Consider the following 57,671-nt stretch of genomic DNA (forward strand, 5'->3'; position numbering starts at 1 on the left):
ACGTACTATTGTCAATTAATGTAAAACCAACGGCGCAAAGTTGTTGAATCTGAATCCATTATCTATTGTTTGAAGAAGGTAAAAGATCCTAGCTCGCCAATGATGTGTTTCACCACCTTGCTCCGTATCAGAGTGGTGAAACCGCAGTTTTAGCCTCAATCGCGTTCGTTTCTCGCTTCGCTTTTGAGAATGAGAAAATCCCATATGGTAAGACACAGAGGACATGGATAATGGTTCTAAAGTATACCACTCCTAGTGAAAAGGCTTCTCATCCGATCCCGCAAGAAGCCTTCGATTGGTACGACGAATACGCACACGGAAAAATCACGCGCCGTGAGTTTCTAAATAGGCTGGGTGGCCTTGCGGTGCTTGGCTTTAGCATGACAGCACTGGTCGATGCGTTAACCCCGAATTACGCACTCGCAGAACAAGTTTCATTTAACGATCCTGACATCAAAGCAACTTACGAAACCTTTCCATCTCCAAATGGGCATGGAGAAGGGCGTGGTTATTTGGTGATGCCACAGAAGAAGACCTTAAAATCGCCGACCGTGTTGGTGATTCATGAAAATCGAGGTCTGAACCCTTATATCAAAGATGTCGCAAGACGACTTGCAAAAGATGGCTTTATTGCTTTCGCTCCAGACGCGCTTTATCCACTCGGCGGCTATCCGGGGAACGACGATGAAGGTCGCGCGATGCAGAAAGAGATGGACAGAGCCAAGATCGAACAAGACTTTATTGCAGCCGCTAACTTCCTCAAACAATACGAGGGTGGCAACGGTAAATTGGGCGCGGTTGGATTCTGCTTCGGTGGATACATTGTCAATATGCTTGCAGCGGTAATGCCTGAAGAGCTCGATGCAGGTGTGCCTTTTTATGGAACACCAGCGGCGCAAGAGATCCAAAAGCAAGTCAAAGGACCGTTGATGATTCACTTTGCAGGGCTCGATAAGCGTGTTAACGACACATGGCCTGCTTATGAGCAGCAATTGATCGCAACCGACGCACAGTATCAAGCGTTAATGTATGAGAACGTCAACCACGGCTTCCATAACGACTCAACAGCACGCTACGCACCGGAAGAAGCAGCACTCGCTTGGGAACGTACACTCGGCTTCTTCAAAGAACATCTCGCCTCTAGTTAAAGCGCGTCTACTTTAGTTGGCACATTCCTTGTTATGTCTCTCTTAGTGAGTGAGATATAAACAAGGAATGTGCATGACTCAATCAACGTCAAAAACACCCATCATAGTATGCTGCGATAGCCTCCAAGAGCAGGCTCGATTGTCCGGCTTATTGAGCAAAGATTACGACAACATCATGGGTTGCCAATTGGCACAACTAGAAACGTTAATGCAACGAGAACCGTCAGCAAGCGTTGTGGTTGGATGGCAGCAACCAACCGCGGAACTGCGTTTGATCGTCGATTTCTGCCGCAGAAAATCGGCACCACTTCTTATCGTCTTAAAGCAGCTATCATCCAATGATATCAATCGTTTATCAGAAAAAATGGACTATGTTCTTATGCCGCACGATAGTGAGTTTGCACTTCAACCTTGGATTGAACATGCGACATTAGTGAGAGCGAAATTCGAAAGTATGCAATCGGAAATTGAATTACTGACCAATAAGATTGAAGAGCGCAAGCTGGTGGAAAAAGCGAAAGGTCTGCTGATGAAGATGCACAGCGTTGATGAAGGACAGGCTTATAAAGCGCTAAGAAATTCAGCCATGCAATCGAGCCAAACGCTCGCACAAGTTGCCAAGAATTTGATAACTACTTTGGAGGTGCTTGATTAGTCGTTCTACCACTTTGGGGTTATAGTGCGTTTTCTAACGTGGTGCGTGTTGCACTATCAGCAAGCAATAACAGGGAGTAACAAACGGCAAGATATACTAATTTATTGTATTTACTTTGAAAAATAAGTTGGCACAGTAATTGGATTAGTAGAATTGGGTTTATTGTTGAATCGCTTATCTCAATTATCAACGGCGGTAATTGTAGACTTAGCAACGGCGCTACTGCTCTTCGGAGTAGTGGCGCTTTTTTTATGGGAGCAAACCAATGAAATGGAGTTCGATGCTGAAAGTGTCAGCAATTTCGTTATCGGTATTCACCACGGTCAGCGTAAAGGCAGAGTTGGGTGAACCAGAAATTGAAGACCTGAAGTTTGGTTTTATTAAGTTAACCGATATGGCACCGCTGGCGGTTGCTTATGAGAAAGGCTTTTTTGAAGACGAAGGCTTGTACGTCACTTTAGAAGCGCAAGCAAACTGGAAGGTGCTTTTAGACCGAGTCATCGATGGTGAGCTTGCGGGCGCGCACATGCTTGCTGGTCAGCCATTGGGCGCGACGATTGGTGTCGGCACAAAAGCAGAAGTGATTACCGCGTTCAGTATGGATTTGAACGGCAACGCAATCACGGTTTCCAATGATACTTGGGAGCAGATGAAGCAATACATTCCAAAGCAACCAGATGGCAAGCCAGTTCACCCAATCAAAGCGGATGCACTGAAGCCTGTGGTCGACAGCTATCTGGATAAAGGCAAACCGTTCAACATGGGGATGGTGTTCCCTGTATCGACGCACAACTATGAGTTGCGATACTGGTTAGCGGCAGGGGGGATTCATCCAGGCTTTTACGCACCAGACTCAGGCGATAACAGTGGCCAGCTGGATGCTGATGTTCTTTTGAGTGTTACACCGCCACCACAAATGCCAGCCACAATGGAAGCGGGCACGATCAAAGGGTACTGCGTAGGTGAACCATGGAACCAACAAGCCGTATTCAAAGGTATTGGTACGCCAGTCGTGACTGACTACGAAATCTGGAAGAACAACCCAGAGAAAGTGTTTGGTGTTTCCAGAGCTTGGGCTGAGAAGTATCCAAACACGCACATTCGTGTAGTGAAAGCCTTGATTCGGGCGGCACATTGGTTGGATGAAAACGACAATGCCAACCGCCAAGAAGCAGTGAAGATGCTATCAAAAAGTGAGTATGTTGGAGCGGATGCCGAAGTTATCGCCAACTCAATGACGGGCACGTTTGAATACGAGAAAGGCGACAAACGAGATGTGCCAGACTTCAACGTGTTCTTCCGTCATAACGCCACTTATCCGTATTACAGCGATGCGATTTGGTACCTGACTCAAATGCGTCGCTGGGGACAGATCTCAAGCGAGAAATCCGATGATTGGTACATGGATGTCGCAAAAGAGGTTTACCGTCCGGACATTTACCAACAAGCGGCTCAAGCACTGATTGAAGATGGTGTGTTGAGCAAAAAAGACTTCCCAGATTTTAGTGCTGAAGATGGTTTCCGTGCGCCACAAACACACTTTATCGACAACATCGTTTATGACGGTCGCGAGCCAAATAAATATCTAGAGAAGTTCTCTATCGGGCTTAAAGGAAAAGACAAGGTTTAACCATAACGATAAACGCCACAGGCGAGGGGATTCGCTTGTGGCAACAAGGATGTAAATTTCTTAGGAGTGAGTATGTCTAGTAATGTCATTTCCCTTTTTCCTGCTAAGCAGGTAGTGAACCGAAGTCGGTTGGTACTTTTGCCCGTCATTGGTTTACTGATCTTTTTGGCAATGTGGCACTTAGCAGCGAGAGAAGTGCAAACCTCATTAGGTACGCTACCGGGGCCAGTGCAAACTTTTCAGCAGTTCAGCAACCTTGTCGATGACCATTGGCAAGAGCGAGAAAAGGAACAAGCGTTTATCGAACGTCAGGAAAAACGTAATGCTGCGAAGTTAGCCAAGAATCCGGACGCGGAAGTGAAGATTCGTCCCTACACAGGTAAACCGACGTTCTTCGACCAAATCATAACAAGCTTAGTGACCGTAACTGCGGGCTTTTTGCTGGCGACTGTCATCGCGATTCCACTTGGCATCGTGCTTGGTCTTAATCAAGGACTGTATCAAGCGTTCAACCCAATCATTCAATTGCTCAAGCCCGTATCACCTTTGGCTTGGCTGCCTATCGTCACTATGGTGGTGAGTGCCACTTATGTGAGTGATGACCCGATGTTTGCTAAGTCGTTCATTAACTCTCTGATCACTGTGGCGCTGTGTAGCTTGTGGCCGACGCTGATTAACACCGCTGTGGGTGTGACGAGCGTTGATAAAGACTTAATCAACGTGAGTAAAGTGCTTCAACTTTCGTGGTGGCAGCACATCCGCACCATCGTATTACCTTCTGCCATTCCAATGATCTTCACAGGTTTACGTCTCTCTTTAGGTATCGCTTGGATGGTATTGATTGCAGCAGAGATGCTCGCGCAGAACCCTGGGTTGGGAAAGTTCGTTTGGGATGAATTCCAGAACGGCAGTTCGGCATCATTGGGTCGTATTATGGTCGCAGTCATCACCATCGGCTTTATCGGTTTGATGCTCGATAGAGGCATGTTGCAACTTCAAAAGTGGTTGTCTTGGAATAAACAACAAGCGTTGAGATAAGGGAAAAGATCATGGAAAAAGCATTATTAGATCTAACGCGATTAGGGATGCGATTCCCAACGCCAGATGGCGAGTTCATCGCGCTTAAGAACGTCGATTTACAAATAAATAAAGGCGAGTTTGTATCCCTAATTGGTCACTCTGGCTGTGGTAAATCAACGGTATTGAACTTAGTTGCAGGGCTGCACATGCCAACAGACGGCGGTGTGATCGTCGATGGACGAGAGGTGGCAGGACCGGGACCTGACCGCGCAGTCGTGTTCCAAAACCATTCATTGTTGCCTTGGCTCACCGTATATCAAAACGTTGAGCTCGCAGTAAAACAAATTGCCGGCAAAAAGGGCAAAGCGTGGATTCAGGAACAAGTGAATCACTACTTGGAGTTGATTCAAATGCAGCATGCCGCGCACAAAAAGCCGGATGAAATCTCGGGCGGTATGAAGCAGCGAGTCGGCATTGCGAGAGCACTGGCACTTCAACCGAAGGTTTTGCTGATGGATGAACCATTTGGCGCGTTGGATGCGTTAACCCGTGCGCATTTGCAGGATGCACTGATGAAGATTCAAGCCGAGCTAAACAACACCGTCATCATGATTACTCACGATGTGGATGAAGCAGTGCTGCTATCCGACAAAATCGTGATGATGACCAACGGACCGGCGGCAACTATTGGTGAAGTGTTGGAAGTGAATCTACCGCGTCCTCGCGAGCGTGTCGCACTGGCAGATGATGCGCAGTATCAGAAGTGTCGACAAGCCGTGTTGAAGTTCCTTTACGAGAAGCAATCCAAAGTCGAGATTCCTGCTTCGAAAGAAGACAAACCCAAAACCGCAGCGCAAACGGCATAAGGAGGCAGCAATGAACAGTCCTTTAACGATCCCAGTAAAGAACGCATTGAGCCACATCGTTGTGGTAGGTAATGGTATGGTCGGGCAACACCTTATCGAGCAATTGGTACAGAAAAACGCGCATTTGGAGCACCGAATTACCGTGATTGGTGCAGAGCGCTTTATCGCGTATGACCGTGTACAGTTGTCCTCTTTGTTTGCGGGTAAGTCTCATGATGATTTAATGCTGAGTAACCAAGAATGGTACGACATGCATGGCATCCAACTCGTACTTGGCAGCCAAGTAACAGGCATCGACAGAGAGCAAAAGCGCATTCTGCTTGATGGTGAAGATGTGCTGGGTTACGACCAACTTGTGCTCGCGACCGGTTCTTACCCGTTTGTGCCGCCAATTGAAGGTAAAGACCGAGACAACGTGTTTGTCTATCGCACGCTTGATGATCTTTCACAAATCAAAAAGGCATGTGAAGGCGCAAGAACAGGCGCAGTGATTGGCGGCGGCTTGTTGGGTTTAGAAGCGGCAAACGCACTCAAACTATTGGGGCTAGAAACTCACGTCATTGAGTTTGCACCTCGCCTCATGCCCGTGCAGTTAGATGATGGTGCTGGCTTAGTGCTAAAAGAGAAGATTGAAGCACTAGGGCTAACCGTTCACACCTCAACGGGTACGGAACGAATCTGCGATGGTGAAACGGCTAAGCATCGTATGGTGTTTAAAGACAAAGATCCTCTCGAAGTGGATGTGATTGTCTTTTCCGCAGGGATTCGCCCTCAAGATGAGCTGGCAAAAATGTCTGAGCTAGAAGTAGGCGAGCGAGGCGGCATTGTGATTAACAACCAATGCCAAACCAGCGATGAGAATATTTACGCGATTGGCGAATGTGCCCTTTGGGAGCAGAAGATATTTGGTTTAGTTGCACCCGGTTACACCATGGCGAGAACCACTGCCGATGTCCTGACGGGAATGCCAAGCGAAGGTTTTAAAGGCGCAGACATGAGCACCAAGCTCAAGCTACTTGGGGTGGATGTGGCGTCTATCGGCGATGCACAAATGCAAACCGAAGGCGCACAAGAAATGGTGTTGCAAGATGCGGTCGCAGGCATCTACAAAAAGCTGGTAGTTGATGCGAGTGGCACTCAATTGCTTGGTGCGATTCTCGTTGGTGACAACAGCGACTACGATGCGCTCTTACAGTGTTATTTGAACAAAACAGTCCTGCCAGACCACGCGGCGAACCTGCTGTTTGATACCGGAATGCTGGACGGAGAGATGCCAGACAGCGCCATCATCTGTTCTTGTCACAACGTCACAAAAGGCGACTTAGTTGCCGAGATTCAAGCTGGCACCACCAACCTGACGGACCTTAAAGCGAACACCAAAGCCGGTACTGGCTGTGGTGGCTGTAGCAATATGGTGAAGTCGGTATTGGATACTCAATTGGCAGCCATGGGGGTAGAGGTTAACAACCACCTTTGTGAGCACTTTGAGTTAAGTCGCCAAGAGATGTTTCATATTTGCCAAGTGGAACAGATCAAAGACTTCGATACCTTAATTGCACTGCATGGCAAAGGGCATGGGTGTGATATTTGTAAGCCAACAGCAGCATCTGTGTTTGCTTCTTTGTGGAATGAACACATCATGGAGCCTCAACATCAATCTCTGCAAGATTCTAACGATGCCTTTATGGCAAACCTGCAAAAAGATGGCTCTTACTCAATTGTACCTCGTGTTCCGGGCGGCGAAATTACACCAGACAAACTCATCGTGCTAGGCGAAGTTGCTCAGCAATACGATCTGTACACCAAAATCACTGGCGGTCAGCGCGTGGATTTATTTGGCGCGCAGTTAGAACAGCTTCCTGAAATCTGGCAAACCTTAATTGATGCTGGTTTTGAAACAGGGCATGCCTACGGTAAATCGGTGCGCACCGTGAAATCTTGCGTCGGCTCTACTTGGTGTCGCTATGGTGTTGATGACTCGGTCGGATTAGCTATTGAGTTAGAGAGCCGCTACAAAGGATTGCGAGCGCCCCATAAGCTTAAGTTTGCCGTATCGGGCTGTACTCGCGAGTGTGCAGAAGCGCAAAGTAAAGACATTGGGGTGATCGCCACCGAAAACGGCTGGAATCTATACGTTTGTGGTAATGGCGGCATGAGACCACGACACGCTGATTTGTTTGCATCCGACCTATCCAAATCAGAGTTGATCACCATGATCGACCGAGTATTGATGTTCTACGTCAGCACCGCAGATCGCTTGCAGCGTACGTCGGTGTGGATGGAGAACATGGAAGGGGGCTTAGATTACCTTAAACAAGTGATTTTGGATGACTCTCTCAACCTATGTGACTCTTTGGATGAACAAATGGCACGAGTCGTAGATACCTATCAGTGTGAGTGGAAGAGCACGTTGGATAATCCTCAAAAATTGCAACGCTTCCGTCCTTTCTTGAACAGCACGTCGGGCAGCAAAGTCTTGCCGTACCAACGTGTGCGCGGTCAGCGTATTCCCGTGAAACAGGAGGTGTAAATGGCAGCTTTAACTAAAGTGAAATTGTGTCAGCTTGATGACCTAATGCCGTTCATCGGTGCCACGGTGTTGATTGAAGGCGAGCATGTCGCGTTATTCTACATTCCCGATAACGGTGTTTACGCTGTTCAGGATTGGGACCCAATTGGTAAGGCTTATGTGATGAGTCGAGGGATCGTCGGTGATATCGATGGTGAGATGTGTGTTGCATCACCACTGTACAAACAGCATTTCAGTTTAAAGAGTGGGCAGTGTTTGGAAGATGAAGCGTACTGTCTAAAAACTTGGCAAGTAACGGTCGACGATAATCAGGTTTGTTATTTAGTCGAAGAATGATCCTAGAAATTTGCCTGCTCGATATGAGTAAATTCTTAGCGTAAGAGATAAGCGAATAAAGCTCCAGAGACACCACAGTATGGCTCTGGAGCTTTTAATTATTCGGAAGGATTCACTTGTAGTTCGGTATAGCCAGTCGAGTCGTCCATCGCTCTAGTGAACTCAAGCTCTGAGTAAGAATGGATGATCAATTCTGCGGTAGTATCAATCACTGTGCCTTCCAGCAAATGCCCACCCCAAACTAGTCCATCACGATCAGACACCGAGATATGAACGTGCTGATGCTCAGGCGTTAGTGTTCCCATCACAGAGACGATTTCAAATGGCTCTTGTTTGGTTAACGTACTCTCTGCACCTGCCAAACGAAGGTTGAGGTCAGTGACACAACCAACGCATGAAGCAATCGAGCCTGCTTTGATACCATGCTGCTCGACCAATTTCGCTAGGCTCAGCTTTAAGTCCATGCCTTTGGTAAGACGTACTGCTATCACTTCAATCGACATGTCACTTCCTAATCAAAACCAGCAAGCAGGAAAGCGCCGTATCCAAGTCGGCATAACGTTTGGCTTTGCCAAGTACGCGCATACCTTGCATGTTGTTGAGAACAAAACGAGCAAGCTCTTCTGGTTTCAGCGTTTTCGGCACTAAGGTTTCTTTTTGTGCATTGGTCAGCGCATCCGCAATGATGTCGATAAGATGGTCAAACAAAAAATGCCCTTTGCGCAGTACATCATCGTCTTCACCAGCGTGCTCAATCAACGCATTTTGGATAAAACACCCACAGCTGCGTTTGCGTTGCAGATCAGCAAAAGATTTAAGGAACGATTCCAACTCAGGTAAAGACGCGTCGTCTTTTTCCAAATCATTCAGTGACGGTAGCGAGACCTTTTTTAAGTAAGTATCGAGCGCTTCGTAGTAGAGCTGTTGCTTGTCACCATAGGTGTTGTAAAGACTGAAGCGGTTGATGTTCAGTTCGTCGGTGAGATCCGAGATAGACGTGTTCGCAAAGCCCTTGCGCCAAAACACATCCATAGCCACGAGAAGCTTTTCATCTCGGTCGAAGTTGGCTTTTCTTGCCATAAATTACCTGCCTGGGTCTGCTTATTGGGTAATTAAATTGCTTTGGAGGGATGGTACAGAGAACCTCTAGCGTTAGAACTGAACCAATATGATGAATACCCATCTATTCTTGGGTATCAGCCCCCAAATTCATGTGAACTCACAAACGGCATCAAAAATCTCGCTCAGCAAACAGACCCACAACTGTTTGAAAATTTTTGATAGTGAAGTTCTTGACTGATCGTTTATAAACTGACTACAGTATATCCTAACCAATCGGTTAGAAAAAGATAAAAGGATGTGAAATGAAGCTCTATGAAACCGCAATGACTCCAAGTTGTAAGCGAGTTAGCATTTTTCTGAAGGAAATCGGTGGCGAGGTTGAGCGAATTGCGCTGAACGTTCGTGAGGGCGATAACCTATCTGAACCGTTTAAATCGAAAAGCGTGAATGGCAAAGTGCCTCTGCTGGAACTGGATGATGGTACGACGATCTGTGAAAGCGTGGCGATTTGTCGCTACCTAGATGAAGCGTTTGGAAATGATCTGGCGCTGTTTGGTGCTAACCAGCTCGAACGTGCTCAGGTAGAAATGTGGCATCGTGTGGTGGAGTTCCAAGGACTAAATGCGGCATTTCAGGCGTTTCGAAACATGACCGGAGTTTATGGAGACAGAGAACGTTGTGTTGAAGCATGGGGCGAAGAATCAAAACAACGCGTCTACGAATTTCTGCCTGTCTTAGACAAGCGTCTTGAACATAATGATTTTATCGCCGTAGACCATTTTACTATCGTCGATATAACAGGCTTTATTTTGATCAGTTTCGCAATTAAAGGCCTAGAAATTGATGTGCTATCGACGTCGCCAAACATTGCTCGATGGTATAACCAAATTTTAGCTAGACCTGCATTTCAGAGTTAATGTATTGCAGCGAGTGGATGATAGCTCGCTGCTACCACCTTACCGATTCTTAACTCAGCAGGATATTCAAATTTTTTCAGATTTTTCTTATTTTTTCTCCTATCGCCTATAATTGGAAAAACAACCTCAATTTGCTTCGTTGCGTTTTAGAGCCTTGAGCTCTTGGTCCGTAGACGCTCTCTTTCACCATGGAAAGTCTAATAATAGACAAGGAGAGGTCATGAATATTCAAGTGAAAAGTATCAATAATATTCTAATCGCCCTGTTAATGGTTTCGGTTTTTGGTCTATTCGCACTGTACCTCAATTACACACAGCAGAATGAACAGATTGAAAGGCTGCAAAGTCAGTTAATCGAAAAAGAGCATCAGATACTAATTTCTAATGAAGCGTTGTCTTACACTCGATATCAACACCAATTATTAGCCGAAGACTACAGCCGTTTTAGAAATGAGCAGTCAGTGACTAGTGTTTTGCGTTAGCCAGTATAGCAACCACTTTAAGGAGGCAGATGAAACCCATTCTTTTGGTCGATGACAGTAAAACAGTACTGCTTTACATCAGCAGTGCATTGGAAAAGCAAGGCTATGAAGTGCTTGCTGTTGAAGACGGACGAGCGGCGCTCGAAGTGCTAACCCACCGCCCTGATATTCAGTTTGTGCTGAGTGATTTAATGATGCCTGGAATTAATGGTATTGAATTGTGTCGCCAATTAAAATCTAAAGTTAGCGAACGTTACATTTTTTTTGTTCTACTGTCTTCTAGAAATGACCAAAGTTCGATCGTGAAAGGCATTGATGCTGGCGCAGATGATTTCGTAGATAAGAAGACGTCTGTAGAGGAACTTCAGGCCAGAATCCGTGCGGGGTTTCGTACTTTAGAACTGCACAACAAACTCGTTGAGAGAAATAAAGAGCTAGATGCGGCCTACCAAACAATTCACCAAGACCTGCAGTCTGCGAGTCAACTGATGGAGCAACTACTCCCTGCTGAATCAACTATCCAAAATATACAGTTTAGTTATGTCTACAGACCATGCTCCCAGATTGGTGGTGATATGTTGGGGTATTTGGAGCTCGATGAACAACATGTTGCGTTTTATGTATGTGATGTTTCTGGTCATGGTATTTCTTCAGCTTTGATGGCTTTTTCTATTCAACAGACACTATCTCAAAGTCAGGGGCCTGATTCGATCACGATGGAGTTGAGAGATGACTGCTATTGCGTAAGTGAGCCAGCATCTGTGATTGAACGGCTAAATCGGCGTTATCAGCAAACTAGAAACAGTCAACTTTACTTTACTATGGCTTACGCCATTCTTAACACAAAATCAGGGCGACTTAGCTATTGCACGGCTGGCCACCCCAGGATCTTAGTTTGGCGAGCGAGTACGAACACGATGGAACAGATAGGTGACGATAACTTTATCGTTGGTGCAATGCAGCCGATAGAATATAGCGGTAACCAAATTAGTCTAGATGAGGGCGATGCATTGTGGCTTTATTCGGATGGTTTGATTGAAGCGAGGCAGGGTGAGGAGATGTTTTCACTACAACGATTGGCATCGAGTATAAAAGCTGTTTGCACGCTGCCAGTTGAAGATCAAGTGGGAGACGTCTTTAAAAAAGTACAATCTTGGCACAACGAAGATGAGTTTGATGATGATGCCAGCCTTTTACAGGTAAAATGGCATGGTGAGAGGCTCGATTTTAAGGAAAAGAATGTCAAAGAGCGAATTTAAACGAACTTACGGGAGCTCCCTTACTCACTCACGAAGTGCGAGCAAAGACGTTGTTCGGTTTTTGATGGGTCATCAAATCCCCTTAAATGCAATTCAATCATTGGAGCTTTGTGTCGTTGAGCTCATGAATAACGCTTATATTCATTCTTACAGTGAAATAGAAGGCCTGCCAATTGAAGTGGAGTGTAGGGTTGGGGATGACCAAGTGTCCGGTTTCGTGGAACTGAGAGTCTCTGATTGCGGAGCGCCGATCAATGAGAAGACGTTCATCCAACATAAAAATAAACAGATTGAGGCACCTAACTTAATGGATGACGATAGTTGGTCCTCCTCTGGTCGCGGACTGATGTTAGTCGCTCAATTATCTGACCTGTTTAAATTGGAAAAAGGTTTCGAAAACAATACGTTTGTTGTAGTGAAAAGGAATTGGGAGAGAAACTAACAACCAAGCAAAGTCGATTTCCTTCACTTGGTCCCTAGCGTTAATCTGACGGTTGCGTTGTATATCATTGTTATTTTGTATTCGTTGTTGGTGCTGGTGATAGTAACGCCTCCAACTCTTCTGGTGTTAGAATATCACTGATGTTTAACATATTATTTTCATCATCTAGCGCCATCTTTGTACGGCTAAGTAAGTACCTTTTTTGAGTTGGTGTTAGGTCTTTGAGAGACTCAATCAACTCCCTGAAATTGCTATTATTCATTGCCATATTTCCCCCAGTTAAGCCTTGAATTTCTTTATTGCATATTCTTCAAGTAAGCGAAGATTTGTTGATTAATTGCAGCTAGCTCTTCAGTAACTATAGCTATATCTGAGCTATCTGGCGCTGTATCGTTTCTGGTTTTTTCTTCTATTCTTTGAAACGCAATGACCGCGGTGTCTTCTCCGAAACTCTCTAGAATGCCCTTTAAACTATGCGCTAATAGATAGAGTTCTGACCAACATCTGCTTGTATATAGCTCATCTATACGCTCTATATCATTCGTGTGATCTTCAAGGTATGTAGAAAAAACAGTGACGATCAGATCTACGTCGTTATCCATGTATGTATTGAGAACATCAAAATTAATCATGTATACCCCTATTAAACGTTGCGGTAGAGGAATGTTTCGGATAATGAAGGCTTAGCCGAAGGTATGAATGGCATAACCAGTATTTGAGCAGAAATAGTTTGCTTGTCGCTTGAGATAAACTTACAAAAAGAAAGTCATTGTTAAAGATATTTTGACTTATATCCAAACGGCAATGGTCGAAATGTAGGGATGAAAAAACTTCAACTCGCGTGTTTTTAACACAAGTAGCAAAGGGGACGTTTCCAAGTAAAACGCCGAGTCGGTAAGTGTCTTGCAGTCCTAGTTTAAGGCTATCGTTACATACGGACGCCAGACGTTCGCCAACTTTGACTATTCCTTCAGTCAAGGCTAACTCTCCTCATTAAGTACAAGTATAAATTAGCAATCTAGTTGCATATTGGCAAGTGATCTGCGGCAAAAAAGGGACTCGCGTCCCTTTTGTATTACTAGCTTTGCTTAGAGTCCTGTTCTATTTGCTTCATAAGCTCGTTGGCTTTCTTCATAGCGCGTCTTGCGCTTGAAGTCCTTCGCTTATTAAGCAATATATCGGAGAAGCGTAAGTATTTATCAGCAGTTTTGAATCTTAAATCGTTAACATCCTGAAAACCAATAGGAAAGTTTTTCGAGAACAGATCCACATCCTTCACCAAGTTATCGAGATGAGTTGTCGTCCTTGCCTTTTCTAGGCGAGAATAAAAGTTTTCAAACTCTTCTTGGAACAGGATTCTAGCGGCATCTTCTGGAAACGGTAGAGGGCTGTTGGAATCTAGCGCTGTCTCATATAATTTCATTTCCAGCACTGCATCTTTCATCGCATTACTTATCTGTAAGTTCTCTTGATGCTCTTCTACGTTTGAAAAGAAGGTGTTCCCAACCTTAATAAGAGCAACAAGTGCAGCTGCGTCTTTCTTTTTGAGTGCTTCAGTGAGGTGCTGACCGAAAACATCGCTAGATAACGAACTTGGCGTGAAAGGATAACCTTGATGAATCTGATTTAACTCATCCTTGAGCTCATAGATGGATTTACTGCCGTCTTCTTTACTGTACCGAGACTTTTCAAGTTGACTGTTGATTTGCCTTGCTATCGAAAGTAACGTGGAGTGCTTGCTTGACTGAATATCTAAGGCAAGAACTTCTATTTTATGTGAGTCAGGGTAGTAGGTTTTTGCTTTATCAAGTATGGACTCAATTTCATCATAATTCGGGTAGTTGTTGGCATCAGAATTCAAAACCTGATCAATTTCAGATTCAAACTCGCTGAGAATATAGGTCTTGTGTAAGCGTAATAAGCCAGCCTTAACGACTGGATGTAAGCTTTTTTCACTATCAATCAGTGCCAAACTTTTTTCTGCTGGCGTATCAAGCTGCCACTCTTGTCCGGCAATTTGATCATTTTGCTTGCTAATAACGGTTTCCAAATTGGCGATGGTTTCTTGTTGCTGCTGATAACCAAATACAATGCCGCTAACTAATAATATACTCGCTGCCGCGCCGCTAGCGATAGGCCAATAGCGCATATTCAATTTGCGTTTCAACTGCTCAGGGGTCAGCTCGTTCGGAATGATGCCAGTTGAAAATACGCTTGAAAATATTGGCCACTTAGATGCAGGCATGTTAGTTGGTTTAGAGACCTTGATCTTCTTTTTGAGAGCTTCATTAACTGGAGTTCTTGCGTAAGGGTGTTTGCAACTCAATAGCTCGTAAGCAATACAAAATAGAGCAAACATATCGTCGCTTAAGTTCGGTTCCTTACCGGATAACAGGTTGAGTGATGCATAGTTGGGAGTATAACCAAGCGTTTCAACATTTTCGGATTTACGTTTAGCCGCATATTGATCCTGCTTTAATTGATGAGTTTTAGATACACCAAAATCAAGCAACTTAACGTTACCCTCAGACGTTAAAATCACATTAGCGGGCTTTAGGTCGGCGTGCACTACACCAAGAGAGTGAGCATATGAGAGTGCATCGAGTACCTGATTTAGGATTGATAAAGTTGCATTAAACTTCAGCCCATGGGGCCTAGAACGCTGTATTAAACTCTCTAATGTTTCTCCGTTAATATACTCCATAACTAAAAAGTATATTTCGCCATCAACACCAAAATCAAAAACCCTAATGATATTAGGGTGGCTTAACCTTTGAGTTTGTTGAGCTTCACGTATTAACATGCGTGCAGTCTCTGGTTGAGAAGCAAACTCTTTCTGTAATATTTTTAACGCAACGTAGGGTGTTTCTGAACCTGAAGATTCAAGAATCTTATCTTTAGCTAAGTAAACATCGCAAAGCCCACCATGCCCAATAACCGACTCAATTTCATACCGATTTTTAACGGTCGTTCCTATTAAGCTTTCGTTAATAACATCTTTGTTATTATTTAATGAGTCATCTTTATTGTTTTTTTTCTTATTAACTAACGGAGTGTTTTCTTTTTGAGACAGTTTTGTATTTGTTTCATTTTTATTTTTAACGGAGGTTTCATTATTAGTGAGTTTGGTTGATTTAATTGCATTGTCTCGTTTTTGAGTCTTTACAATTTTAGTTTTATCTCCGCTTTCTTCGTTATTTATAGAATTGTTTTTATTACTGTCTTCCATCACAAGAACTCCGTATAAATGATGGGGGAATATATACCTTTCTGCTCAATGAAAAGTCATTATGTTAGAATTTCTCGGCCAAACTAACATTCGTTTTTTTATTGATGAAAGTCTAAGTGTCAAAAATTTGAACTTGGTTGGATAATTAAAATTGTTGAACAATACGTGATTGCTTTGATAAAAAAATGATTCATTATTCCGTGCATGATTTTCAATGGCAGTATTAAGGTTTTTATTAATCTTACTGTTAATAAGAAAGCAGTTAATAATAAAATTAAAAATAATATCTAGCAGGTCTTTGGCGAGGTTTACATGAAGTTGGTTTTAACCATAACAAGTTTTCACAAATTTACTCCAGAGATTGAGAGTGAGTTCGTGTTTGAATCAAGTGATGAACATGCCAAGGTTACATTTGGTAGGTCTGAACAATGTGATTGGACACTACCAGATCCTGAAAGAGTGGTATCCGGAACCCACGGAGAACTGATTAAGTTTGGTGACAAATACTTGATAAAAGACCTCTCAACTAATGGTACTTTTGTAAATAATGCTGTAACTCCTGTGGGTCAAGGAAATGAAATAGCACTAAGCGATGACGATATGGTTAGCTTAGGGGATTATCAAATTTCAGTTTCTATTCAAACAGATACAGATGTATTCAGTCTTGAGACAAGTAAAAGTCTTTCTAGCGCACCCCCTGAAGTAGTCTCAAGTCCATCGGAAGCAGAATTTGTTGACCTAGGCCTTAGTGCTAGTGAACTCTTAAACGAAAGTGTTCCTTCTGACTTTCAGCTAGATATTGGTTTAGTCGATGATTTTATTGATATCCCAAAGCCCGAAAAACAGAGCACCGTATCTGAAACTTTACCGAAAGTTAACCGACAATCAGAACACCTATCGACTCCCAACTTTGATACCAATGGGGGTGAACTTGCGGCTTTTGTTAGAGGGGTGGGTATAGATCCAATGATGATTCCCAGCGATAACCGAGAGGAATGGTTCGAACAACTGGGGGAGTCATTTTCTTTGATGCTAGTTGGTTTAATGGAAACACTGCATAACAGAGCAGTGTTTAAACAAACAAATCGACTTAGTCATACCGCATTTCGTAAGTCAGAAAATAACCCTTTAAAGTTTTCTGCAAACTTAGAAGATGCGATTCATAACTTATATAACCGTCAAACCGCTAGCTTCTTAAAGCCAAATGCAGCCATTAAAGAAGCATTTAATGACATCGAAAGTCATGAGCAAGCCTTAATGAAAGGTGTTGAAGGTACGGTTTCGAGTGTTATGTCACTTGTTGAACCTACTTCTATATACTCAGATGCTTTAGCGAAAGACACGGTTATTAATAAGGTTATTCCAGCTAGAAAATATGCTCAAAGTTGGAAGAGGTTTGAGGATATTCATGAAAAGTTATCCGATGATATTATCAATAAAGAGTCTCCGTTCTATTTAGAAGACTTCGCTAAGCACTATGAATTAGCATTAAAAAACAAAGGCTAGGAATTAGGGTGATGAAAAAGTTTTACCAATATATTTTGTTATTAATTTCAATGGCTTTATTTGGGTGCTCAGCAGCGAACCTAGTTGTTGATCCATACTCAGATTTAGAAATAGCAGCAAGTCATAACATTAATCCTGATTCAAACGGCAGGCCTTCTCCTGTAGTGGTGTATGTATTTGAATTAACGTCAAATACCATTTTCGAAAGCCAGGACTTTTTTTCTATTTATGAAGAAAGTGAAAAAGTCTTAGGACCTGATTTAGTGAATAAATATGAAATTTCATTAACTCCAGGTCAGAAAGAAACATATCAAGCAAGTATGTCTCCAAAGACAGAATATTTAGGCATTGTCGTAGCGTTTCGAGATATTGAAAACTCAAATTGGCGACAAGTCATTAAAGTGGATAAGACCGGTTACAACACATATCAAGTATTGTTAGAAGATCTGTCTTTGGTCGTTAAATAACGTTTAGTTGGCTAATTATAAATGACGCAATACTCCAAGACGGCTTGGTGCGAAGGAATGTTTTTACGTCCCCAGCACTTCCAACAACAAGAACGCGCAACCTCTCAAGAATTCAAGGGCTTACATCAGTTAGGTGGGGCTTACAATTGGGGAGTTTGGAAATGTCGAGTAAAAAAACACGCGCTAAAAGATGGTCTTATTGAACTTGAGCATCTTGAAGCTGTTTTGCCAGATATGACGTTGGTTAATACGTTAATATCCAACGATTCAGTTTCGCCTCTACTTATTGATAAAAACACTGAAAATACGTTAGTAAAAATAACTCTCCCTCTTTCAAGTGTTACAGGTAAAAACGTTTCGGATGTAAGCGAATCGATCGTCTCTCGTTATGTACTTCAAGATATCGCCGTGATAGATAACCTTACAGGACAAGATGAGGAAACCATCCAAGTTGCAGCCCTTAATCTAGAGTTGAAAGCGAGTAATGACAAATTAGCGGGTTATGTGGAGTTACCTATCTTAAGGATCAAAGAGGTAACTCCTGAAGGGGAAGTTATACTAGACGATGAGTACGTTCCTCCGCTTATCAATCTCCTTAGCGACAAAGTTATGTCAGCTTATCTACGTAACGTTATCGCGATGACAAAGATGCGTGCTGACGTTATTGCACAGCGCTTGATTAAGGGTAAATCTGCATCGGCTTCTGCTGTTGATTTCATCATGCTCCAAATGCTGAACCGATATGAGGCGAAGTTAAAGCATTTCAGTGAGTTAGATAGGTTACATCCACTGGAATTAGCGACGACACTTAAAGGTTACATTGGTGAGTTAGCCACTTTTTCTAATAAAACTAAAAGAGTCCCAAGTTTGCTTGCGTATGATCACTTAGATGTATCAAGTGTCTATAGCGAGTTGAATCAGATACTCAGTCAGTACCTCAGTGTTGTTCTTGACCAAACTGCGACCAAACTTCCGTTGGAGCCTCGCCAGTACGGTATTCAAGTGACGCCACTTCCAGATAAACGCTTGCTTGAGTCATGCCAATTTGTGCTAGCAATTAAAGCAGATACCACAACAGATGAAATAAGACGCCTGGTCCCAGCGCAACTCAAGTTTGGCCCCGCAGAACAGATTCGCGATCTAATTAATAATCAGATCAACGGTATAAACGTAGTGCCGCTGAGTGTCGTCCCGAGACAGATTCCTTACCAAACGGGTTATGTCTATTTCGAAGTTGTCAAGAAAGGGCCATTTTGGATGAGGCTAAAAGATAGTGGCGGTATTGCGCTTCACCTATCAGGGCATTTTCCGAATGCTGAACTTGAGCTTTGGAGTATTAATAAATAGGCGCGCTCTGTATGGAACAAACGATAGTAAAACCAACACCGGGTGGAAGAGCTCCCGCATCGAAACCACAATCAGAAAAGTCTGTGGATAATACCGTAGTTATCTCAAAAAGCCCTGAATTGGTGAACAATGATTCAGTGGTCGCTTATGGGAATAACTCTCTACTAGCAGAGGCGAATGGCCTGTTATCTATTATCGGTCAAATTCGGTCGACAGCGACTCATTCCGATCCGTTGTTTCTAAAAGAGACATTGGCACAAAAGCTTAGAGATTATGAGAACCGATTACGTCAGCATGACGTTGATTTGGATACCATTGATACAGCTCGTTATTGTTTATGCTGTTCACTAGATGAAGTTGTCCTTAACACCAATTGGGGTGGGCATTCATTCTGGAGTCACGATTCATTACTTAGCTCCTTCTATGCTAGCAGTCAAGGTGGGGAAGCGTTTTTTAAGCATCTTGATAAGTGCATGGCGAAACCAGATGCGAACTTAGATTTGCTTGAACTAATGTATGTGTGCTTATCTCTCGGGTTTCTGGGTCAATACCGTTTAGAAAAAAATGGACTGGAATCGCACCGGAAATTGAGAAGACAGGTTATTGCTACTCTTAAGTCTTATGGGAGAGGAGTCCCTCAGGAGCTAAGTAATAGTATCGACCAACACATTTTGAATGGCTCAAAGGCTTCTGATAGAGCCCCTCTTTGGGTTGTATGTTCTGTAACGGCGGCATTATTGGTCTGCATATATATGTATTTTAGCTATGAGCTAAATAAGGCATCCAATCGCACCTTTTCTCAATTAGTCAATTTGATTCAACCGCAACAACTTAACCAAGATGCAACGTCAGAATCAAAATCAGCGCCAATTGCAGAAAAGATTTCAATGTATCTAGCAACTGAGATCGGTAAGGGGCTAATCAATGTTGAGCCGCTGCAAGACAGGGTAAGAATTTCGTTAAAGTCTCAAGATCTATTTGAATCAGGTAGTGCTGATGTTGTCGCTTACATCCAACCCGTTATTTCTAAGCTTGCGAGAACATTGGAGTCGACCCAAGGCAAGATCATTGTTACTGGTCACACCGACGATAGGCCTATTTTCACGAGTAAATATCCCTCGAACTGGCACCTATCATTAGCTCGAGCCACTGCTATGTCTGAACAACTGATCTCGAATAGTGCATTAGAAGGGCGAGTGATACCCGAGGGATTGGGGGATGCAAGACCATTAGTTGAAAACAGTAGTGATGAAAACCGAGCTATTAACCGCCGGATTGAAATCGACCTTCTTGTCGCGAATTAATAATAGGTAGATAGAGATGCGTATTAAAGAAATTGGCAGAATATTTACTCAAAGATGGTTTCTCGGTCTTATCGGTGTCGCTGCTTGTTCTATTTTCATTTGGGTTGTTGGTCCACTTATTGCGATAGCGGGATATGAGCCCCTAAAGAGTGACTTTCAACGGCTAGTCACTATTCTAGTGTTGGTGTTGCTTTGGGCGATATTTAACGTTACCAAGCAGCATAAGCAAAAGGTGAAAGAAGACGAAAGTATTCAAACGTTGCTTGAGGTTGATAGCCAATCAGATAAAGAAGCAGCAAGTGAAATTGACTTAATGCGCGAGCGTATTGAGCAAGCTGTCAAAGTAGTGACGAAAACACACAAAGGCAAGAGAAGCTTGTATGACTTACCGTGGTATGTGTTGATTGGCCCTCCTGGAACGGGGAAAACAACCGTATTAAAGCAGTCGGGGTTAGAGTTTCCATTAGGAGACAGCCTTGGCTCTGACTCTATTGCCGGTGTAGGTGGCACTCGCCACTGTGATTGGTGGTTTGCAAATAAAGCAGTTCTTATAGATACGGCTGGCCGGTATACGACACAAGACAGTCAAGAAAAGGTCGACTCTAAAGCGTGGCATGGTTTCTTAGGATTGTTGAAAAAGTATAGAACGCAAAGACCAATTAATGGTGCGATTGTTACGATAAGTTTAGCCAGCGTGATGTCTCAGACTCGAACCGAGCGAAGTCTTCATGCTCGAGCAATTAAGTCGAGACTTCAAGAACTGAAAAACCAGTTAGGCATGCAGTTTCCGATTTACGTATTGCTCACCAAAATGGATTTAGTTGCCGGTTTCAATGAATTCTTTGCCGATTTAAGTAAGGAAGAACGAGATGATTTATTTGGTTTCATGTTCCCTCGTGAAGTGGATGATGAAAGAGGCGTTATTTCTCTATTCAACAAAGAATTTCATGGCATGTTGGAGCGCCTTGATGCCCGTATGCTTAGAATACTTGAAACTGAGGACGATTTAGATAAACGCGCGCTTATCTTTGAATTTCCAAAGCAATTAAGAGTGCTACAAGCTAATCTTGACGAGTTTTTAGCTGAAATTTTTGCACAAAACAGTTTTGAAGAGCCTGCCTTGATTCGTGGTGTGTTTATGTTGAGTTCGGTTCAAGAAGGCTTACCAGTCGATAAGCTGATGAATGAATCAACCAATGGACTTGGGTTAAATCGTTTAGCTCTAGCAAAGAGTCAGACTGGTTCTCATAGTTATTTCGTAAAGAATCTTTTTGACAAGGTTATTTTCAAAGAGCAACTGTTAGGAACAGTTAATCGTCACTATCAAAAGCAGTCAGGTTGGATGCGTCGAGGTGTTTACATTGGATGTACAACGCTACTGCTAGGAGCTTCTGCGCTTTGGTTTATGAGTTATAAGTGGAACTCACAGTTAATTGTCGATACCAATGAACAAGCTAGCCATATTGATGCACTGATTGGCGCTCAAAGTTTAGATTTTGAAGCGGATATTGTTTCAGCTGTAGAAACATTAGATAGGTTGATGACGCTTCCTCTCGGAAAGCAAAGCAACTACGGTGATGCCGACTCTGTAAAGAGGTTTGGTCTCTATCAAGGAGACAAAGTATCTCAGGCGGCAAACAATGCATATTCTGATGCTTTGACCCAATATTTCGCCCCTTTGCTTCTTGATAGCCTGGTGTCAGAAATGGAGAGCAATCAACAGCATCGTGAGTATTTGTACGAAACGTTAAAAACGTATTTGATGTTATTCAATCCAGACAAATATCAACAAGATGAAGTGTTGGCTTGGTTTAACTTTTATTTCGAACGTCAATATCCGGGTGAGCTAAACGCAGACTTAAGAAGACGCTTGCTACAGCACACTCAATATTTATTAGGCAACGATGGACAAGGCTTTACTTACAACACTGCTGCCGTGACGAGTGCTCGAGAAGTGTTGACTCAAATGTCTCTACCTGAACGTGCTTATCAGCGAATGAAAATACAATTTTCTAAGAGTCATGTACCTTCATTTCGCTTGACTGATGTATTGGGACCTAAAGGGCTTGAGCAGTTCGAGCGAGCTAGTGGAAAACCGCTATCACAAGGCATTTCGGGTTTCTACACGTACAATGGTTTTCATAGCATTTTTCAGATTCAGATCAACCGTACAGTAAAAAGCCTAATGGAAGAGAACTGGGTTTATGGTGACGATCTTAAGGCTCATGAAATTGATCAAGATAGTGCCATCCAAGGCGTTCAGTCTCGATACTATCAAGATTATGTTAATGAATGGAAAACGTTGATCGAAGATATTCAATTGAAGCAGGCTCCGAGCCTAGAACTTGCGACAGAGCAAGCGAGGGTTTTATCTGGAGTTGAAAGACCAATCGAATCTTTGTTGAGAGCAATCCAAAAAGAGGTTGCTCTATCAAAAGTATCATTGTCAGAAAATCAAAAAGCCGCTTCTGAAGTTGCTGGTAAAGTTGCCAAAGTTAAGTTTTCAAATACGGCAGATAGACTAGACATGTATTTACCTGAAGAAAACGGTTTCAATGTTGCTCTGCCAGGTAAAGAAGTCGAATCACATTTCTCAGAGATTTTACGCCTTGGTGAGCAAGACTTTGATGATATTCAACAAGCAATGATTAACTTGCGTTCGTATTTAAGTGACTTATCAAGCTCTGGTAACAATCAGAAAATTGCCTACAAAAGTATTTTAGATGGAACCGTTACACAAGATGTCGCAGCTTCCTTTGCTCGTGCTAAAGAACTTTTGCCGAGACCATTTAATCAATGGCTAGGTGAGCTTTCTCAAGAGTCGGTCAAGTTTGCGGAGAGCGGTTCGAAGGATCATCTAAATCAACTTTGGGTAACACAAGTGGTGCGCCCTTATCAGCGGACTATTGCTGGCAGATATCCATTCGAGCCCAATGCGAGCAGAGAAGTCAGATTGAAAGACTTTAAGCGATTCTTTGGTTATGGGGGCACGCTTGACGCATTCTTCCAAGAATACCTCGAACCGTTTGTGGATACTTCGAAAAGTCGTTGGCGATTAGAAAAGGAAATTGGAGTTCGTCCAGAAACACTAATGGTCTTTCAAAGAGCGCAACGTATCAGGCAGTCTTTCTTTGAATCTGATAATTCATTACGCGTAGAGTTTGGTATGAAGCCTGTTTATCTAGACCAGCACATTACTCGATTTGTCTTAGAGTTGGGTGGACAAGATTTGGTTTATAAGCATGGACCAGCAAGAGCTAAATCGTTGAGTTGGCCTGCCGGTCAAGATCAGACTCGAATTGTGTTCACACCACCTGAATCTAAACGCGAAATTGCGCATACCTATGAAGGTGAGTGGGGCATATTCAAGCTTTTGGATCAATCACTTAAAGCAAGGCCAGAATCGCGTAAAGACAATATAGTTATGATTGATTTAAAGGGAAACAAGGTGCAACTAGAGCTTATTCCTTCTAGTGCCATTAATCCGTTTTGGTCAAATGAAATGGAGAGGTTCAGATGTCCACGAACCTTATAACATCAGGCTGGGGCTATATCGGTAAAATGCCTGCAAAAGGGGACTTTGTGAAAGATGGTTTATCACAAGATTTCTCGGAGCGTTGGCATGATTGGCAACAGGCGGTTATTGCAGTCAGCAGGGAACAACTGGGCGAAAGCTGGAATGAGCACTTTTTAACGGCTCCTGTGTGGCACTTTGCTTTGGATATTAGCTATTTAGAAGACTCAACCTACATTGGTAGCATGATTCCTAGTGTTGATGCATGCGGTAGATACTTTTTCTTTACTATAGCTCGTGCCGTAAAAGGTGAAGCTGCGCAATATTGGGGTGACAGAGCTTGGACCGAGGACAGTGCCGCTCTTGCTCTTTCAGTACTTGAGGACGACTTTGTCTTTGATGTTTGGCATAAGAGTACTCAAGAAAAAAATGACCTCGTTGCGAATGTGACAAGTGAAGTGAGGCCTCTGGAGTTTCTTTATCAAAGCCAAATATCTACAGTTTTTCATGATCACGGCAATACTGATCAAAACACGCTTTTGAATTTCCTCATTAAAGAGAAATTGAGTAAACCATGTTTTTGGTGGACTGAAGGTTCAACGAAGGTTGAACCATGCATGTTCATTACGAGTGGATTTCCTTCAATTGGTCAGTTTTCAGCCATGCTTGATGGCGGCTGGAAAAAGTGGAATTGGTAGGATAGAAGAATGAATTGGAACTATTTTACCTTTGCTAAATCGCACGCAGGAAAAGTACGCCCTTATAACGAGGATGCTCTGTTGGATATGACAGAGCAGCATATTTGGGTGGTTGCTGATGGAATGGGTGGACACAGTGCTGGCGATATAGCAAGCCAGATGCTAGTGGATAGAGTCGCGCGCCACATGCAGGATGTCTCCAATACTAATATCGATGATATCCGAAGAGTGGTTCAAGAAGCGAACTTAGAAATTTACCAATACGCACAAAATCACTTAGACGGTAAAACGATGGGAACAACACTTGTTTTGTTGTTTATTCAGGATGGGTATTACCACTGTCTTTGGGTGGGTGATAGCCGAATTTACCAGCTTAGAAGTGGTAATTTTGTCCAAAAAACACGTGATCATAGTCAAGTCATGGACTTAGTGGATCAGGGCTTATTGGCATTTGAAGATGCCGAATCTCACCCTCTTGCAAATGTTATTACCAGAGCTGTTGGGGTCGACGAAAGTGTCACTATTGATCAAGTTTCAGGGCAGTTGGCTGACGGCGATCAGTTTCTACTCTGTAGCGATGGACTCTCTAAGGAACTTACGAGTGAGGAAATTCATCGGACATTGTATGCAGACTCAGTCAACCAAGCTGGATTAGCGCTCATGCATTCGGCTTTGGTTCGGGGCGCAAGTGATAACGTAACTTGTGCTTTGATCAAAGTTCGCCAAGCGCAAACGGAGTGCGAAACAGTAACTAGAGAAGACGCGACAATACCTGTCTTTCTAAGAGGGAGAGCTTATGAGTAATGAAATGTTTGATTGGTATGAACAAGCGTTGGCCCCTATATCTCAAGAAAATCCTACAGGTGTTGATCCTAGAGAGGATGTATCACCACAGTCTGCTTACTATCGGTTGAAAGATCAGCGTATGGCCGCCCGCAACGCTGAACGTAATGCTCTTATAGAAGAAGAAAGTATCTATACCCACAGTAATTTATGGCGAGTATTTATTGAAGATGTCCCAGAAATACTCACGAATCAGTCTAAAGATTTGGAATTTGTTGCCTGGCTTATAGAAGCCCTAACTCGATTGTATGGTTTTCGTGGTATGGGCGTTGGCTACAAACTCGCAACCAGTTTAATTGAGAACTTTTGGGATGATCTGTACCCAATGCCTGATGAAGATGGTATTGAGACAAGAATATCGGCGATTATTGGCCTCAATGGTATCGATAGTGAAGGAACACTTATTTTTCCAATTGCTTGTATACCATTGACTGACTTAGGCGTGGAGCAAGCTTATGCCTATTGGGAATATCAGCAAGCTATAGAGCTTGAGCGCTTAGACGAAGATAAGCGCCGAAATCGAGTCGAGCTTGGGGCTGTTGAGCTATCTGAAATTACAACTACGGTTAAGTCGACTTCTGATACGTTTTATCGAGAATTAATCACGGATTTGGAGTTCGCTAAGGAATCATTTAATGAATTCAGTCAGCGATTAGATGAAGCGGTCGGTGATGTGACTCCTAGTTCTTATATATCAAAAAGACTTGAATCAATACACTCGGCATTAAAGCACCTTCTTGGAGATCGTTTTAATCAACCACAAGCGGTGTTTGAAGAGCTAGAGGATCTTGATGAATCTTCTTCTGAACAACCGTTAAGTTCACAAAGTTGTGATGCATTATTAGCGACAAACATGAAATCACGAGAGCAGGCAATTAGACAATTGCAGCAAGTAGCTGATTTCTTCCGAGAGAGTGAACCTCACTCACCAGTTTCTTACTCCATCGAACAGATCATTCGTTGGTGTGGGATGCCTCTGCCGGAGTTACTGGCGGAACTTATCTCCGACGGGGATGCAAAGAAAAGCTACTTCCGTTTGGTTGGCATAGCAGAACAAAATGAAAATTAATAAAGGGAGAATGGTATGACGAGTATCCACTCGAAACTATCACGAGTACGGAAGCCTCGTGTCCACATTACCTATGATGTTGAAACTGAAGGTACAACTCTTAAGAAAGAACTGCCTTTTGTTGTAGGTGTAATGGGTGATTTCGCTGGTCAAAACACAGAAGCGTTGAAGCCATTAAAAGACCGCCGTTTTATTCAGATCGATCGAGATAACTTTGACGATGTACTCAAAAAAATGAATCCATCGGTGAAGTTTAAAGTTGCGAATAAGCTTGCGAATGACGATTCACAGTTTGAGGTCGATTTAAACTTTAAATCAATGCAAGACTTTGAGCCTGCTGCGATCGTAAATCAAGTTGATCCACTACGCCAATTGATGGAAACGCGTAATAAACTGCGTGATTTGATGACAAAAGTTGACCGCTCAGAAGAGCTTGAAAATATCCTAGAGGATGTTTTGAACAATACGGACAATCTGGCAAGACTTGCAGGCGAGTTAGATCTTGACAAGAAAGCGAAGTCAGACAGTACTGAAGGAGCGGAATAATGACGACTGAAGCTGAAAAACAGTTAGATCCAACAGTTAATGAACAGACAACTTCATTCTTAGATCAAGCTATTGGTGCGACTAAGCAGACCGAAGCTTCTCGTGCTGAGGAGCTGATTAAAACGCTCGCTGAAGAAGCAATGAAAGGGACAGTTACTTGGAACAAAAACCTAACAGTAACTTTTCGTGAAGCGATTAATTTGCTCGATAGGCAGATTTCTGATCAGTTGTCTGAAGTAATGCATCACCCAGAATTACAGAAACTCGAAGGTTCTTGGCGCGGCTTAAATTATCTAGTGATGAATTCAGAGACCAGCTCTACTTTGAAAGTTCGCATGATGAGCATGACCAAGAAAGAGCTACATAAAGACTTGAGCAAAGCTGTTGAGTTTGATCAAAGCCAGATCTTTAAAAAGGTTTACGAGTCTGAGTTTGGTAGTGCTGGTGGTGAACCGTATGGTGCATTGATTGGAGACTATGAGTTTACCAACCACCCAGAAGATATTGAGTCGTTACGCCTAATGTCAAATGTAGCGGCTTCTGGCTTCTCTCCATTCTTGTCCGCAGCTTCACCAGCACTATTCGGCTTTGATGAGTGGACTGAGTTGTCAAAACCACGCGACCTAGATAAGGTATTTGAATCACTAGAATACGCCCAATGGCGTTCGTTCCGCGAGAGTGCCGATTCGCGCTTCGTTAGTCTGACGATGCCAAAAGTCCTTGCTCGTTTGCCATACGGACAAGCTACCGCTCCAGTCGAAGAGTTTGGGTTTGAAGAGTTCGAAGTAGATCCTGTTTCAGGTATTGCTGTTAACGCTGAACATAACGACTACTGTTGGATGAACTCTTCGTATGTTCTTGGTGTTAAGTTAACCGACGCATTTTCAAAATATGGATTTTGTACTGCCATCCGTGGTGCAGAAGGCGGCGGTCGAGTGGATAACTTGCCAACGCATTTCTTCATGAGTGATGATGGCGACCCTGATATGAAGTGCCCAACAGAGATTGGTATTACCGACAGACGTGAGGCGGAGCTTGGTAAGCTTGGTTTCTTACCACTTTGTCACTACAAAAACACCAACTATGCAGTGTTCTTTGGTGCGCAAACCTGTCAAAAACCAGCGAACCATGAATCCCCTGAAGCAACGGCCAATGCGGCCATTTCTGCCCGCCTACCTTATATGATGGCAACATCTCGTTTTGCGCATTATTTGAAAGTAATGGCTCGAGATAAAATTGGTAGCTTTATGGAAGCAGAAGACGTTGAGTCTTGGCTGAACCGCTGGATCCTAGGTTACGTCAATGCTTCTGAAGGCGGTGGTCAAGAGATCAGAGCGAAATACCCTCTAGCAGACGCTCGTGTTCAGGTTAAGGAAATTCCTGGCGCACCTGGTTCTTACAATGCCGTAGCATGGCTGAAGCCTTGGTTACAAATGGAAGAACTGACCACATCTTTGCGACTTGTGGCAAAGATCCCTCAGTCAGGTGGATAAGAAATGAATTGGCTGGTCGAAAGGCCAGCCATGACCAATCTTTATGTTCTAGATGGAATTAGCAGTGTCACTTAACTTTCGCGACCCTAGCAAGCTAAAACATGAGTTCAGTACCGGAGGCTATGCTGAACTTGATAGCCCGTGGTTGACTCGATTCAATGAATCTTCTGATCTTGTAGCGTCAGCGCGAATTTGGATAGAAGGTACACGTTCAAGAGATTTGGACAGCTTTCGTCATAGTGTGATGAACACAATTAACCGCATTGATGAGCTATTAGAATCTCAACTAAATGAAATATTACATCATCCTGAGTTTCAACAGCTCGAAAGGGGGTGGGTTGGAGTTAGGTATTTATGTGAACAGGTTGATTCTCGTTCATCGGATTCTGTAAAAGTTAAGGTTTTAACGGCGACATGGAATGAAATCAGTAAAGATGCTTTAAAAGCCATCGAGTTTGACCAATCAGCACTATTTAAGTTGCTCTATCAAAATGAATATGGCATGGCAGGGGGAGAACCCTTTGGTGTGGTGGTTGGAGATTATCAGCTTCGCTGTGATCCTAGTAAAAATTATTTTGATAGAGATCTGTCTGTGTTGAGTAAGATCTCTCAGTCTGCAGCTGCAGCATTCAGCCCATTTATCATGTCTGCATCGCCAGAGATGTTTGGTGTTGATAGTTTCGCTCAACTCTCTGCGATAAGAGATATAGCGGCCCAATTTGAACAGGAAGATTATGCAAAGTGGCGTAGTTTGAGAGACAACGATGACGCTAAATTTATTGGTTTGACTGCACCTAACGTCTTGTTCCGTCAGCCATACAAAAGTGATGGCTCGCGGAATGATAAATTCAATTTTCAAGAACACATCTACGACTCCAACCGAGATTTGCTATGGGGGAGTAGTGCGTACTGTTTTGCTGCCGTATCAATTAGAGCATTTCAGGAACATGGTTGGTTCACGCATATGCGAGGGATTAAACAAGGCGATTACAGTCAGGGCATTATCGTCGCTCCTACAAGGAGCAAGATGCGTGTTAACGGCAAGAATGATCGTGAAAGATGTCCGTTAAACTTGAAAATCTCTGAGAGAAAAGAACAAGAATTGTCTGAGTGCGGTTTTATTTCTATTTCTCCAATACCTGAGACTGATATGGTAGGGATGACCTCGAATGTATCTCTCTACAAGCCCAAACAATACGCAGAAAAGCATATTTCAACGAATGCAAAACTGACATCGATGTTGCAATACACATTGTGTGTATCGCGAGTCGCACATTATCTCAAGGTTATGGGGCGTGACAAAATTGGTGGGTATCAAGACGCAGAAAGCCTAGAGCGTGACTTTCAACGCTGGTTACATCAGTACACTACCGCATCAGATGAAGCGTCTGATGAGCTTCGAGCTAAATACCCCCTAAATGAAGCAAAAATTACAGTTCGAGAGAAAAGAGAAACTCCTGGACATTATTACTCAGTTATCCATTTGCGACCGCATTTTCAACTCGATCAAATGGTATCTAGCATTAAATTAATTACCGAATTATCACCAGAGCACATGGTGTAAGGAAATAACAATGACTCAATGGAAAAATGCTTTGTCCCAAGGCCTATTGCAACACGCTCTAGAGCAGTTAACTGATGAAATTAAAGCAACACCTAAAGATGCGAGCTTGAGAAGTTCCTTCATTGAGCTTCTTTGCATTGATGGGGACTTCGAGCGTGCGGACGCTCAGCTCATGCAATCGATTAAATTGTTTCCTGAGTATCTGCCTGGTGCAAGTCAGCTACGACATTTAGTGAAAGCAGCTCAAGCTAGAAAGGATTTTATCAATGGTGCGGCTAGTGCCAAAGTAATAGGTGATGAGGAATTAACTAAAGAGCTTGTTCGATTTAATCTTGCTCTCGGAAATCAAGAGTACGAAGAAGCGTCACGTCTATCGCATCGCATTGAAGAGCATCGTACTATTAAAGGGTTTAACGTAAACGGCACAAACTACGAAGATGCTAGAGATATTGATGATCGTTTAGGTGGTTACATTGAACTGTTTTCTACAGCAGGTAACTATTTTCTTGTACCCATATCGAGCATCCATACGCTAGAAGTTAAAGCACCTACTTCTTTGTTAGAGAGTATTTGGCGACCTGTCGAGTTTGATATCGATGGACTTGGTGAAGGCGAAGGCCATATGCCGTTGACATATGTTGACTCAGAGACCGATGCGCAAAAGTTAGGTCGAGAAACGGATTGGAAGCAGATTGGTGAGCAAGAATCTTTTGTTGGCTTGGGTCAAAAATGTTGGTTAGTCGGTGACTCAGCGCTTCCAATCTGTGATTTGACTACATTATTAGAACAGAAACAAATAGCGTAGAAATATCATGTCGTTAACCGTTTCTCTGCTCGACAAATTGATAGATAGTGATCCTCTCACTCGAGATGAGAAAGACTTCCCTGCAAGCCAGCAACAGATGTTGAGCAGCTTACTTAGAGATCTAGAGTCGATGCTGAATAGTCGTATTGGATGGAAAAATATTCCTGATGATCTTCTAGAGGTTCGTTATTCAATATTGAACTATGGGCTGCCAGATTTTTCCTCAATGCCCTATAGCAGCCAAGAAGGGCAGAATCAGCTTTGCGACATCGTTCATGATGCAATTAAAGAGTTTGAGCCGAGGTTAAGGAACCCTCATGTCCAGATTTCGGACGAGAAAAACGCTATTGATAGGGTATTGAGGTTACAGATAAATGCCACTTGCTTAATTGATAACAGTATTCATGAAGTGCGATTCAATTCTGAAGTAGAGCCGGTAAATTTAGGTATGAAACTGAGTAGAGCAAAATGAGTGAAGAGTTTCTCAAGTACTATAATCGCGAGTTAGCTTATTTGCGTCACAAAGGGCAAGAGTTTGGTGAGCAGTATCCCAAGATTGCCGCGAGACTTCGTATTAGTGAGGAACAGGTTGACGATCCACACGTAGAAAGATTGTTAGAAGGCTGCGCATTTCTAACAGCAAGGATTAGACAAAGCTTAGACAATAGTTACCCTCAGTTTACAGAGTCTTTGATGGGACAGTTATATCCGGATTTTCACGCCCCAATCCCGTCAATGTCAGTCATTAAAATGAGCTGTTCTAACTCCACTTCCTCTTATTTTGATGTAGAAGAAGGCGAGCGAGTTGTTATCGGTGCTACTGGATATCATGAATGCGAGTTTAGAACTTGTTATCCGGTCAGAATGTATCCTGTTGATGTGACCTCTGGCGTTTTTAAAAATGCGCCTTTCAAGCCAGTTGGCTCACGATGGGAAAGCAATGCTCATTCAGTTTTGAAAGTACAGCTCACGGCTCAAGATGAAGAGACTCCTCTTGGTGAAATGGGGATAGAACGGCTGCGCTTCTATTTAAACGGTCAATCTCAATTGACTTTTAAGCTCTACCAAATGCTGTTTCAAAACCTAATTGGTTTATCTGTTGTTGTGGATGGCAAAGAAGTTCGTCCTTTAACCAAAAGACATCTTTCTGAAGTAGGATTTTCAGAAGATGAGAAAGTTGTGCCATACAGTAAAAGAAGCTTTTCAGGAGCAAGATTACTTGTTGAGTATTTGCACTTTCCTGAGAAGTTTATGTTCTTTGATATCACCGAACTTGGATTATCTGAGCTAGATCTTGGAGAGCAAGTCGAACTGTATTTTTACTTTGATACCAACGATGACTGGCTTCCAAAGCAAGTGGACGAAGAAAGCTTAATGGTAGGTTGTGTGCCTGTAATCAACTTATTTAAAAGTATTATGGAGCCTAAGCGTATTCTACCAACTGAATACGATTACCACTTGTCTCCGCAATACCAAGAATCTGAAAGTAATGAGGTTGTCTCAATTTCTGACGTAACGTTGAGAAACTGGAACAAAACGTACCACAATTTGCCATGTTATCACGCTGGTGAGCACACGCATTATACAAACACTAGTGAGATTTATTGGTTGATGAGACGTGAGGATAAGAACTGGGCTGGTGGGTATGATGAGCCAGGTAGAGAAACTTACATTTCTTTTGTTGATAAAAAACATCAATTGTTCAGCCCGGATAGCCGGGAAAACTGGTTAATGTACGTGGAAGCTGAGTGCTGTAACCGCAACTTAGCGCAGAAACTTCCATTTGGAGGTGGGCTGCCGCAAGTATCTTTACCGGAGGTAAATGACAATTTCGAATCTGTTCGTTGTTTAGTTTCTTTATCAGAAACTATTCGGCCAGAAATGGATGAAAGCACACGATGGCAGTTAACTAAGCTTTTAACTTTAAACCATTTTACCGAGGAAGATGGTTTAGCAACTTTGAAGCAGACCCTTAATCTCTATGCATTTTCTGGGACAGCAGAAACGAAAGCGGTAATCGATGCTTTAACTAAGTTAGAGTTTGAGCCTACTACAGGAAGAATTAGTCAGAAAGGCAAAGTTGGATTTGCGCACGGTATAAAAATTATTTTGACGGTTTCTGATCAAATTTTACCTAAAGAGCAGATCTTTCTCTTAGGTAGTGTTTTATCTGTTTACTTCTCGCAATATGCTGAAATTAACATTTTTACGCAGTTAGAAATAAGAATTAAGTCCACGGGAAAGTCTTTCCACCTATGGCCCGCATTAACTGGCGATAAGGTGTTGCTATGAGCGCGGAACAATTTTATCGAGAATTAAAGCAACATCCATTGTTTGAAGCGATTCATCTTATTGAACACGAAGTTCTGCAAGCAGAGGCGCAAATAGGAACAGATGCGTTACCGAAGCATGAAAAGCTAAACTTAAAGGTTAATCCATCATTAGGTTTTGAAAATGCTCAGCTTTGTGAACTGAAAAATATAGATGACAGCAAGTTAGAGATTGAGACCAATTTAATAGGCCTAACGGGTGAGCAAGGTGTGCTTCCCCAGCACTATAGTGAATTAGCTTTACATCGCCAAAAAGAAGGCGATACGGCTATGGTGGACTTCTACGATATTTTCAATCATCGCTTATTATCTCTTTATTATCGATGTTGGCAACTGAGTCAGCTGACTGTTCAGTCTCGTGCGCATGCGCAGGGCGCGCGTTCGCCGTTAGAAAGCTGTAAATCGGCATTAACTGGGAAAGGGAGTTCACTGTCCCGGCACTATGGTGGTGTGTTTGCTTCACCAGTGAGAAGTAAAGGTGGACTGAAAAGTATTCTTGAATGTTTATCTGGATGCCAAGTAAAAGTTCATGAATTTCAAGGACAATGGTTACACCTTACGAAAGAAGAGCAAACACGCCTTGCATCCCGAACTATGCCTGAAGGGCAGTTTGCTCAACTTGGTTTAGGAGCGTCTTTGGGTTCGAAAGCATGGAACATCAACGCGGGGACAACAATAGAATTTCTGCCAAAAGATAAACAGCTAGTTAGTAAATTGCTTCCTAACCAACCCAATATAGCAATCATTAAGAACGCTGCTTATGAGTTGATTGGAAAACATAAACAACTGAAGTGGCAGCTCACCACCAAACATAGTTTGCTACCACAAGCTTGTTTATCGAAACAGCAGGGGCAGTTAGGTATTGGTTCTGTGCTTAAAAAACACGAACGTACAAAAGATCGAACTATAACAATTACTATTTAAAGGAAATGTAATGGCTTCACTCTCACTTTCAGCGTTGGTCGAAAGATTGTCTCCTCAGGCTAAGGAAACACTTGAACAGGCAGCTGCGATGGCAAGCTCCCGAACTCATCACAGTATTGAAATGTCTCACTGGTTAATGATGATTATCCGCCATCCTGACGATATTTACTCTGAAGTTTTTGACGAATTTGATGTCGATAAAATCAAGGTTGAAACCGATATTCAAAAGGCATTAGAAAAATACAAAACAGGATGCCAGTCGGTGCCTGGGCTATCAGCTCATACGGTGACTGTTATGCAAAATGCCTTGTTGTCTGCAACCATTGAATTCAATCAAGAACAGTTGGGGTGCATCCATCTTTTATTTGCCTACTTGTCTGATGATACGTTAGTCAACATGGCTGGTTCGATTAGTCCTGAACTAAACAAGATAGAACCATCTCGCTTATTGAACTTTAAAGAAAGTAATGCGCCTCAATCAAGATCGAATGACTTAGCGCAGTCAAACGCGAATTCCGCCTTGAATCAATTTACAACAGACCTTACTGAGCAAGCTAGGGAAGGTAAAATAGATCCGGTGATTGGTAGAGATAATGAAATTCGCCTAATGATCGATATTTTATTAAGACGCCGACAAAACAACCCGATTCTTACGGGAGAAGCCGGTGTTGGAAAAACAGCCGTTGTTGAAGGTTTGGCGCAAAAGATCATTGATGGCGATGTACCTCCCGCTCTGCAAAATGTGGCAATTAAGTCTCTGGATTTGGCGTTACTGCAAGCCGGCGCAGGCATGAAAGGTGAGTTTGAAAACAGGCTTAAGAACCTTGTTAAGGAAGTAAACGACGCTCCACAGCCTATTATATTGTTCATTGATGAAGCTCATGGCCTAATTGGCGGTGGTGGGCAAGCGGGCCAAGGTGATGCGGCGAATATTCTGAAGCCAGCATTAGCGAGAGGTGAACTCAGAACGATCGCAGCAACAACGTGGGCAGAGTATAAAAAGTATTTTGAAAAAGATGCAGCTTTAACTAGGCGTTTTCAAGTCGTAAAGGTTGATGAGCCAGCCCCTGAACTCGCGATCGAAATGTTACGAGGCTTACTTGATGTAATGGCACAACACCACGATGTTCATATCACTAACCAAGCTCTCAATGCAGCGGTCCAACTGTCAGCTCGATACATTAATGGTCGTCAACTGCCAGATAAAGCGGTTTCTGTTTTGGATACGGCCTGTTCTCGAGTTGCGTTAAGTCAGTCATCTACACCGGGAGGCCTAGATGCGAAAAGAAACAAACTTAAAGCAAAGCAAGCTGAGTATGAGCATCTTAGCCAAGAGAGTCGGCTAGGAGCATCTCTTGATGTGCAGCTGCAAGGTGTCCGAAAAGAGATTGATGCGCTATCTAATGACATTATTGAATTAGAAGTACTTTGGGAAAAAGAAAAAGAATGGGTAAATGAAGCTAAGTCACTTAGAACCCAAATAATCCAGGAGGGTTCTGAAACTGCTAGAGACAAGTTACAAGAGCTTGAAAATAACCTTTCCGCTAACTCACAGCCCTTAGTTTTTTCGCATGTAAATGAAGCGCTAATCGCAGAAGTTATTTCGGATTGGACCGGTATACCGCTAGGTAAACTTCAGGATGATGAAATCCAAGCAGTATTGGGTTTGAAAGAAAGTTTGTGTAAGCGAGTTGTCGGGCAGGATCACGCTTTAGAGCTCATGTCTGAAGTGATAAAAACCGCGAGTGCGCAGCTCACGGATGAGACACGACCAAATGGTGTATTTCTCCTAACCGGACCAAGCGGAGTGGGTAAAACCGAATCGGCTTTGGCGATTGCAGAGAAAGTCTATGGTAGTGAAGAAAATGTCACGACTATCAATATGTCGGAATTTAAGGAAGAGCATAAAGTCTCATTGCTATTAGGTTCTCCTCCTGGTTATGTCGGTTATGGAGAAGGAGGTGTACTGACTGAAGCTGTTAGACGTAAACCTTATAGTGTAATTCTCCTCGATGAAATGGAAAAAGCGCACCCTGGTGTTCAAGATATTTTTTATCAGGTGTTTGATAAAGGCTCAATTAAAGACGGTGAAGGTCGAGATATAGACTTTAAAAACACTATTATTATTATGACCGCGAACACAGGGACCGAAACGACGATGTCTTTGTATTCTGATCCTGATTTATCTCCTGAGCCGTCAGCACTAAAAGATGCTTTACGCGATGATTTGTTGGTCGACTTTAAACCTGCATTTTTAGGGCGTGTGAACGTATTACCTTATTTGCCTCTATCAAGAAAAGTATTGATAGAAATAACAAAATTAAAGTTGGATAAAATTACGACTCGTATTCGTAAGCACTATAACGCTGACCTGTTTTTTGATGAGGAACTAATTAATGATATTGTAGACAATAGCAATGAGTCTGGCAGTGGTGCGCGTGTGGTACAAACAACCATAGAAAATACATTGCTTCCGAAGATTTCTCATGAAATATTGCATGCAATTCTTAATGATAAGACGTTTGATGAAATTATTGTTAAAGGTACAACTAGTGGACTTGATGTCTCAATAGTTTAACATCCTTTACACTCTCAATAATAATTGGGAGTTGGTTCATATTAACTATTATTTTTTATAAAAAACGCTTAAATTAAATCTTATTTAAAGATATAACAGGGCGTATTTAAAATGAAGTTTTTGATACATTAATCACTAATTATCACCAAACGTCAGATAATTAAATTACTACGATATATGTCAATTAATAATGCTATAGGAGATTAGCATGCAGTCTAATACGTATCTTAAATACGCAGATATTAAGGGTGAGGCAACAGCCGAGCAATACAAAGATTTGATTACACTACTATCTGTAGATTGGAGTGTAGGTCGTGAGATCTCATCATACACTGGTACAGCGATGGACCGTGAAGCGAGCGCTACTCGTCTATATGATTTGACTATCACTAAACTTCAAGACCGTTCTTCTCCTGACTTATTTAAAGAAGCGACGATTGGTAAAGGTAAACCAGCGGTTTTCCATATTACTAAGCAGGGTGAGAAGGTTGAAGAGATCATGAAGATCGAACTGACTGATGCGATGATTTCTAACTACTCAGTTTCTATCCAAGACGATCGTCCAGTTGAAACTATCACAATTTCTTACACAGAAATGATGATGACAGTGACTCCTACTGACGATAAGAACAACACTTCTGCTCCATTGGTATACGGCTACAGCGGTGTTAAAGGTCAACAAATGTAATTTTCATGCGGGGGAGTATTCCTCCGCATTTTTTTGAAAGAAGTATTTAATGAAAAGAGCAACTCAAGATAACAATTTCATCCGAATTTCTTCCCCATTCGGTAAAGATGCCATCATACTAAACTCGTTTGAGTATAAAGAAGAGATCTCAGAACTTTTTTCATTGCGTGCTAAAGCTTACTTTAATGATCAACGAAGTGAGTTAAACGAAATTATTGGTAAGGAAGTTACCATTACCCTTGAAAATAATGAGGATGTTTCTTCAAATCCTCGTTATATGCATGGTTACGTTTCTGCTGCAAGATTAGAAGGGAAAAGGGTTTCTAATACACATAAAGGCGAAAATTATAAAAACATAGAATTATTAATAGAGCCTAAATTACGTTTCGCTGAATATCGAAAAAATTGCAGAATATTTCAGCATAAAGATATAAAGGAAATTATCTCTGAAGTACTATCGGAGCATAGTGTTGCCTTTAGTTTTGAGCTAACCAAGTCCTATCCTAAATACACGTACAAAGTACAATATGAAGAATCAGATCTTGAATTTGTTCGACGTCTGTTATCGGAAGAGGGGCTATCATTTTGTTTTACACATACTAAGTCTGCCCATACGCTCAATATTTTTGATGACATCAGTTTTTATAAGCCGGGTACTGAGTTTTTAGTCGATTTTGATACAGGTACGGCGAAATCTAGCCACATTTCTTCTTGGCATGAAACGCAAATTCTGACTACTAAAGCGAGTCAAAAGTCAGGCTATAACATGCTCAAGCCTTCTTCGAATCCTAAAAATACTGCAAAGGGTGAAAGTGATTTTTTTACAGTGCCTGAAAGCGAGTATTTTGAATACATGGGTGAAATGGAGAGCAATGATCAATACGCACTGAGAAACACGCATGCAATAGAAGCACTACAGCAAAATGCATATTTGTGTCGTGGCGAGGCTACGTGCAGAACATTCAGCGTAGGCAAGTGCTTCAAGTTTAAAAAACATGAAGATAAATCTCGAGTTGGCAAAGAATATGTACTGTCTTCTGTTTTTTTGTCTGCTGCTGTTTATAACCAGACTGGTCAAGGTGGCACCGGTGCGCAAGGTGTCAAAGTCTCGTTTAGTTGTGTTGACTCAAAGACAATCCTTCGTCCTTCAGTTAACTATCCGAAACCTCAGATGAAAGGTTTGCAAACTGCAATAGTTACGGGGAACAAAGATGGTGAAATTTACATAGACAAACATGGCCGTATCAAAGTTCAGTTTCACTGGGACCGTGTTGGTAAATACGATGTAAATAGTTCATGTTGGATTCGTGTTGCGCAAAATATCGCAGGTAACGGATGGGGGTCGGTGTTTCACCCTAGAGTCGGACAAGAGGTCATCGTCGAGTTTGTCAACGGAGACCCTGATCAACCAATCGTTACGGGATCACTATATAACGGTAGTCAACTCCCTCCTTACGCTTTACCAGAGCAAAGTTCTCAGAGTGGTTATAAATCACGCTCTGTACAAAAAGGTACATCCAATTTTAATGAGTTGCGCTTCGATGATAAGCCTGGTGAAGAGCACATTTATCTTCATGCTGAAAAACTGTTCCAAATGCTAGTTGAAGACTGTGTTGATATCGCCGTTGAAAACAGTAAAACCGAAAAAGTGACCAATGATGTTAATCAAGAGGTTGGTCAGAACGCGAGCTTGAAAGTAGGTAAAAACTTTTCGAATGAAACGGGTGAAGTGCTGTCTTTTAATGCAGGAAAGAGCGTCGAGATCAAAGTAGGTGGTGCTTCTATTCAGATGTCTAGCTCTGGAGAAATCAATATCAAAGGTAATAAAATATCCATTAACGGCTCAGCTATTGCTCTTAAAGCTGGGCAAATTTCATTGAACTAAGGTGATTTAAAGTGGGTAAACCAGCCGCAATTTTGGGCAGCTTTCATCTTTGCCCTAAAAAAACAGGAAAGATACCGCATGTCGGTGGTCCCGTCGTTGTTGGCTCACCAAACGTAACGATTGGCGGGATACCTGCGGCAAGACAAGGCGACAAGCTTATTTGTATCGGTCCTCCGGATAGTATCTCAGCAGGTTCTTCTAGCGTAACAATCAACGGTAAACCAGCCGCGAGAGTCGGCGATTCAACGTCTCATGGTGGCAAAATTCTATCTGGTATGCCTACGGTTTTAATCGGAGGCTAGATGCCACTCGCATTTCAAACGCATCTTCTATCTTTTAATGGCCGTTCACACACCGTTCGCGAGATAGCTGATGATTCTTTTAGATTGTCCGAGGAAATCCGACCCCCTGACTTTGCTCAATCAATAGATGAGCATATATTAAGCCTCGTGCGCTCTGAGCGCGAGAGTCTTGAGCAAGCTGATATCAAGGGGAATCTCTGTGTTCTTTTACCATCTTCGGTGGACAAAAGTTTGCTTAAAGCATTGATAAGCGAGCTTTCTATTTTCGTTGACCAAACTGTCAATACTGAAATTTACTTTTATCCTTATGGCCAAGCTGCATTTTTGATGGCACTAAATCGGATAAATCGTGAAGTTAATGAAACGCAAGCGACTTGGATACTGGCTATAGAGGTTACGAGTGATGTAGAAGGGCATGTCAAACCTCAAAGCTCTATCATTTTAACCAAGTGTTTTTTTCGACATTCAGGTCTTGTGCCTGATGTTGTTCGAATTGATTTAGATGCCAAACAACAACGCATCGCCGTGGACAAGGTGTTTAAGCAATTAGGAGTAAGTTGTGAACATCCACTCAGTCAATTGTATTTATCCGTTAATAAGGAAGAACCGCAATGGTTAAACTCAATGCAATTCTTGTCTCCGTGGGTGACCGATCAAACTCAGTATCAATTTGTTGATATCAAACTTGGCGGATTGGGTGCATGTGGCGGCGTTTTAAAAGCGTTAGTGATTGATGAGCTTCAAAGAAGCAGCCCCTGCCCAGACTTTCACGTGTTGCAAGCGGACATCGAGTCAGATGGCTATGCGGTAGGAGTAATATACAATTGGCGTAGTGAATAGGTCTGGCTATTGCTTTTCCTTCTAGTAGTAGCTGAGGTTTTAGTGATGCAAATGTTATGGGGGATTGACTCGAAACTGGCCCTTTAATGATGTTTGGACAATGACTAGGCGCAGCTTGCTTTTCAAAATAGCTTTGCTCACCGCGTTTTTACAGTGTTCTTCTCGCTTTCTGATTAAATAGCCAGCCATAGAACACAAACCACATGAAAAGCTGTTCGACTCAAGATATCCTTACCGAAATAAAATAACTTGAGTTTTGGCTTGTTCGAGATCCCACCCGTGACGCATTCCTTTTTATAAACGGTACATGGACTCTGACAGAAGCAAGCCTACTCATAGAATTGGCGGAAAGTGAATTCGAATGAAGTTTATCCACACCTCAGATTGGCATCTTGGTCGACAATTCCACAACGTATCACTACTCGAAGATCAACAAGCAGTACTCGAACAACTGATTAACTATATTGAACGCAACCCCGTCGATGCAGTTGTAGTGGCGGGAGATATCTATGACCGTTCGGTGCCACCAACGGTTGCAATAGAACTGTTAAATCGAGTCGTGAAACGCATTTGTACCGAGTTAGAAACACCAATGATATTGATATCTGGCAACCATGATGGTGCAGAAAGGTTAGGTTTCGGCTCAGAGCAAATGAAAAATGCAGGTCTCCATATTGTTAGCAACTTTGAAGAGATGCTCACTCCCATCATCATAAAAACGGACTCTGCGGACGAGGTCGCGTTTTATGGTATGCCTTATAACGACCCTGAACAGGTCAGGTTTGCCTACAAAGCCTCGGTATCCACTCATGATGAGGCTCATCAATTGCTTGTTGAGCAAATTAAAGAGCGCTTTATCTCTAAGCAAAAGCGCGTGCTCGTGAGTCACTGTTTTGTTGATGGGGCTATCGAGTCAGACTCTGAACGACCATTATCTATTGGTGGTTCTGATCGCGTGAGTCATGAACACTTCTTAGATTTTGACTACGTCGCACTTGGTCATTTGCATCAGCCTCAAAAGAAAGGCGCAGAGCATATCCGTTACTCTGGCTCTCTCATGAAGTATAGCTTTGGTGAACAGAACCAGAGAAAAGGTTTCACGTTAGTTGAACTGGACAAGAAAGGATTTGTTTCTGCAGAGCATATTGATCTTACGGCTCCTCATGAAATGCGCATTGTAGAGGGCGAGCTGGATAAAGTTATTGAGCAAGGCAAAACAGACCCTAAGAATGAAGATTATTTGTTAGTTCGCTTGATGGATAAACATGCGATTTTAAACCCAATGGAAAAACTTCGTTCAGTGTATCCAAACGTTTTACACCTTGAGAAACCTGGCATGTTAATTGGGGTAGAGCAGGAAATGGCGCAAGCAAAGTTGGCGCGAAGCGAAATTGATATGTTCCGAGATTTTTTTATTGAGGCGCAAGATAGCCAGTTGTCTAAAGAGCAAGAGCAAGCTGTTACTGACATTATTAAGCAATTATCACAGCAATAGGGACCAAAGATGAAACCAATTAAACTAACCATGCAAGCCTTTGGTCCGTTTGCAAAAACTGAAATCATTGATTTTGAGAAGCTTGGCAGTAACCCTCTATTTTTGATTAATGGTCCTACAGGTTCCGGTAAAACGTCGATCTTAGATGCCATTTGCTTCGCCCTTTATGGTGAAACCACAGGTAATGAGCGACAAGGTATTCAGATGCGGTGTGACTTATCCGCGCAAGATTTACCAACCGAAGTAGTTCTCGAATTTTCGTTACACGGCAAACAATACCGAGTTGTTCGATCCCCTGAGCAGGAAGCGCCCAAGGCCCGTGGTGAAGGGATGACGATTAAAAAGCACACTGCGGCTCTTTATGAACTCGGTGAGACTGAAACGCTTATCACCAGCAAGACGACTCAGGTTAAAACTGAAGTTAGCAATATTATTGGCTTGAATGAAACTCAATTTCGTCAAGTTATGGTGTTGCCTCAAGGAAAATTCCGAGAACTGTTGCTTGCTAGCTCTAAAGAGCGTGAAGAAATTTTTGGCCAGCTCTTTCAAACTGACATATATAAAAAAATTGAGTACGCGCTCAAAGATAAAGCGAGTGCAATTAGTAAAGCGAAAGGCGAATTTGATAATCAAATTCGAGGTGCTTTACAAGTTGCAGAAGCGAGTTCTGAACAAGAGCTATTACAACAACTGGAACAAGTAACTAAGCAATTAGAGTCTGATAAAAAGAATGAGCAAGCAGCGTTAGATAAGCTCAATACTGCTAAATCTGAATTGCAAAAAGCGGAAACCTTGAATGGAGAGTTTTCGAAACGAGAGCAAGCAGAAAGCGCACTCAAGCTGCATCTAGAACACTCAGATTCGATAAAAGCTCGTCAACAGCAATTAGAAAACGCTAAAAATGCCAATAAGATAGAGTTGCCCTACATCTCATTACAAAATGCAAAAGCTCAAACGCAAGAGCTTAGGCAAAAAATCGTAGCTTTGAAAGAGAGTCTCGAAAAAGCTAATGTCGTTGCGAGAGAACAAGAAAACTTGCAGCAAAGTGCAAAAAAGGCAGCGGCAAAGGTCCCGCAGTTAACGCAACTGCAGTATCAACTTGAAAGTATGAAAAACAAGTTGGTCGAGAAAGACAATTTGGAAAGTAAAATAACGGCGGGTTATCAACAAAAACAACAATTTGAAGCAACGTTAAAACAGTACATAGAACTAAAAGATAAGTTAACGTTACAGGCCCAGCAGGGACAGAAGGAGCTAGAGAAAGCACGAGTTGATGTTGCGCTTATTGGCAGCATCGATGCGGAAATAAAACAAAAACAACGGCTGTTACAGGATCTACAAAAGCTGCATGATCTTACTTTAGAGCTCTCTAAACTCAATGCGCTAACTGTAGGCAAGCAGCAGTCACTACACGAAGCCAGTCAGCGCTATATGCAGCGTCAACAAGCCGCTGATACGATAGAGCTTAAGTGGCACAACGCTCAAGCGGCAGTATTAGCGCAGCGACTAAAAGCAGGTGAAGCATGCCCGGTGTGTGGTAGCGAAACGCATCCTAACCCCGCAACGTTTGTTGAAGAAGCCGTTACAAAAGAGCAAGTTCAGGCGGCTAGAGCGAAAGAGCGAGAAGCTCAAACCTTGTTGAACCAACTAAGCAATCAGCTAGAACAACATAACGTTGTCATTAGTCAGTATCAGAATCAGTGTAACCAGTTGAAAGAGGAGTTGGGTGAGTATGCTACATCTGATATCTCGACGGTTCAAAATGATTTGCAAGCGATCAATGCTCAACTCCTACGTCTACAAGCTATTGATATTGAAAAGCTAGAAAAGAACGTTGAACAGCTTAATCAACGCTGCGTCGTGGGTGAAAATAAAATTCATGAGCTGCAGAATCAAATGGCGGCAAATGAATCAACCGTTAAAGCGAACCAAGAACAATTGGCTCAATTACAAGCTTCTATTGACCCAAAATACAGTTCCGCTGACTTGCTTGAACGTGAAATTTTGCTGACAAACGAGCAAATTCTGAGTTTGAACAAAGGCTTAGAAAAGGCGCAAAACGCTTTGCAGCAAGCGATATTGGAGAAATCAAATGCGGAAAGTCACTTAGCGACGAACAAGCAGTGGTTATCTGAGTCAGAGCAAAAACTTAGCCAAGCAGAATTAGCGTGGAATGAGGCGCTACAGGCGAGTAAATTTGAGGATGAAAGCCATTATCTAAGTAGTCGAGTGGGAGATGATGAACTTCAAGCCTGGCAGCAAGAAATAGACAGTTTCAAACAGGCACAAACCAAGCTTGAGCAAACACTACATGATTTAAATCATGCATTGAAAGATCTTGAAAGGCCTAATTTGGAGTCGTTTAACGACAGGTTAACCACTCTGCAGGCGCAATATATTGAAGTAAGGAATCAACTTGATACCACACGCTCAATATTTGAACGTCTTGAAAAGGTTCGTAAAGATATTGCCGTGTTGCATGAGAAAAATAGTAAGTTAGAAGAAGAATACAAAGTCTTTGGTACGTTGTACGACGTTGCTAGCGGTAAAACAGGCAGCAGGGTTAGCCTACATCGCTTTGTTCTTGGTGTACTGTTGGATGATGTGCTGATTCAGGCCTCTCAACGCTTAAGCCTTATGAGTAAAGGGCGCTATATTCTTGCTCGAAAAACAGAGGGCTTCAAAGGCGCAGCGGGTCGCGGCTTAGATTTAATGGTTGAAGATGGCTACACAGGAAAAACGCGTGATGTTGCGACACTTTCCGGCGGTGAATCATTTATGGCAGCGCTTGCTCTGGCACTTGGTTTGTCGGATGTTGTGCAATCCTATAGTGGCGGTATTCGTTTAGACACTTTATTTATTGATGAGGGCTTCGGTAGTTTAGACCCAGAGTCTTTAGATCTTGCTATTCAAACGCTAGTGGACTTGCAACAGACTGGGCGCATGATCGGTGTTATTTCTCACGTTTCTGAGCTGAAAGAGCAAATGGCGCAGAGGATTGATGTTGAACCATCAAGACTTGGTTCAACGGTGTCGATTAAATCTCAATGTCGCTTCGCTGTCTAATTCAGTGACTACTGTTAGATCAAAAAGCCCCTATTGTTAGGGGCTTTCTGACTAAGTCGCTACTGTTCGCAAAAGTGGCCTTCTTTTGGTGATTGGGTAATCGCATATTCGCCATCAAGGTTGCGATAAACAATCGTGTTCCAAACAGAGCCATCATCCAATTCAAACTCAATAGCATAGTTGACGCCGCTAACGATTTGCGCGTGAACATTCAGTATTCGTTTAAACGACGCTATTGTGTCCATTTTCTTTAAAACAAAGGCCATTGCCTTTTGTGCATCAGGGGTCGCGTTAAACTCATTCCACCCACCTGGCATGTTTCCTTGTGCATTACATACATCTGCCGAGGTCGTTAATTGTGTCGTTTCGCTCGGCTTTTCCTGCTGACAACCTGCAAGTAACACCAAAAGTGCACAAACTGACACTGTTTTTAATTTCATAACAATAACCTCTGTCTATAACGCAACGTATTATAGGAGGGTGATATGCCTACGAATGTCTATGTTGTGCAAAGTTTCTATATGCATAGGGTTAAATGCTGACAAAATGTACAAGCATGGTCAGCTTGTAAGTCAAAAATAGAGCAATCTTGTTAACGATTTGCTGAGATGACGAGGTTTCGGTGTTCAGTGCGCTATTGATGAAGAATTGTGATGTGTACCTATGAAGGTGATGGTGCGGCTTAGTGATCGATTTGTTATCTTCTAGAGTAAAATCAATCACTAATTAAAATTTAGGTGTTGTATGAAATCGATAAAAATATTTTTACTTTTGTCACTTGCAACTTTATTTGGTTGTACCTCGAAGCCGGATGGGGTGGAACCCGTCAATAATTTCGATTTAGAGCCATATCTAGGTAAGTGGTATGAGATTGCACGCCTAGACCATTCATTTGAGCGAGGCTTATCCAACGTTACCGCTGAGTATCAGGTTCGCGAGGATGGTGGGGTTAAGGTGATAAACCGTGGATATTCCGAAGAAGAGCGACAGTGGTCAGAAGCTAAAGGCAAAGCTTATTTTGTTGAAGATAAAACGGTTGGACACTTAAAGGTTTCCTTTTTTGGGCCAATATACTCTTCTTACATTGTGTTTGAGCTAGGTGAAAACTATGACTATGCGTTTGTCTCCGGTTACAACCACGACTACTTGTGGCTATTGTCTAGAACGCCTAATGTTGATGAGAAAGTAGTGGAGCGCTTTAAGTACGTAGCTACAGAGAAAGGTTTCGCTATCGACGAGCTCATTTTTGTTGAACAAGAGAAACAACGGCAGCTTTAAGTTCATCAGCGTGGCTGAAAAAGCGGACAGAGGGGAAGCTTCCTAATTAAGAGCTCAGTTTGTCATTTCGCTTAACAGTAATTTGTTACCGCGTAACTTAATGTGGTCAAAATGGATATAGCCCCATCATTTGTGATTACTCGTGATGGGGTTTATATAAATTTGAGTGAGCGTCGAAAGGTTGATCTATCAACAAACGGTTATGGTTTATTTAATCAAACGAACGATCAGGGAGCCTGGTGCTCGAATAGATTCAACATTGTGGCTAAGTACTGTGCCGCTTGTTGGGGCGGTGTAGCGTTTAATCTCAGCGCCAAAGCTGTCGTATTGAATCGCAAGAAGTTGACCTTGCTCGACAAAATCCATCAAACTAACATGAGGCAGTACAAAGCCGCCGTGTGTCGCTTTCACACTGATGATTTCGTTTCCTTCCAAGCATGACGTAATAGTGTCCACATCACCTTCAACAATGTTATGCTCTTTCAGCACATTAAAAATGCCTGTTACAGTTCGACTGATAAGTTCTTGCTCGGTATATCGCCCCATACCTACTTCAACAGTAATACTTGGGACACCATGGTTATTCCAGACCGTTTCAAGGACGCCAGCATCTCCAGGATCATTTAAAATCGCATCAGGATTAATGAGGCGAGCCATTTCTAATGATTGCTCGATTCGGAAATCTGCAAACACGTAAAGTGGATAGGCCGCACCACTGGTTTGAGTGTGAAGGTCAATGGCTAAATCAGCATTTGGCTTGAGCAAATCATTCCACAATGCATATAAGTAACGTTGGGCCTCATTGCCGTTTTGGTCACCAGGAAAAAAGCGGTTTAAGTTTGCAGGAGACGCATCAGGGTCTGCGGAATAGAAATCGCGGCTGTGGTTTAGCATACCTGGCATGTTAATGGTTGGAACAATAGTGACAGTACCAGCGACTTCAGTGCCGATGAGCTCTCGAGCAGTTTTCTGCGCTGCTAACACACCATTGTACTCATCACCATGAACCCCTGCGGTAATCATGATCTTCTTGCCAGGTTTTTCACCTTTGAACACTAGCACAGGTAGGTGTTGCCACTGAGAGAGAGCATTCGTTGCGATGCGAAACCAAAACTTATGCTCGCCCGAATTTAGGTCTGCTACATTGAGAGATTGAATCACTTGATGACCCTGAATCACGTCATCGAGAAATTGTGTTGCCATTAAAGTTACCACTCCAAAACCATAAGCTAATCTAAAACCTTAGCGTCGTCATACCATGAATGTTAATAAGGCGAGAACATGTCTCGCCTTAATTACCAATTGGTTTCGTTTTACGCAAAACCCATAATATGAGCTGCGATAACGACGATACTTGATAGGGTAAAGAGTAATAGAATAAATCGCCAGCAGAATTTTGCCCAGTCACCCCAGTCGATACGGCAGACACCAAGCGTTGCCATGAGAGATGCCGAAGTAGGGACGATAACGTTAGTAAAGCCATCGCCAAGTTGGAATGATAAAACTGCCACTTGGCGTGTAACGCCTGCAATGTCTGCCAGAGGGGCCAGTAGAGGCATCGTTAGTGCCGCTTGTCCAGAGCCCGAAGTGACGAAGAAGTTGAAGATAGATTGGAATACATACATTAACCATGCCGCAGCCACGTCAGGAAGCCCGCTAATCACGCCGCCAGCACTGTTTAGAATTGAGTTCAGTACACTCGCTTCATCAGTTGTACCACCACCAAGGATCAACAATACACCTTTTGCACAACCCACTAATAGGGCAGGTGCAAGCATAATAGCTGCACCTTCTTTAAATGCATCAGCTGCGCAGTTCAGCGTCATACCGTTCAGGCGGAAAATCGTACCGATGATCGCGACAACAAAGCCCATAGTGAAAAATTGAGAAGCGATTTCTGGGATGTACCATGCGTTAGCGACCACGCCCCAAACGACCCACACCGTGGTCGCAATAACCGTAAGGATAACGAGTGTGTCACCTAGGTTCCAACGAGAATCTTGATTGCCAAGCTCTTGCTGACGGAAATACTGGTCTGTGCGATGGCTGTAAGAAAGTGTAGGATTTGACTTCACACGAGCGGCGTAGATCATTGTGAAAGCGATACCGATTAACGTAAAGCCAGCCCATAACCCCATGCGCGCTGTCATGCCGGATAAAACAGGTACACCCGCAATGCCTTGCGCAATAGCGACGGAAAAAGGGTTCATCCAAGAAGTAGCGAAGCCAATTTGAGTCGCAACATAGGTAACCATCACCGTAGTGATACCATCATAACCAAGGCGAACCATAAGCGGCGCGATAATAATCGCAAATGCTACGGCTTCTTCACCCATACCAAATACCGCACCGCCTAGCGAGAACAGCAAAAATAGCACTGGAATGAATAGTGCTTCGTTACCTTTGGTCTTATCGATAAGGCGCAGGATACCGTTATCGATTGTGCCTGTGCGCATTACAACGCCGAAAGCACCGCCTATAACCAACATGAACATAATCACGCCGATTGCGCTGCCCCATTTAGAGCCAGAAACTAGCCCTTCGAAAGGGAAGTTCATCAAACCAATGCCACCACCAGAAGCAAACAGGCCAACCTTGTTGTAAACCAATTCACCGTTTTCGTCGGTTGCATAAGAGAAAGAAGAAGGATCGATAACTGTGCGAGTTTTTTCTGCACCGTCGACCATGTAGGTCACCTGTTGGCTATCAAAATGACCAGCAGGAATTAAGTAGGTAAGAATCGCAGCAAGAATACCAACAATGAAGATCAAAATGAGGGTATCTGGCATCTGCCACGACTTAGGGGTAGCAACCGAGTCTGCTGGTTGCGCATGTGTGTGAGACATAACTTACTTCACGTCAAATTCAATAAAGCATGAAATATCGATAAAATAGAATAAAAAGTCAATATTAATGCTTATGTTGAACTATAAATTCATCAAATATTTGAAGTGAAGTTAATTTGATTGTTTTGTGGCCAAATGTTGGGTTAATATTTCAATATGCGTTGAGTTTGGATGATTCACGAGCTTTCATAGTGCATCTACAAGTGATCTAATCACTTGATTTCCTTCTGTTCTGCATAAAAAGCAGCGACATCACGAAGGTCTTCATCATTTAACATTTTTAACTGTGCTGCCATCATTTCTGCAAGTGGCCCTTTACGCTCACCGGCTTGGTAAGATTTCATGGCATTGTAAAGGTACTGAGTATTTTGACCAGCAAGGCTTGGATAGGTGTTGTTCGTTGCGATGCCTGTAACACCGTGACAATAGACACAGCTAGGTGATTTGATTTTACCTTTATCAGCATCACCAAACGGCTCGGCATGGATAGCGGAAGAGAAAATAAAAGAGATTAGAAGTACAAATCTGAGCATGGAGGTTATCTATTCGCTAAAAATCATGCCGATACAATAAAGCTTCCCCTTAGGGGAAGCTCAATGATCAAAATCAAATTAAAGTAGAGATTTTATACTTGATAAGAAAGTGTCGATGTCTTTCGCTGAAATATCTTTATGAGTTACAAAACGAATTGGATTTCCAGGGGTTATCGTGATGTTTTGTTCCTTTAGTTTCGCTGCGATACTTACTATGTCCACTTGAGGATCAAGCTTCGCGAACACGATGTTCGTTTGAACAAATTCAGGGTTGACTGAAAAACCAGGCAGTTCTGCTAAGCCTTCCGCTAAGGTTTTTGCGTTGATGTGATCTTGTTTTAGCTGTTCCACTTGTTCGGTAAGGGCAAGTTTGCCTGCTGCGGCAAGAATACCCGCTTGACGCATACCACCGCCGACCATCTTTCTTAAGCGACGTGCTTTTGCGATGTAGTCTTTGCTACCAAGCAGTAGCGAGCCAACAGGGGCAGCCAGACCTTTCGACAGACAGATCGTCATTGAATCAAAGTACTGACCGATCTCTTTTACCGGAACATCAAGTGCAACGGCTGCATTAAAAACGCGAGCGCCATCTAGATGCATCTGCAAGTTATGTTTATTCACGAAGTCACGTGCTTCTGCTAAGTAAGACAGAGGTAGTACTTTACCATTAATTGTGTTTTCTAAGCTGAGAAGCTTAGTGCGAGCAAAGTGACAATCATCTGGTTTAATCGCAGCAGCCAGTTTATCAAATGGTAGCGTGCCATCTGGGTTATTTTCGACTGGTTGAGGTTGAATTGATCCCAAAACCGCCGCGCCACCAGCTTCGTATTTGTAGTTATGTGCTTGTTGCCCACATAGATATTCATCTCCCCGCTCGCAATGCGCCATTAAACCGAGCAGATTGGCTTGAGTGCCTGAAGTGGTAAACAAAGCTGCTTCGAAACCAGCAAGCTGCGCAGCAAATTTTTCAAGCTCATTGACCGTAGGGTCATCACCATAAACATCATCCCCAACGGGGGCCTTAAACATGGCTTCTCGCATGGCTTGGGTGGGCTGTGTAACGGTATCTGATCGAAAATCCATGAATGTCTCCTTGGTCAAAGTCCTAAATATATCCGCAAAGGCGCGCTTTGCTTAAGCAAGCGATCGTTTTGGCATCGGTGATCGTGCCATCGACAATCTTTTCTTCGAGTTGCTTGATTGACAAGGTGACGACCTCAATCACTTCGTCTTCATCGCACTCGTAACGGTTCGTTTTGTTAAGCTTTTCGGCAACAAATAGATACTGTATCTCATCACAAAATCCGGCAAGAGGGGTGACTTGGCCGAGAGACGTGAATTTCTCTGCACTAAACCCCGTTTCTTCCTCTAGCTCTCTTTTGGCGCAGCAGAGTGGCTCTTCGTTGCCTTCTCTGGTACCAGCAGGAAGTTCCAATAGCCATTTATTAAGTGAAGGCCGAAATTGGTGGACAAGGACAATGTGACCCTCCGCTGTAATAGGGAGAATCACCGCAGCACCCGGATGATGGATTGTGGTGTGCGTAATTGCCTGTCCTGTAGGAAGCACAACGTCTTCTTCAATCAGAGAAATTTGCTTCCATTTATGAATTATCTTGCTCATGCAGTTATGAACCCTAGCTGTTACCGCATTTTTGACGTTTTTCGACATTAACCACAAATGGTGGGAAACAAAAGCAAAAAATACTGCAACACGACGAAAGCGTTTGCACTTTAAGTGAGCAATGTCTCATAAATGGAAACTTTGATTGCTTCGTCAAGAAGGGGAAAAGCATCTGCTATAAGGGGAATTCGACAAAATACATTTGTAACAAAGTTATAACAAGTGTATAAAAATGTTAACGCAATACCACTTCAGTAGCCGGAGAACGTATGACACAAACCTTATTTGCCTCAAATGCCGAAAAAGCGCTTCTCTCAGAACGCATCAATAAATTGGCGAAAGCGTTAACGGATGGCGTTTATGAGCGTGAACATACGATCAAGCTCTGCCTTCTTGCTGCACTTGCTGGTGAAAGTGTTTTTCTTTTAGGCCCCCCTGGTATTGCAAAAAGCTTAATTGCCAAACGACTCATCCAAGCGTTCGATAACAGCAGTTACTTCGAATACCTGATGACGCGCTTCTCAACCCCTGAAGAGGTGTTTGGGCCACTGAGTATCCAAGAGCTAAAAGACAACGGCCGTTATGTTCGCTTAACTAAAGGGTATATGCCAACTGCACAAGTCGTATTTTTGGATGAAATCTGGAAGGCGGGGCCTGCAATTCTTAACACATTGCTGACAGTGGTTAATGAGAAAACATTCAAAAATGGCAGCGATATCGAGCGTGTGCCAATGCGCCTGTTGGTATCGGCTTCCAATGAATTACCCGATGAAGATAGTGGATTGGATGCCCTCTACGACCGCATGTTGGTGCGTGTGTTTGTGAATCGAATTCAGAATAAACAAAACTTTAAGTCGATGTTGACTGTGGGCACATCGCAAGAGGCACAAGTACCAGAAGGCCTAGCGATAACTGATGAAGAATATCATCAATGGCAACAACAGCTCGACAAATTGACGCTAACCGATAATGCATTCGAAAAGCTTTTCCAGCTTAAAACGATGTTAGAAAGCAAAGTTGAAGCTCAGTTTGGTGATGTGGCCAATACCGACATGTATGTCTCTGACCGCCGCTGGAAGAAAGCCGTGAAGTTGTTAAAAGCGAGCGCGTTTTTTAATGGTCGCGATGAAATCAATCCGCTTGACCTTCTACTGCTGCAAGATTGTTTATGGAACAGTCCTGAATCGCGAGATGTGGTACGTGAAGTGGTTCAAGAGTTCGCCTTAAAACATGCATTTGATCAACAAGACGCGGAGCAGGAAATCGAGTACTGCCGTGAGTCTTTGGTTGATGTTCAACATGAACTTGAAGATGCCTACCGCATGACGTTAACGTCTGAAGCGGCAACGGGTATTTTGCGCAAAGAAACCATGCGCTTTGATACCTCTAAAGCCAAGATGTACAAAGTTGGCGCAGCCGTTAACTTAGTTAAATTGGTGGTCTTGCAAAGCAACATGTCGGTTTCAGAATCAGAAAAAGGTGATAGCCGCTGGGTTTATGTACCCAAAGATGAGTTAGATCGAGTCATTAAAGAGGGAAGCGGTGATGTGTATGGTTACGTCAATCAAAACACCAACATGTGCCGTTTACGATTTGACGTTGACGCGGCGAATAACCTAGTTATCCGTGATATCGCGAACCGAGGCATTCTGGTTAGCCTAGTGACTCAAGAGGGCTTGGATGTAGAGCTTTACCAAAAGTGGTTAACGCAGAGCGAAAAAGCCGTAAATCAGCTTAGTGAGGCAGAACACCATATGCGTAAGGTGAAAGCGAACTTTCATGATGCGCTTCCGCATAGCTTTGTTGATCCTGAATTACCCCGCCTAATGGAGTCGAGTCTGCAACAGGTCAGTCAGAGACTTGAATCAATCCAAGCAGAAAGTGAAAAAGTTATCCAACGCTTTAAAAACTTAAATCAGTTTTTCTCATAAGGAGACGACATGCTAGGTGCAGACGGACTTAACCTCGCGCTGATGGTGGCCGACTCCGGCATCATCGATAGCGCAGTTAATGATTTGATGGCTCGTTCACAAGTCATGATGATGGCAGAAAACCGAGGTGTTAAATCTTCGGTCAAAGGTCACTTGTTAAAGTGGCGAGGCAGCGTCAAAAAACGGATCACCAAGGTATGTGAGACAGAGCGTTTCCAACAAGAGCTGTCTTTATATCAAGAGGTTATTCATTGGGATGAAGAGGCGTTTTTTGAAAACATCGAAGATGTGATTAAAAAGCTGGAATGGCACTCTGCGTTTTACATGCAAGCTCGCCGAATGATGGAAAAGAACAAAGGGATGAATAACCCTATGTTCCCACATTACTTTTGTGACCAATGGTACCAAAGCCTCACCGATGCAATAAAACAAGCGCAAGTAAGCGAGCTTGAAGCCAATAAAGAAAAGGTGCTGAATGACCTGTATCAACGTATGGAAACCATGCGTAATATGGATAAAGTCACGGAGTCGGGTGATGCTGAAAGTGTAGGGCGCCTGTGGGATATGGCATCTGCCAAGTTGAGTAAAACAGACTTAACGGTGATGAAGCGCCATGCTGAGTTTCTGAAGAAGCACCAAGGCTTGCAAGAAATTGCGGAGCAACTCGGTCGTATGGCGGGGCAAGTAAATGATCCTGAACTAAATCGTGCGCCCACTGAAGAACTTCAATTGGTCGAAGAGAAAAGTGATGAGGCGACGGATGATATTGTCGGTATTCACGAAAGCGATGATCTAAATAAGCTACTTCCCAACGAAACGATGTTTTTGGCGTATCCTGAACTTGAAGTTGTGTTCTATAAACACTTAGTTGATAAACGGCTCATGAACTATCGTACACAAGGCAAATCGCGCACGTTACGTAAAGTTAAAGCTCACCGACCTGACCATAAAGCGGTAGATATCGAAAAAGGCCCCTTCATTGTTTGTGTGGACGCGTCCGGTTCCATGAGTGGCTTTCCTGAGCAATGCGCCAAAGCCATGGCTTATGCTCTGATGCAAATCGCACTAGCGGAGCAACGTGATTGCTATGTCATTATTTTTTCTACGGAACACATTACCTACGAACTAACCAAACAAGATGGTCTGCGCGAGGCGGCGGACTTTCTAACTTATAGCTTCCATGGTGGTACAGACTTAGAGCCAACTTTGATTAAATCTATCGACTTGATGAGCGGTGATAAATATAAAAACGCAGACATGGTAGTCATTTCCGACTTTATCGCGCCAAAACAACAAGACGAGTTACTGGCCAAAGTGGATGCGCTCAAAGCGAAGAAAAACCGTTTTCACGCGATTAGCTTATCGAAATACGGAAATCCTGCATTAATGTCGATGTTTGATCACACTTGGTCTTATCACCCTAATGTTGTGGGAAGATTGCTAAAAAGGGTCAGCAACTATTAAACGCCTTAATGTTTCATGGGACAAAACGAACTGAAAGCGAGATTTATATTGCTTCGTTTTAAGCCAATAAGATCGAACTTTGGTCGAATTGACTTAAAAGAAATCAAACGAACAGAAAATGAAATGTTTTTGTTTGACTATCTTCTCTCAATCCGTAAAGTAGCCACCAACGCAACGGGGTAGAGCCCTGAAGCGTAATAAAAAGGCGCCTTGGCAGAGTGGCTATGCAGCGGATTGCAAATCCGTGGACCTCGGTTCGACTCCGGGAGGCGCCTCCATTATTCTTTTGAGAGCGAATGGCTTTCAAGAATAAATGCGACACTAGCTCAGTTGGTAGAGCGCAACCTTGCCAAGGTTGAGGTCACGAGTTCGAACCTCGTGTGTCGCTCCAAATTATTCAGATATGGCCATGGCGGTATCTCGATGCCAAGTGCATCAACTTAAAACCAGCGAAAGCTGGTTTTTTTGTATCTGAAGACTGATAAATTCACACCATCTCTTTTTCATTACCTGTGAGCTTAGCAACCCCATCTCTGTCACGAGTTTCTGATATTAAGTGTGACCCGATGTTTCGCACCTCAGCCAATTTCAGTTTACAATACGGGCTTCCAAAGGATTTGACGAAGACGCATGAGAAATACCGACGATTACATCATTTTTTATCACTTGATCGAGCAAGGTTCATTCAGTGCTGCCGCTAGACATATGTCACTGACCAAATCGGTCGTCAGTAAACGGATTGCCAAGCTTGAACAAGAGCTTGGTGTACAGCTTCTCTACCGAACAACGCGAACGCTAACGTTGACTGAAGCAGGACGAGCGTTTTTTACTCATGCAAAAGCGGTTTATCAAGCGGTGGCAACGGCGGAAGAATCCATTGTGGGTTTAGGTAAAAACTTATCTGGAAACATTAAAATTTCGGTGCCTACTATCTCTGGTGAATTAATTCTTCCTCAAGTGATTAATGAATTTAATCAGAAATACCCAGACATCAATATCGATATGGATCTAGATAATCGTTTCGTCGATATCGTGAATGAACGTTTTGATTTGGCAATTAGAACGGGTGTGTTGCCAGATTCTAGTCTGATTGCAAGAAAGCTGGTGGATGCAAATTGGATCATTTGCGCGTCACCCCAATACCTAGCTAAACATGGCATACCTAAACAACCTCAAGCCTTGGCTAAACACAATTGTTTAGTCTATTCCTACCAAGAAACCGGAGCGCATGAGTGGGCGTTTAAAGATGGAGACGAGGTATATCAAATCACCGTCGACGGTAACCTCTGTACTAACAATTCTTCTGTATTGAGAAATGTGGCGCTGTTAGGGCAGGGAATCATCTATGTGCCGCGTGTATTGGTTTATGAAGACTTAAAACAAGGCAGTCTGATTCAGTTATTTAAAGACGAAACAGCCAAATGTTTGGGTATTTATGCGGTGTACCCGTACACTCGTCAGCAACCAGAAAAAATTAAGATCTTTATCGATCATCTATACACAAGCTTTCAAAGTCAAAACCATCGATTTTAAGCCAATAACTCAACACCGATCGTTATGTTGGTGTTGAGCTTATGTTTCCATCTTCATTTCTAAGAGTCCTCTTAAATTTAGGAGCTTACGCTTCTCCTCGTTTTCTTCACTAATATTGATAACAAGATACCCCGCACAACTGTTAACAAATGGTTTTGCTATTGTTTCTTTTAAGAAACGGTCTGTTTCTTACGTTAAATTTCTCAAATGTGAAAGATAAGTAACAGAAAAATAAAGAATTATTTTGTTTGTTGTTTATTGATTACGTATTGTTCGTCCGCCTGACATAGACGCAGAGAAATGGACTGCTTATAGTGGCTCAAACGCCATGCCTGCCGCTAAGCGGTGTTGTGAGCGAAGTACAATAACTAGAGATACGGATATGAAACAAAAGCAGCTGATTGAAGAATTTAAAGCCATCGTTGGGGAAGAAAATGTTCTAACCGACGAGGTTAAAACGAAATATTACCGCTCGGGGTTTCGTTCGGGTAGTGGTAATGCGCTTGCTATCGTGTTTCCTAACACTCTTCTAGAACAATGGAAGATTATTAAACAGTGTGTTGAAGCAAACTGCATCATTATCATGCAGGCGGCTAAAACAGGTTTAACAGAGGGCTCGGCTCCGAGTGGTAATGATTATGATCGCGATGTGGTTGTGATCAATATTACCAAAATCAAGAAGATTCACTTATTAGATGGCGGTAAGCAGGCGGTTTGCTTGCCTGGTGCGAGCTTACACTCTTTGGAGAAAGAGTTGAAGGCAGTGAACCGAGCACCGCATTCTATCATCGGCTCTTCATCGCTAGGTGCCACTGTGGTCGGTGGTATCGCCAATAACTCAGGCGGTGCGCTAGTTAAGCGTGGTCCTGCTTATACGGAACTGGCGATCTATGCGCAGGTCGATAAGCAAGGCCAGTTACATTTGGTGAACCACCTTGGTATTGAAGGATTAGGTGAAACGCCAGAAGAAATTCTAACAAATCTGCAAGAAGGGAACTTTGACCCAGCGAAGATAATTCATGATGAGCGAATGGCATCAGACAAGGAATACGATGAACGTGTTCGAGACGTGACTTCTGACATTCCTTCTCGCTTTAATGCCGATGAACGCCGATTATTTGAAGCCAGTGGCTGCGCTGGCAAGTTGGGTGTTTTTGCCGTTCGGGTTGACAGCTACCCAGTACCCGAAAAAGAGCAGGTTTTTTACCTTGGCACCAATGACCCTGCGAAACTAACGAAGTTGCGAAAAGACTTCTTATCTACGTTTGATAACTTGCCTGAGATGGGAGAATACTTGCATCGAGATATCTTCAACATGGCAGAGAAGTACGGCAAGGATGTGTTCTTATCAATCGACTTGTTAGGCACAGATAAGCTGCCAAAAATGTTCGCACTCAAAGCTAAGGTAGAAAACTTCTTAGAGCGCATCCCGTTTGTCAGTAAATATCTGCCAGACACCATTTTGTACTACGCGAGCAAGTTGTTCCCACAACACTTACCAGAGCGAATGCTGGATTTCCGTGACAAGTATGAGCATCACCTGGTATTGAAAATGAGTGATGGTGGTATTGCTGAAGCACAAAAATACCTCAAAGAAGTTTGGGCTGTTGAAGACGACTGTGATTT

The 57,671-nt window shown here is 42.9% G+C and carries 50 protein-coding genes and 2 tRNA genes (2 of these 52 running past the window's edge); 41 read left to right on the top strand and 11 right to left on the bottom strand.

What is annotated here, in order from left to right:
* The 8 genes from IJ23_RS18140 to nirD all read left to right on the top strand — a co-directional run.
* Position 1: a 1-nt sliver of a glycosyl transferase family protein gene (locus IJ23_RS18140; protein WP_033906996.1), read on the top strand. Its footprint begins 953 nt before the window's first position; a 1-nt sliver of its 954-nt coding sequence is all that appears in the window; its start codon lies off the left edge, out of view; only part of the stop codon is in view: it crosses the left edge, with 1 base visible at position 1.
* Between the two features lie 229 nt (positions 2-230).
* Complete coding sequence (locus IJ23_RS18145; RefSeq protein WP_033906997.1) at positions 231-1,148, top strand: dienelactone hydrolase family protein; 918 nt, start codon at positions 231-233, stop codon at positions 1,146-1,148.
* 73 nt (positions 1,149-1,221) lie between these two features.
* Positions 1,222-1,803, top strand: a complete 582-nt coding sequence (locus IJ23_RS18150; protein WP_033906998.1) for an ANTAR domain-containing response regulator — start codon at positions 1,222-1,224, stop codon at positions 1,801-1,803.
* Between the two features lie 265 nt (positions 1,804-2,068).
* A complete protein-coding gene (locus tag IJ23_RS18155) occupies positions 2,069-3,433 on the top strand; it encodes a CmpA/NrtA family ABC transporter substrate-binding protein (protein ID WP_033907000.1) in 1,365 nt (454 codons plus the stop codon).
* A 72-nt stretch (positions 3,434-3,505) separates the two neighbouring features.
* Entirely contained in the window at positions 3,506-4,471 is a 966-nt protein-coding gene (locus IJ23_RS18160; protein ID WP_005375889.1) for an ABC transporter permease, read from the top strand.
* A gap of 11 nt (positions 4,472-4,482) precedes the next feature.
* Positions 4,483-5,319 carry an ABC transporter ATP-binding protein gene (locus tag IJ23_RS18165; RefSeq protein WP_005450080.1) on the top strand — a complete coding sequence of 279 codons (837 nt, stop codon included), beginning with the start codon at positions 4,483-4,485 and terminating at the stop codon, positions 5,317-5,319.
* 10 nt (positions 5,320-5,329) lie between these two features.
* Positions 5,330-7,849, top strand: a complete 2,520-nt coding sequence (nirB, locus tag IJ23_RS18170; RefSeq protein WP_050550113.1) for a nitrite reductase large subunit NirB — start codon at positions 5,330-5,332, stop codon at positions 7,847-7,849.
* Positions 7,850-8,185 (top strand): nitrite reductase small subunit NirD, encoded by a 336-nt coding sequence (nirD, locus tag IJ23_RS18175; RefSeq protein ID WP_033907001.1) that lies wholly within the window; start codon positions 7,850-7,852, stop codon positions 8,183-8,185.
* Positions 8,186-8,283: 98 nt separating this feature from the next.
* Here nirD and IJ23_RS18180 read toward each other — a convergent pair whose 3' ends face one another.
* Entirely contained in the window at positions 8,284-8,688 is a 405-nt protein-coding gene (locus tag IJ23_RS18180; protein WP_033907002.1) for a PPC domain-containing DNA-binding protein, read from the bottom strand.
* 1 nt (position 8,689) lies between these two features.
* A complete protein-coding gene (locus tag IJ23_RS18185; protein WP_009701863.1) occupies positions 8,690-9,265 on the bottom strand; it encodes a TetR/AcrR family transcriptional regulator in 576 nt (191 codons plus the stop codon).
* 284 nt (positions 9,266-9,549) lie between these two features.
* On the opposite strand from IJ23_RS18185, the gene IJ23_RS18190 reads away from it, so the two are divergent.
* The 4 genes from IJ23_RS18190 to IJ23_RS18205 all read left to right on the top strand — a co-directional run bounded on the left by IJ23_RS18190 (position 9,550) and on the right by IJ23_RS18205 (position 12,346).
* The gene (locus IJ23_RS18190; protein ID WP_033907003.1) at positions 9,550-10,164 is read left to right on the top strand and encodes a glutathione S-transferase family protein; all 615 of its coding nucleotides are present in this window, start codon (positions 9,550-9,552) and stop codon (positions 10,162-10,164) included.
* Positions 10,165-10,384: 220 nt separating this feature from the next.
* Complete coding sequence (locus IJ23_RS18195; protein WP_033907004.1) at positions 10,385-10,645, top strand: hypothetical protein; 261 nt, start codon at positions 10,385-10,387, stop codon at positions 10,643-10,645.
* A gap of 29 nt (positions 10,646-10,674) precedes the next feature.
* Complete coding sequence (locus tag IJ23_RS18200) at positions 10,675-11,904, top strand: PP2C family protein-serine/threonine phosphatase (protein WP_005375910.1); 1,230 nt, start codon at positions 10,675-10,677, stop codon at positions 11,902-11,904.
* Entirely contained in the window at positions 11,885-12,346 is a 462-nt protein-coding gene (locus IJ23_RS18205; protein WP_005375914.1) for an ATP-binding protein, read from the top strand. Before IJ23_RS18200 ends, IJ23_RS18205 begins: the two co-directional genes overlap by 20 nt.
* Positions 12,347-12,416: 70 nt before the next feature.
* Here the strand turns inward: IJ23_RS18205 and IJ23_RS18210 are convergent, their stop codons facing one another.
* From IJ23_RS18210 to IJ23_RS18220, 3 genes are all read right to left on the bottom strand, one after another.
* A complete protein-coding gene (locus IJ23_RS18210; protein ID WP_005375916.1) occupies positions 12,417-12,608 on the bottom strand; it encodes a hypothetical protein in 192 nt (63 codons plus the stop codon).
* 34 nt (positions 12,609-12,642) lie between these two features.
* On the bottom strand, positions 12,643-12,978 hold the full coding sequence (locus tag IJ23_RS18215; protein ID WP_005375918.1) for an Hpt domain-containing protein: 336 nt from the start codon (positions 12,976-12,978) through the stop codon (positions 12,643-12,645).
* Positions 12,979-13,424: 446 nt separating this feature from the next.
* Entirely contained in the window at positions 13,425-15,575 is a 2,151-nt protein-coding gene (locus IJ23_RS18220; protein WP_033907005.1) for a serine/threonine-protein kinase, read from the bottom strand.
* Between the two features lie 312 nt (positions 15,576-15,887).
* On the opposite strand from IJ23_RS18220, the gene tagH reads away from it, so the two are divergent.
* The 22 genes from tagH (at position 15,888) to IJ23_RS18330 (ending at position 44,839) form a co-directional block, all read left to right on the top strand.
* Positions 15,888-17,081: a type VI secretion system-associated FHA domain protein TagH gene (gene tagH, locus IJ23_RS18225; protein WP_005375931.1), complete on the top strand. Its 1,194-nt coding sequence runs from the start codon at positions 15,888-15,890 to the stop codon at positions 17,079-17,081.
* Between the two features lie 11 nt (positions 17,082-17,092).
* On the top strand, positions 17,093-17,548 hold the full coding sequence (tssJ, locus tag IJ23_RS18230; protein ID WP_033907006.1) for a type VI secretion system lipoprotein TssJ: 456 nt from the start codon (positions 17,093-17,095) through the stop codon (positions 17,546-17,548).
* Between the two features lie 21 nt (positions 17,549-17,569).
* Complete coding sequence (gene tssK, locus IJ23_RS18235) at positions 17,570-18,895, top strand: type VI secretion system baseplate subunit TssK (protein ID WP_081107487.1); 1,326 nt, start codon at positions 17,570-17,572, stop codon at positions 18,893-18,895.
* A gap of 11 nt (positions 18,896-18,906) precedes the next feature.
* Complete coding sequence (gene tssL / locus IJ23_RS18240) at positions 18,907-20,199, top strand: type VI secretion system protein TssL, long form (protein WP_033907010.1); 1,293 nt, start codon at positions 18,907-18,909, stop codon at positions 20,197-20,199.
* 16 nt (positions 20,200-20,215) lie between these two features.
* Entirely contained in the window at positions 20,216-23,734 is a 3,519-nt protein-coding gene (gene tssM, locus IJ23_RS18245; RefSeq protein ID WP_033907012.1) for a type VI secretion system membrane subunit TssM, read from the top strand.
* A complete protein-coding gene (gene tagF / locus IJ23_RS18250) occupies positions 23,716-24,411 on the top strand; it encodes a type VI secretion system-associated protein TagF (RefSeq protein ID WP_033907013.1) in 696 nt (231 codons plus the stop codon). The genes tssM and tagF overlap by 19 nt, the downstream gene beginning before the upstream one ends.
* A gap of 9 nt (positions 24,412-24,420) precedes the next feature.
* Positions 24,421-25,215, top strand: coding sequence for a PP2C family protein-serine/threonine phosphatase (locus tag IJ23_RS18255; RefSeq protein ID WP_033907014.1), 795 nt, complete (start codon positions 24,421-24,423; stop codon positions 25,213-25,215).
* Positions 25,208-26,323 carry a type VI secretion system protein TssA gene (gene tssA, locus IJ23_RS18260; RefSeq protein ID WP_005387526.1) on the top strand — a complete coding sequence of 372 codons (1,116 nt, stop codon included), beginning with the start codon at positions 25,208-25,210 and terminating at the stop codon, positions 26,321-26,323. Before IJ23_RS18255 ends, tssA begins: the two co-directional genes overlap by 8 nt.
* A gap of 15 nt (positions 26,324-26,338) precedes the next feature.
* Positions 26,339-26,869 carry a type VI secretion system contractile sheath small subunit gene (gene tssB / locus IJ23_RS18265; protein ID WP_005387524.1) on the top strand — a complete coding sequence of 177 codons (531 nt, stop codon included), beginning with the start codon at positions 26,339-26,341 and terminating at the stop codon, positions 26,867-26,869.
* Positions 26,869-28,362 carry a type VI secretion system contractile sheath large subunit gene (gene tssC / locus IJ23_RS18270; protein WP_005375950.1) on the top strand — a complete coding sequence of 498 codons (1,494 nt, stop codon included), beginning with the start codon at positions 26,869-26,871 and terminating at the stop codon, positions 28,360-28,362. The genes tssB and tssC (IJ23_RS18270) overlap by 1 nt, the downstream gene beginning before the upstream one ends.
* A gap of 52 nt (positions 28,363-28,414) precedes the next feature.
* Positions 28,415-29,926 (top strand): type VI secretion system contractile sheath large subunit, encoded by a 1,512-nt coding sequence (gene tssC, locus IJ23_RS18275; protein ID WP_033907015.1) that lies wholly within the window; start codon positions 28,415-28,417, stop codon positions 29,924-29,926.
* A gap of 10 nt (positions 29,927-29,936) precedes the next feature.
* Entirely contained in the window at positions 29,937-30,731 is a 795-nt protein-coding gene (locus IJ23_RS18280) for a type VI secretion system accessory protein TagJ (protein ID WP_005375952.1), read from the top strand.
* Positions 30,732-30,738: 7 nt separating this feature from the next.
* Entirely contained in the window at positions 30,739-31,203 is a 465-nt protein-coding gene (gene tssE, locus IJ23_RS18285) for a type VI secretion system baseplate subunit TssE (protein WP_017635621.1), read from the top strand.
* Entirely contained in the window at positions 31,200-33,023 is a 1,824-nt protein-coding gene (gene tssF / locus IJ23_RS18290) for a type VI secretion system baseplate subunit TssF (protein ID WP_017820213.1), read from the top strand. The genes tssE and tssF overlap by 4 nt, the downstream gene beginning before the upstream one ends.
* Complete coding sequence (gene tssG / locus IJ23_RS18295; RefSeq protein WP_005375963.1) at positions 33,020-33,985, top strand: type VI secretion system baseplate subunit TssG; 966 nt, start codon at positions 33,020-33,022, stop codon at positions 33,983-33,985. Before tssF ends, tssG begins: the two co-directional genes overlap by 4 nt.
* 10 nt (positions 33,986-33,995) lie before the next feature.
* A complete protein-coding gene (gene tssH, locus IJ23_RS18300) occupies positions 33,996-36,563 on the top strand; it encodes a type VI secretion system ATPase TssH (RefSeq protein WP_017820212.1) in 2,568 nt (855 codons plus the stop codon).
* Positions 36,564-36,771: 208 nt separating this feature from the next.
* The gene (locus IJ23_RS18305) at positions 36,772-37,251 is read left to right on the top strand and encodes an Hcp family type VI secretion system effector (protein ID WP_005375967.1); all 480 of its coding nucleotides are present in this window, start codon (positions 36,772-36,774) and stop codon (positions 37,249-37,251) included.
* 49 nt (positions 37,252-37,300) lie between these two features.
* Positions 37,301-39,136 (top strand): type VI secretion system tip protein TssI/VgrG, encoded by a 1,836-nt coding sequence (tssI, locus tag IJ23_RS18310; RefSeq protein ID WP_017820211.1) that lies wholly within the window; start codon positions 37,301-37,303, stop codon positions 39,134-39,136.
* Between the two features lie 11 nt (positions 39,137-39,147).
* Positions 39,148-39,438: a PAAR domain-containing protein gene (locus tag IJ23_RS18315; RefSeq protein ID WP_005375969.1), complete on the top strand. Its 291-nt coding sequence runs from the start codon at positions 39,148-39,150 to the stop codon at positions 39,436-39,438.
* The gene (locus IJ23_RS18320) at positions 39,439-40,278 is read left to right on the top strand and encodes a hypothetical protein (protein ID WP_025767716.1); all 840 of its coding nucleotides are present in this window, start codon (positions 39,439-39,441) and stop codon (positions 40,276-40,278) included.
* 361 nt (positions 40,279-40,639) lie between these two features.
* Positions 40,640-41,773, top strand: a complete 1,134-nt coding sequence (locus IJ23_RS18325; RefSeq protein ID WP_033907016.1) for an exonuclease SbcCD subunit D — start codon at positions 40,640-40,642, stop codon at positions 41,771-41,773.
* Between the two features lie 9 nt (positions 41,774-41,782).
* The gene (locus IJ23_RS18330; protein WP_033907017.1) at positions 41,783-44,839 is read left to right on the top strand and encodes an AAA family ATPase; all 3,057 of its coding nucleotides are present in this window, start codon (positions 41,783-41,785) and stop codon (positions 44,837-44,839) included.
* 59 nt (positions 44,840-44,898) lie between these two features.
* Here the strand turns inward: IJ23_RS18330 and IJ23_RS18335 are convergent, their stop codons facing one another.
* A complete protein-coding gene (locus IJ23_RS18335) occupies positions 44,899-45,279 on the bottom strand; it encodes a cystatin domain-containing protein (protein WP_025767719.1) in 381 nt (126 codons plus the stop codon).
* A gap of 304 nt (positions 45,280-45,583) precedes the next feature.
* Between IJ23_RS18335 and IJ23_RS18340 the strand changes: the two genes are divergently transcribed.
* Positions 45,584-46,117, top strand: coding sequence for a lipocalin family protein (locus IJ23_RS18340; RefSeq protein ID WP_033907019.1), 534 nt, complete (start codon positions 45,584-45,586; stop codon positions 46,115-46,117).
* Positions 46,118-46,324: 207 nt separating this feature from the next.
* Here IJ23_RS18340 and IJ23_RS18345 read toward each other — a convergent pair whose 3' ends face one another.
* The 5 genes from IJ23_RS18345 to IJ23_RS18365 all read right to left on the bottom strand — a co-directional run bounded on the left by IJ23_RS18345 (position 46,325) and on the right by IJ23_RS18365 (position 51,117).
* Entirely contained in the window at positions 46,325-47,320 is a 996-nt protein-coding gene (locus IJ23_RS18345; protein ID WP_033907020.1) for a succinylglutamate desuccinylase/aspartoacylase family protein, read from the bottom strand.
* 110 nt (positions 47,321-47,430) lie between these two features.
* Positions 47,431-48,963, bottom strand: a complete 1,533-nt coding sequence (gene yfcC, locus IJ23_RS18350) for a putative basic amino acid antiporter YfcC (RefSeq protein WP_081107488.1) — start codon at positions 48,961-48,963, stop codon at positions 47,431-47,433.
* 212 nt (positions 48,964-49,175) lie between these two features.
* Positions 49,176-49,496: a c-type cytochrome gene (locus tag IJ23_RS18355; protein WP_033907021.1), complete on the bottom strand. Its 321-nt coding sequence runs from the start codon at positions 49,494-49,496 to the stop codon at positions 49,176-49,178.
* 78 nt (positions 49,497-49,574) lie between these two features.
* On the bottom strand, positions 49,575-50,579 hold the full coding sequence (gene ltaE / locus IJ23_RS18360; RefSeq protein WP_005375978.1) for a low-specificity L-threonine aldolase: 1,005 nt from the start codon (positions 50,577-50,579) through the stop codon (positions 49,575-49,577).
* A 22-nt stretch (positions 50,580-50,601) separates the two neighbouring features.
* Positions 50,602-51,117 carry an NUDIX hydrolase gene (locus IJ23_RS18365; protein WP_005375979.1) on the bottom strand — a complete coding sequence of 172 codons (516 nt, stop codon included), beginning with the start codon at positions 51,115-51,117 and terminating at the stop codon, positions 50,602-50,604.
* Positions 51,118-51,386: 269 nt separating this feature from the next.
* Here IJ23_RS18365 and IJ23_RS18370 point away from each other — a divergent pair, with 269 nt between their 5' ends.
* The 6 genes from IJ23_RS18370 to dld form a co-directional block, all read left to right on the top strand.
* A complete protein-coding gene (locus tag IJ23_RS18370; protein ID WP_033907022.1) occupies positions 51,387-53,048 on the top strand; it encodes an ATPase RavA domain-containing protein in 1,662 nt (553 codons plus the stop codon).
* A 9-nt stretch (positions 53,049-53,057) separates the two neighbouring features.
* Positions 53,058-54,512: an ATPase RavA stimulator ViaA gene (gene viaA / locus IJ23_RS18375; RefSeq protein WP_033907023.1), complete on the top strand. Its 1,455-nt coding sequence runs from the start codon at positions 53,058-53,060 to the stop codon at positions 54,510-54,512.
* 204 nt (positions 54,513-54,716) lie between these two features.
* Positions 54,717-54,790: transfer RNA gene (locus IJ23_RS18380), tRNA-Cys, on the top strand.
* A 37-nt stretch (positions 54,791-54,827) separates the two neighbouring features.
* Positions 54,828-54,903: transfer RNA gene (locus IJ23_RS18385), tRNA-Gly, on the top strand.
* 239 nt (positions 54,904-55,142) lie between these two features.
* On the top strand, positions 55,143-56,045 hold the full coding sequence (locus tag IJ23_RS18390; protein ID WP_017633645.1) for a LysR family transcriptional regulator: 903 nt from the start codon (positions 55,143-55,145) through the stop codon (positions 56,043-56,045).
* A gap of 382 nt (positions 56,046-56,427) precedes the next feature.
* On the top strand, positions 56,428-57,671 hold the 5' portion of the coding sequence (dld, locus tag IJ23_RS18395) for a D-lactate dehydrogenase (protein ID WP_033907024.1). 463 nt of this gene lie beyond the right edge of the window; 1,244 of the gene's 1,707 nt are visible here — the first part of the coding sequence; it begins with the start codon at positions 56,428-56,430; the stop codon falls past the right edge of the window.

Source organism: Vibrio sp. OY15 (assembly GCF_000742455.1).
GTDB lineage: Bacteria > Pseudomonadota > Gammaproteobacteria > Enterobacterales > Vibrionaceae > Vibrio > Vibrio alginolyticus.

Excerpts from the sequence above, each read along its gene's own strand:
- tssA (WP_005387526.1), top strand. The coding sequence starts at position 25,208 with ATGAGTAATGAAATGTTTGATTGGTATGAACAAGCGTTGGCCCCTATA.
- tssE (WP_017635621.1), top strand. The coding sequence starts at position 30,739 with ATGTCGTTAACCGTTTCTCTGCTCGACAAATTGATAGATAGTGATCCT.
- IJ23_RS18340 (WP_033907019.1), top strand. The coding sequence starts at position 45,584 with ATGAAATCGATAAAAATATTTTTACTTTTGTCACTTGCAACTTTATTT.
- tssC (WP_005375950.1), top strand. The coding sequence starts at position 26,869 with ATGACGACTGAAGCTGAAAAACAGTTAGATCCAACAGTTAATGAACAG.
- tssG (WP_005375963.1), top strand. The coding sequence starts at position 33,020 with ATGAGCGCGGAACAATTTTATCGAGAATTAAAGCAACATCCATTGTTT.
- IJ23_RS18390 (WP_017633645.1), top strand. The coding sequence starts at position 55,143 with ATGAGAAATACCGACGATTACATCATTTTTTATCACTTGATCGAGCAA.
- yfcC (WP_081107488.1), bottom strand. The coding sequence starts at position 48,963 with ATGTCTCACACACATGCGCAACCAGCAGACTCGGTTGCTACCCCTAAG.
- IJ23_RS18365 (WP_005375979.1), bottom strand. The coding sequence starts at position 51,117 with ATGAGCAAGATAATTCATAAATGGAAGCAAATTTCTCTGATTGAAGAA.
- IJ23_RS18215 (WP_005375918.1), bottom strand. The coding sequence starts at position 12,978 with ATGATTAATTTTGATGTTCTCAATACATACATGGATAACGACGTAGAT.
- tssI (WP_017820211.1), top strand. The coding sequence starts at position 37,301 with ATGAAAAGAGCAACTCAAGATAACAATTTCATCCGAATTTCTTCCCCA.
- tagH (WP_005375931.1), top strand. The coding sequence starts at position 15,888 with ATGAAGTTGGTTTTAACCATAACAAGTTTTCACAAATTTACTCCAGAG.
- IJ23_RS18150 (WP_033906998.1), top strand. The coding sequence starts at position 1,222 with ATGACTCAATCAACGTCAAAAACACCCATCATAGTATGCTGCGATAGC.
- IJ23_RS18165 (WP_005450080.1), top strand. The coding sequence starts at position 4,483 with ATGGAAAAAGCATTATTAGATCTAACGCGATTAGGGATGCGATTCCCA.
- tssL (WP_033907010.1), top strand. The coding sequence starts at position 18,907 with ATGGAACAAACGATAGTAAAACCAACACCGGGTGGAAGAGCTCCCGCA.
- nirB (WP_050550113.1), top strand. The coding sequence starts at position 5,330 with ATGAACAGTCCTTTAACGATCCCAGTAAAGAACGCATTGAGCCACATC.
- nirD (WP_033907001.1), top strand. The coding sequence starts at position 7,850 with ATGGCAGCTTTAACTAAAGTGAAATTGTGTCAGCTTGATGACCTAATG.
- tssM (WP_033907012.1), top strand. The coding sequence starts at position 20,216 with ATGCGTATTAAAGAAATTGGCAGAATATTTACTCAAAGATGGTTTCTC.
- IJ23_RS18195 (WP_033907004.1), top strand. The coding sequence starts at position 10,385 with ATGAATATTCAAGTGAAAAGTATCAATAATATTCTAATCGCCCTGTTA.
- IJ23_RS18180 (WP_033907002.1), bottom strand. The coding sequence starts at position 8,688 with ATGTCGATTGAAGTGATAGCAGTACGTCTTACCAAAGGCATGGACTTA.
- IJ23_RS18160 (WP_005375889.1), top strand. The coding sequence starts at position 3,506 with ATGTCTAGTAATGTCATTTCCCTTTTTCCTGCTAAGCAGGTAGTGAAC.
- IJ23_RS18205 (WP_005375914.1), top strand. The coding sequence starts at position 11,885 with ATGTCAAAGAGCGAATTTAAACGAACTTACGGGAGCTCCCTTACTCAC.
- tssK (WP_081107487.1), top strand. The coding sequence starts at position 17,570 with ATGACGCAATACTCCAAGACGGCTTGGTGCGAAGGAATGTTTTTACGT.
- IJ23_RS18355 (WP_033907021.1), bottom strand. The coding sequence starts at position 49,496 with ATGCTCAGATTTGTACTTCTAATCTCTTTTATTTTCTCTTCCGCTATC.
- IJ23_RS18190 (WP_033907003.1), top strand. The coding sequence starts at position 9,550 with ATGAAGCTCTATGAAACCGCAATGACTCCAAGTTGTAAGCGAGTTAGC.
- IJ23_RS18335 (WP_025767719.1), bottom strand. The coding sequence starts at position 45,279 with ATGAAATTAAAAACAGTGTCAGTTTGTGCACTTTTGGTGTTACTTGCA.
- tssC (WP_033907015.1), top strand. The coding sequence starts at position 28,415 with ATGGAATTAGCAGTGTCACTTAACTTTCGCGACCCTAGCAAGCTAAAA.
- IJ23_RS18145 (WP_033906997.1), top strand. The coding sequence starts at position 231 with ATGGTTCTAAAGTATACCACTCCTAGTGAAAAGGCTTCTCATCCGATC.
- IJ23_RS18220 (WP_033907005.1), bottom strand. The coding sequence starts at position 15,575 with ATGGAAGACAGTAATAAAAACAATTCTATAAATAACGAAGAAAGCGGA.
- ltaE (WP_005375978.1), bottom strand. The coding sequence starts at position 50,579 with ATGGATTTTCGATCAGATACCGTTACACAGCCCACCCAAGCCATGCGA.
- IJ23_RS18320 (WP_025767716.1), top strand. The coding sequence starts at position 39,439 with ATGCCACTCGCATTTCAAACGCATCTTCTATCTTTTAATGGCCGTTCA.
- IJ23_RS18325 (WP_033907016.1), top strand. The coding sequence starts at position 40,640 with ATGAAGTTTATCCACACCTCAGATTGGCATCTTGGTCGACAATTCCAC.
- tagF (WP_033907013.1), top strand. The coding sequence starts at position 23,716 with ATGTCCACGAACCTTATAACATCAGGCTGGGGCTATATCGGTAAAATG.
- tssB (WP_005387524.1), top strand. The coding sequence starts at position 26,339 with ATGACGAGTATCCACTCGAAACTATCACGAGTACGGAAGCCTCGTGTC.
- IJ23_RS18305 (WP_005375967.1), top strand. The coding sequence starts at position 36,772 with ATGCAGTCTAATACGTATCTTAAATACGCAGATATTAAGGGTGAGGCA.
- IJ23_RS18370 (WP_033907022.1), top strand. The coding sequence starts at position 51,387 with ATGACACAAACCTTATTTGCCTCAAATGCCGAAAAAGCGCTTCTCTCA.
- tssJ (WP_033907006.1), top strand. The coding sequence starts at position 17,093 with ATGAAAAAGTTTTACCAATATATTTTGTTATTAATTTCAATGGCTTTA.
- IJ23_RS18185 (WP_009701863.1), bottom strand. The coding sequence starts at position 9,265 with ATGGCAAGAAAAGCCAACTTCGACCGAGATGAAAAGCTTCTCGTGGCT.
- viaA (WP_033907023.1), top strand. The coding sequence starts at position 53,058 with ATGCTAGGTGCAGACGGACTTAACCTCGCGCTGATGGTGGCCGACTCC.
- IJ23_RS18330 (WP_033907017.1), top strand. The coding sequence starts at position 41,783 with ATGAAACCAATTAAACTAACCATGCAAGCCTTTGGTCCGTTTGCAAAA.
- IJ23_RS18155 (WP_033907000.1), top strand. The coding sequence starts at position 2,069 with ATGAAATGGAGTTCGATGCTGAAAGTGTCAGCAATTTCGTTATCGGTA.
- IJ23_RS18345 (WP_033907020.1), bottom strand. The coding sequence starts at position 47,320 with ATGGCAACACAATTTCTCGATGACGTGATTCAGGGTCATCAAGTGATT.
- IJ23_RS18255 (WP_033907014.1), top strand. The coding sequence starts at position 24,421 with ATGAATTGGAACTATTTTACCTTTGCTAAATCGCACGCAGGAAAAGTA.
- IJ23_RS18210 (WP_005375916.1), bottom strand. The coding sequence starts at position 12,608 with ATGAATAATAGCAATTTCAGGGAGTTGATTGAGTCTCTCAAAGACCTA.
- IJ23_RS18200 (WP_005375910.1), top strand. The coding sequence starts at position 10,675 with ATGAAACCCATTCTTTTGGTCGATGACAGTAAAACAGTACTGCTTTAC.
- tssH (WP_017820212.1), top strand. The coding sequence starts at position 33,996 with ATGGCTTCACTCTCACTTTCAGCGTTGGTCGAAAGATTGTCTCCTCAG.
- IJ23_RS18280 (WP_005375952.1), top strand. The coding sequence starts at position 29,937 with ATGACTCAATGGAAAAATGCTTTGTCCCAAGGCCTATTGCAACACGCT.
- tssF (WP_017820213.1), top strand. The coding sequence starts at position 31,200 with ATGAGTGAAGAGTTTCTCAAGTACTATAATCGCGAGTTAGCTTATTTG.